The 57671-nt window shown below is 46.5% G+C and carries 59 protein-coding genes and 1 pseudogene (1 of these 60 running past the window's edge); 21 read left to right on the top strand and 39 right to left on the bottom strand.

What is annotated here, in order from left to right; genetic code table 11:
• Positions 1-1011: the 5' portion of a circadian clock protein LdpA gene (ldpA, locus tag ACQ4M5_RS15850; RefSeq protein WP_430676610.1), read on the bottom strand. It extends 84 nt beyond the left edge of the window; 1011 of the gene's 1095 nt are visible here — the first part of the coding sequence; its start codon is at positions 1009-1011; its stop codon lies beyond the left edge, outside the window.
• A gap of 165 nt (positions 1012-1176) precedes the next feature.
• On the opposite strand from ldpA, the gene ACQ4M5_RS15845 reads away from it, so the two are divergent.
• Complete coding sequence (locus tag ACQ4M5_RS15845) at positions 1177-2343, top strand: AAA family ATPase (protein ID WP_430676609.1); 1167 nt, start codon at positions 1177-1179, stop codon at positions 2341-2343.
• Positions 2340-2942 carry a DUF4276 family protein gene (locus ACQ4M5_RS15840; RefSeq protein WP_430676608.1) on the top strand — a complete coding sequence of 201 codons (603 nt, stop codon included), beginning with the start codon at positions 2340-2342 and terminating at the stop codon, positions 2940-2942. Before ACQ4M5_RS15845 ends, ACQ4M5_RS15840 begins: the two co-directional genes overlap by 4 nt.
• Positions 2943-3187: 245 nt before the next feature.
• On the opposite strand, the gene ACQ4M5_RS15835 is transcribed toward ACQ4M5_RS15840, so the two are convergent.
• The 13 genes from ACQ4M5_RS15835 to uvrC form a co-directional block, all read right to left on the bottom strand.
• Positions 3188-3391 carry a hypothetical protein gene (locus tag ACQ4M5_RS15835; RefSeq protein ID WP_430676607.1) on the bottom strand — a complete coding sequence of 68 codons (204 nt, stop codon included), beginning with the start codon at positions 3389-3391 and terminating at the stop codon, positions 3188-3190.
• A gap of 14 nt (positions 3392-3405) precedes the next feature.
• Positions 3406-3810, bottom strand: a complete 405-nt coding sequence (locus ACQ4M5_RS15830) for a secondary thiamine-phosphate synthase enzyme YjbQ (protein ID WP_430676606.1) — start codon at positions 3808-3810, stop codon at positions 3406-3408.
• A 44-nt stretch (positions 3811-3854) separates the two neighbouring features.
• Positions 3855-4409, bottom strand: a complete 555-nt coding sequence (locus ACQ4M5_RS15825; RefSeq protein ID WP_430676605.1) for a hypothetical protein — start codon at positions 4407-4409, stop codon at positions 3855-3857.
• A 287-nt stretch (positions 4410-4696) separates the two neighbouring features.
• The gene (locus tag ACQ4M5_RS15820) at positions 4697-5398 is read right to left on the bottom strand and encodes a response regulator transcription factor (RefSeq protein ID WP_430676604.1); all 702 of its coding nucleotides are present in this window, start codon (positions 5396-5398) and stop codon (positions 4697-4699) included.
• Between the two features lie 262 nt (positions 5399-5660).
• Positions 5661-6197 (bottom strand): hypothetical protein, encoded by a 537-nt coding sequence (locus ACQ4M5_RS15815; protein ID WP_430676603.1) that lies wholly within the window; start codon positions 6195-6197, stop codon positions 5661-5663.
• A 42-nt stretch (positions 6198-6239) separates the two neighbouring features.
• Positions 6240-6686, bottom strand: a complete 447-nt coding sequence (locus ACQ4M5_RS15810) for a hypothetical protein (protein ID WP_430676602.1) — start codon at positions 6684-6686, stop codon at positions 6240-6242.
• A gap of 37 nt (positions 6687-6723) precedes the next feature.
• Positions 6724-7257 carry a Uma2 family endonuclease gene (locus ACQ4M5_RS15805; RefSeq protein ID WP_430676601.1) on the bottom strand — a complete coding sequence of 178 codons (534 nt, stop codon included), beginning with the start codon at positions 7255-7257 and terminating at the stop codon, positions 6724-6726.
• Positions 7258-7269: 12 nt separating this feature from the next.
• Positions 7270-8319, bottom strand: a complete 1050-nt coding sequence (locus tag ACQ4M5_RS15800) for an alpha/beta hydrolase (protein ID WP_430676600.1) — start codon at positions 8317-8319, stop codon at positions 7270-7272.
• A gap of 40 nt (positions 8320-8359) precedes the next feature.
• Positions 8360-9253, bottom strand: coding sequence for an acetylglutamate kinase (argB, locus tag ACQ4M5_RS15795; protein ID WP_430676599.1), 894 nt, complete (start codon positions 9251-9253; stop codon positions 8360-8362).
• A 99-nt stretch (positions 9254-9352) separates the two neighbouring features.
• Complete coding sequence (locus tag ACQ4M5_RS15790; RefSeq protein WP_430676598.1) at positions 9353-11332, bottom strand: tetratricopeptide repeat protein; 1980 nt, start codon at positions 11330-11332, stop codon at positions 9353-9355.
• Between the two features lie 195 nt (positions 11333-11527).
• Positions 11528-11698 carry a photosystem II assembly protein Psb34 gene (gene psb34, locus ACQ4M5_RS15785; protein ID WP_430676597.1) on the bottom strand — a complete coding sequence of 57 codons (171 nt, stop codon included), beginning with the start codon at positions 11696-11698 and terminating at the stop codon, positions 11528-11530.
• 97 nt (positions 11699-11795) lie between these two features.
• Complete coding sequence (locus ACQ4M5_RS15780) at positions 11796-12623, bottom strand: thiazole synthase (RefSeq protein WP_430676596.1); 828 nt, start codon at positions 12621-12623, stop codon at positions 11796-11798.
• Between the two features lie 140 nt (positions 12624-12763).
• Complete coding sequence (gene uvrC / locus ACQ4M5_RS15775; RefSeq protein WP_430676595.1) at positions 12764-14725, bottom strand: excinuclease ABC subunit UvrC; 1962 nt, start codon at positions 14723-14725, stop codon at positions 12764-12766.
• A gap of 124 nt (positions 14726-14849) precedes the next feature.
• Here uvrC and ACQ4M5_RS15770 point away from each other — a divergent pair, with 124 nt between their 5' ends.
• On the top strand, positions 14850-15038 hold the full coding sequence (locus ACQ4M5_RS15770) for a hypothetical protein (RefSeq protein WP_068382611.1): 189 nt from the start codon (positions 14850-14852) through the stop codon (positions 15036-15038).
• Positions 15039-15093: 55 nt separating this feature from the next.
• Here ACQ4M5_RS15770 and ACQ4M5_RS15765 read toward each other — a convergent pair whose 3' ends face one another.
• The 7 genes and pseudogenes from ACQ4M5_RS15765 to ACQ4M5_RS15735 form a co-directional block, all read right to left on the bottom strand.
• Positions 15094-15501 (bottom strand): response regulator, encoded by a 408-nt coding sequence (locus tag ACQ4M5_RS15765; protein ID WP_430676594.1) that lies wholly within the window; start codon positions 15499-15501, stop codon positions 15094-15096.
• A 185-nt stretch (positions 15502-15686) separates the two neighbouring features.
• Positions 15687-17813: a cation:proton antiporter gene (locus ACQ4M5_RS15760; RefSeq protein WP_430676593.1), complete on the bottom strand. Its 2127-nt coding sequence runs from the start codon at positions 17811-17813 to the stop codon at positions 15687-15689.
• Positions 17814-17837: 24 nt separating this feature from the next.
• Positions 17838-18500 (bottom strand): HAS-barrel domain-containing protein, encoded by a 663-nt coding sequence (locus ACQ4M5_RS15755; protein ID WP_430676592.1) that lies wholly within the window; start codon positions 18498-18500, stop codon positions 17838-17840.
• Positions 18501-18545: 45 nt separating this feature from the next.
• Positions 18546-18731, bottom strand: a pseudogene (locus tag ACQ4M5_RS15750) (NAD(P)H dehydrogenase subunit NdhS); the annotation flags it as partial.
• 104 nt (positions 18732-18835) lie between these two features.
• A complete protein-coding gene (gene rodA, locus ACQ4M5_RS15745) occupies positions 18836-20113 on the bottom strand; it encodes a rod shape-determining protein RodA (protein WP_430676591.1) in 1278 nt (425 codons plus the stop codon).
• A 10-nt stretch (positions 20114-20123) separates the two neighbouring features.
• Positions 20124-21194 (bottom strand): Mrp/NBP35 family ATP-binding protein, encoded by a 1071-nt coding sequence (locus tag ACQ4M5_RS15740; RefSeq protein ID WP_430676590.1) that lies wholly within the window; start codon positions 21192-21194, stop codon positions 20124-20126.
• 52 nt (positions 21195-21246) lie between these two features.
• Positions 21247-21756: an SRPBCC family protein gene (locus ACQ4M5_RS15735; RefSeq protein ID WP_430676589.1), complete on the bottom strand. Its 510-nt coding sequence runs from the start codon at positions 21754-21756 to the stop codon at positions 21247-21249.
• 336 nt (positions 21757-22092) lie between these two features.
• Between ACQ4M5_RS15735 and hemF the strand changes: the two genes are divergently transcribed.
• On the top strand, positions 22093-23148 hold the full coding sequence (gene hemF, locus ACQ4M5_RS15730; protein WP_430676588.1) for an oxygen-dependent coproporphyrinogen oxidase: 1056 nt from the start codon (positions 22093-22095) through the stop codon (positions 23146-23148).
• Between the two features lie 177 nt (positions 23149-23325).
• The gene (locus tag ACQ4M5_RS15725; RefSeq protein WP_430676587.1) at positions 23326-23724 is read left to right on the top strand and encodes an STAS domain-containing protein; all 399 of its coding nucleotides are present in this window, start codon (positions 23326-23328) and stop codon (positions 23722-23724) included.
• A gap of 491 nt (positions 23725-24215) precedes the next feature.
• Here ACQ4M5_RS15725 and ACQ4M5_RS15720 read toward each other — a convergent pair whose 3' ends face one another.
• The gene (locus tag ACQ4M5_RS15720; RefSeq protein WP_430676586.1) at positions 24216-24968 is read right to left on the bottom strand and encodes a hypothetical protein; all 753 of its coding nucleotides are present in this window, start codon (positions 24966-24968) and stop codon (positions 24216-24218) included.
• A gap of 141 nt (positions 24969-25109) precedes the next feature.
• Between ACQ4M5_RS15720 and clpP the strand changes: the two genes are divergently transcribed.
• Complete coding sequence (gene clpP / locus ACQ4M5_RS15715) at positions 25110-25715, top strand: ATP-dependent Clp endopeptidase proteolytic subunit ClpP (protein WP_430676585.1); 606 nt, start codon at positions 25110-25112, stop codon at positions 25713-25715.
• A gap of 7 nt (positions 25716-25722) precedes the next feature.
• On the opposite strand, the gene ACQ4M5_RS15710 is transcribed toward clpP, so the two are convergent.
• Both ACQ4M5_RS15710 and ACQ4M5_RS15705 read right to left on the bottom strand, forming a co-directional pair.
• Positions 25723-26310 carry a shikimate kinase gene (locus ACQ4M5_RS15710; RefSeq protein ID WP_430676584.1) on the bottom strand — a complete coding sequence of 196 codons (588 nt, stop codon included), beginning with the start codon at positions 26308-26310 and terminating at the stop codon, positions 25723-25725.
• Positions 26311-26841 (bottom strand): hypothetical protein, encoded by a 531-nt coding sequence (locus ACQ4M5_RS15705; RefSeq protein WP_430676583.1) that lies wholly within the window; start codon positions 26839-26841, stop codon positions 26311-26313. It lies immediately after the preceding gene.
• A 361-nt stretch (positions 26842-27202) separates the two neighbouring features.
• On the opposite strand from ACQ4M5_RS15705, the gene ACQ4M5_RS15700 reads away from it, so the two are divergent.
• Both ACQ4M5_RS15700 and ACQ4M5_RS15695 read left to right on the top strand, forming a co-directional pair.
• Entirely contained in the window at positions 27203-28966 is a 1764-nt protein-coding gene (locus tag ACQ4M5_RS15700; RefSeq protein WP_430676582.1) for an iron uptake porin, read from the top strand.
• Positions 28967-29018: 52 nt separating this feature from the next.
• Positions 29019-31079, top strand: coding sequence for a thioredoxin domain-containing protein (locus tag ACQ4M5_RS15695; protein WP_430676581.1), 2061 nt, complete (start codon positions 29019-29021; stop codon positions 31077-31079).
• A 1-nt stretch (position 31080) separates the two neighbouring features.
• Here ACQ4M5_RS15695 and ACQ4M5_RS15690 read toward each other — a convergent pair whose 3' ends face one another.
• From ACQ4M5_RS15690 to hisH, 3 genes are all read right to left on the bottom strand, one after another.
• On the bottom strand, positions 31081-31380 hold the full coding sequence (locus tag ACQ4M5_RS15690; protein ID WP_430676580.1) for a hypothetical protein: 300 nt from the start codon (positions 31378-31380) through the stop codon (positions 31081-31083).
• A complete protein-coding gene (rsmD, locus tag ACQ4M5_RS15685; RefSeq protein WP_430676579.1) occupies positions 31377-31913 on the bottom strand; it encodes a 16S rRNA (guanine(966)-N(2))-methyltransferase RsmD in 537 nt (178 codons plus the stop codon). The genes ACQ4M5_RS15690 and rsmD overlap by 4 nt, the downstream gene beginning before the upstream one ends.
• 359 nt (positions 31914-32272) lie before the next feature.
• Positions 32273-32914 carry an imidazole glycerol phosphate synthase subunit HisH gene (gene hisH, locus ACQ4M5_RS15680; RefSeq protein WP_430676578.1) on the bottom strand — a complete coding sequence of 214 codons (642 nt, stop codon included), beginning with the start codon at positions 32912-32914 and terminating at the stop codon, positions 32273-32275.
• 34 nt (positions 32915-32948) lie between these two features.
• On the opposite strand from hisH, the gene ACQ4M5_RS15675 reads away from it, so the two are divergent.
• Positions 32949-33437 (top strand): peptidase C15, encoded by a 489-nt coding sequence (locus tag ACQ4M5_RS15675; RefSeq protein WP_430676577.1) that lies wholly within the window; start codon positions 32949-32951, stop codon positions 33435-33437.
• Positions 33438-33494: 57 nt separating this feature from the next.
• Positions 33495-35255, top strand: coding sequence for a glycoside hydrolase family 10 protein (locus tag ACQ4M5_RS15670; RefSeq protein ID WP_430676576.1), 1761 nt, complete (start codon positions 33495-33497; stop codon positions 35253-35255).
• Between the two features lie 485 nt (positions 35256-35740).
• On the opposite strand, the gene ACQ4M5_RS15665 is transcribed toward ACQ4M5_RS15670, so the two are convergent.
• Complete coding sequence (locus ACQ4M5_RS15665; protein ID WP_430676575.1) at positions 35741-35896, bottom strand: hypothetical protein; 156 nt, start codon at positions 35894-35896, stop codon at positions 35741-35743.
• Positions 35897-36101: 205 nt separating this feature from the next.
• On the opposite strand from ACQ4M5_RS15665, the gene ACQ4M5_RS15660 reads away from it, so the two are divergent.
• Entirely contained in the window at positions 36102-36347 is a 246-nt protein-coding gene (locus ACQ4M5_RS15660; protein WP_430676574.1) for a hypothetical protein, read from the top strand.
• Here the strand turns inward: ACQ4M5_RS15660 and ACQ4M5_RS15655 are convergent.
• Positions 36331-37302: a stage II sporulation protein M gene (locus ACQ4M5_RS15655; RefSeq protein WP_430676573.1), complete on the bottom strand. Its 972-nt coding sequence runs from the start codon at positions 37300-37302 to the stop codon at positions 36331-36333. The genes ACQ4M5_RS15660 and ACQ4M5_RS15655 overlap by 17 nt on opposite strands.
• An 87-nt stretch (positions 37303-37389) precedes the next feature.
• Between ACQ4M5_RS15655 and ACQ4M5_RS15650 the strand changes: the two genes are divergently transcribed.
• From ACQ4M5_RS15650 to ACQ4M5_RS15625, 6 genes are all read left to right on the top strand, one after another.
• Positions 37390-38244, top strand: coding sequence for a hypothetical protein (locus tag ACQ4M5_RS15650; protein WP_430676572.1), 855 nt, complete (start codon positions 37390-37392; stop codon positions 38242-38244).
• A 29-nt stretch (positions 38245-38273) separates the two neighbouring features.
• Positions 38274-39038, top strand: coding sequence for an RDD family protein (locus tag ACQ4M5_RS15645; RefSeq protein WP_430676571.1), 765 nt, complete (start codon positions 38274-38276; stop codon positions 39036-39038).
• Positions 39039-39086: 48 nt separating this feature from the next.
• Positions 39087-39668: a TIGR00730 family Rossman fold protein gene (locus ACQ4M5_RS15640; protein ID WP_430676570.1), complete on the top strand. Its 582-nt coding sequence runs from the start codon at positions 39087-39089 to the stop codon at positions 39666-39668.
• Between the two features lie 13 nt (positions 39669-39681).
• Complete coding sequence (locus ACQ4M5_RS15635) at positions 39682-40266, top strand: Uma2 family endonuclease (RefSeq protein ID WP_430676569.1); 585 nt, start codon at positions 39682-39684, stop codon at positions 40264-40266.
• Between the two features lie 134 nt (positions 40267-40400).
• Complete coding sequence (locus ACQ4M5_RS15630) at positions 40401-42926, top strand: glycogen/starch/alpha-glucan phosphorylase (RefSeq protein WP_430676568.1); 2526 nt, start codon at positions 40401-40403, stop codon at positions 42924-42926.
• Between the two features lie 3 nt (positions 42927-42929).
• Complete coding sequence (locus tag ACQ4M5_RS15625) at positions 42930-43568, top strand: histidine phosphatase family protein (protein WP_430676567.1); 639 nt, start codon at positions 42930-42932, stop codon at positions 43566-43568.
• Between the two features lie 171 nt (positions 43569-43739).
• Here ACQ4M5_RS15625 and ACQ4M5_RS15620 read toward each other — a convergent pair whose 3' ends face one another.
• Entirely contained in the window at positions 43740-44819 is a 1080-nt protein-coding gene (locus ACQ4M5_RS15620) for a hypothetical protein (protein ID WP_430676566.1), read from the bottom strand.
• 662 nt (positions 44820-45481) lie between these two features.
• Between ACQ4M5_RS15620 and ACQ4M5_RS15615 the strand changes: the two genes are divergently transcribed.
• Positions 45482-48526, top strand: coding sequence for a plasmid replication protein, CyRepA1 family (locus tag ACQ4M5_RS15615; protein ID WP_430676565.1), 3045 nt, complete (start codon positions 45482-45484; stop codon positions 48524-48526).
• A gap of 34 nt (positions 48527-48560) precedes the next feature.
• Here ACQ4M5_RS15615 and ACQ4M5_RS15610 read toward each other — a convergent pair whose 3' ends face one another.
• From ACQ4M5_RS15610 to ACQ4M5_RS15570, 9 genes are all read right to left on the bottom strand, one after another.
• Positions 48561-48977, bottom strand: a complete 417-nt coding sequence (locus tag ACQ4M5_RS15610; RefSeq protein WP_430676564.1) for a hypothetical protein — start codon at positions 48975-48977, stop codon at positions 48561-48563.
• A 3-nt stretch (positions 48978-48980) separates the two neighbouring features.
• A complete protein-coding gene (locus ACQ4M5_RS15605; RefSeq protein ID WP_430676563.1) occupies positions 48981-49253 on the bottom strand; it encodes a hypothetical protein in 273 nt (90 codons plus the stop codon).
• 165 nt (positions 49254-49418) lie between these two features.
• A complete protein-coding gene (locus tag ACQ4M5_RS15600) occupies positions 49419-49625 on the bottom strand; it encodes a hypothetical protein (RefSeq protein ID WP_430676562.1) in 207 nt (68 codons plus the stop codon).
• Between the two features lie 14 nt (positions 49626-49639).
• Complete coding sequence (locus ACQ4M5_RS15595) at positions 49640-49903, bottom strand: hypothetical protein (protein ID WP_430676561.1); 264 nt, start codon at positions 49901-49903, stop codon at positions 49640-49642.
• Between the two features lie 153 nt (positions 49904-50056).
• Positions 50057-52198, bottom strand: coding sequence for an NACHT domain-containing protein (locus tag ACQ4M5_RS15590; protein ID WP_430676560.1), 2142 nt, complete (start codon positions 52196-52198; stop codon positions 50057-50059).
• The gene (locus ACQ4M5_RS15585) at positions 52155-52379 is read right to left on the bottom strand and encodes a hypothetical protein (RefSeq protein ID WP_430676559.1); all 225 of its coding nucleotides are present in this window, start codon (positions 52377-52379) and stop codon (positions 52155-52157) included. The genes ACQ4M5_RS15590 and ACQ4M5_RS15585 overlap by 44 nt, the downstream gene beginning before the upstream one ends.
• Before the next feature lie 137 nt (positions 52380-52516).
• Positions 52517-52960, bottom strand: a complete 444-nt coding sequence (locus tag ACQ4M5_RS15580) for a hypothetical protein (RefSeq protein WP_430676558.1) — start codon at positions 52958-52960, stop codon at positions 52517-52519.
• Between the two features lie 68 nt (positions 52961-53028).
• The gene (locus tag ACQ4M5_RS15575) at positions 53029-54624 is read right to left on the bottom strand and encodes an ABC transporter substrate-binding protein (protein ID WP_430676557.1); all 1596 of its coding nucleotides are present in this window, start codon (positions 54622-54624) and stop codon (positions 53029-53031) included.
• A 105-nt stretch (positions 54625-54729) separates the two neighbouring features.
• Positions 54730-54963 (bottom strand): hypothetical protein, encoded by a 234-nt coding sequence (locus ACQ4M5_RS15570; RefSeq protein WP_430676556.1) that lies wholly within the window; start codon positions 54961-54963, stop codon positions 54730-54732.
• A gap of 98 nt (positions 54964-55061) precedes the next feature.
• Between ACQ4M5_RS15570 and ACQ4M5_RS15565 the strand changes: the two genes are divergently transcribed.
• From ACQ4M5_RS15565 to ACQ4M5_RS15555, 3 genes are read left to right on the top strand one after another with little or no spacing between them, the layout of a single operon-like run.
• The gene (locus ACQ4M5_RS15565) at positions 55062-55265 is read left to right on the top strand and encodes a hypothetical protein (protein WP_430676555.1); all 204 of its coding nucleotides are present in this window, start codon (positions 55062-55064) and stop codon (positions 55263-55265) included.
• A 1-nt stretch (position 55266) separates the two neighbouring features.
• Positions 55267-56457, top strand: a complete 1191-nt coding sequence (locus tag ACQ4M5_RS15560; RefSeq protein ID WP_430676554.1) for a P-loop NTPase fold protein — start codon at positions 55267-55269, stop codon at positions 56455-56457.
• The gene (locus ACQ4M5_RS15555) at positions 56441-57550 is read left to right on the top strand and encodes a tetratricopeptide repeat protein (RefSeq protein WP_430676553.1); all 1110 of its coding nucleotides are present in this window, start codon (positions 56441-56443) and stop codon (positions 57548-57550) included. Before ACQ4M5_RS15560 ends, ACQ4M5_RS15555 begins: the two co-directional genes overlap by 17 nt.
• The last annotated feature ends 121 nt before the right edge of the window (positions 57551-57671 follow it).

The raw sequence follows: 57671 nt of genomic DNA, 5'->3' as shown, positions 1-57671 counted from the left end.
CGGAACGGTTTCGATTAAAACGGTCGATCGACAGTTCAAGGGCATCATTTCCATCGCTTCTAACTGATTCAGCACAGGTAACAGTAGACTCCGAGCGTAACTCCCGTAAGCAATTCCAGACACCCACCTCGAAACGGATGTTCTATTTCTATTGTGCAACATTCCCAACGCTTCTAGCTTGGGGACTGTATGGCGGTTTGTACCTCCTGCGAGTTGAATATATCCGGGTATCTCTGTGGAGAGAACTTTTTCACCCAATTTCACACAAGCACGGGTGGCTCCGTCTCCAATGTCGCCGCTCATCGGTCTACCATCAGTCTGCCAAATTAATTCACAAGGCAAGGGCTGAATCAATTCATACAGCGACCATAGATATTCGATGAATCCGTCTCCATCCGGGCAGCTAATCGCAATGAGTTTCAATCGATCGACCCAAGGCGCGATCGAGTTCCACAATCGTTTGAAATCCTCAATTCGCCCAATTTGCGTATGAATTTCGATCGCATCAATTCCCGCCTGCAACAACATTGGCGATATCACTTCAGGCGCGTATACGTATGAACGAGTTGCAATGTGTCCAATCGGGCAAATCGGCACACAGCGACCGCATCCATAACAGCGATCGTCAATCACACCAGAATGATTGATCGCCTCTGCTGGACAGATTGATTCACAAGGTCTTGAACAATCCGGAGGACAGAGTGCCGGATTAAATTCAGCTTTGCGAAAGTGTGGATCTTCACCGTCATTCAGACTGACCATGAGCCACGGAAGCGAAGGATTATAACCGCGATCGCGGGCTTGATCTGAGAATTGATTCGCGATCGCTAACGCTTCTCGTGCGGTAGATACGATCGCTGGATCTGCGGCAACATCAATACAATCTGCCCCGGCAAGCGCATACACCAAAGCGAGGGTGCGAATGGCAGGGAGATGCTGGAAACTGGCTCCACAGATGAGTTTGAACCAGTGTCCTTGTTTTAGCGATCGTCGGGGCGAATAAAAATCCATCACTCCTCTATGCTAATGCGGCAAGGGTGATTTTTGGCGATTAATTTTTCAGGGCAATTCGATTTTTAGCCAATCTTGTTTCAACCATCTTCTTAGAAAACTCAATATAGATATACTTGGGATGATTTGCACTTAACAACTCAATCAATCTTGGTTCTTAAAAATATGGTAAATCGCAAGGATGGGTTTGAAACTATATCAGTAAAAGGATTTCGTCGTCTTCAACACATTGAGCTTCAAATGAGAGACCTCATGGTAATGATTGGTCCAAATGGAGCAGGGAAGACTTCTTTTTTAGATGTTCTTTCTGTACTGGCTGCTTCCGGCAATGGAACCCTACGAGATACGCTGCAACTTAAAGGCGGTTTAACAGAGGTTTTAACAAGAGGTAAAGCGCAGGATCTTGAAATTGGTATCTCGATGAGAGTCTCAAACCAGGAACCATTAAAGTACGGCTTTACGTTGTCTCCCTCTCCCAATAATCTTGTCGCTTATGAAATTACCAATGAAACTCTCACTCAGCAGCGCGATCCAAATAAGCGAGAGCCGCTCAAATACATCGACTCACATGGTGCAGATATTAAATATTTTGAGGGTGGTAGCGGTCTAGTAAGACCGAGTTGGGAGCATGACCCTTTTGAAACGTCACTTTCTCAGGTTCCCAAGATGTATCGTGAGCCTGAAAATTTAAGAAAGAGCCTAGCTGGTTGTACTTATTATGGGGCACTCGACGTGTCTGAGAAAAGCCCAATTCGGCTTCCTCAACCGATGCGCCCTGCAACCTTGCCAGGTGCAAGAGGTGAAGATTTAGTATCTTCTCTGTACTATCTTCAGCAAACTAATCGAGACAGGTTCGAGATGATTGAAGATATTCTTGGTACGGCATTTCCAGACTTTAAACGCCTAAACTTTCCCCCGGTTGCAGCGGGAACGCTTTCCATGACTTGGACAGACAGAAACTTCACTAAAGATATTTACATCCATGAGTTGTCAGAGGGAACACTGCGCTTCTTGTGGTTGACAGCATTGCTTCTAAGCGAAAGTCTAACAACAATTACATTGCTAGACGAACCAGAAGTTAGTTTGCATCCTGAACTTCTGAGACACTTAGTATACTTAATGAGAGAAGCTTCAAAGCGAACACAAGTTGTAGTGGCGACGCATTCAGACCGATTAATCCGATTCCTTGAACCGCGCGAGATTTTAATTTGCGATCTAGAAGAAGGTGCAGCAACAATGACTTGGGCTGACACACTAGATTTGGACAGGTGGCTAGAGGAATATACTCTTGACCAAATTTGGGCAATGAATTTGATGGGAGGTCGCCCGTGAAGATTGCCATTTTGGTCGAGGGTGCGACGGAAGTCGCTTTCAAAGGGAAACTTTGTGCTTTTCTGAAAACTCGGTTGGATCAGAGGATGCCCAGACTAACGTTCATCCCGCAAAATGGTCGGATTCCTAAAGAGGATAAACTCAGACGGGTTGTTGAGAATTTGTTAGCCGGGGCAAATGCTTATGATGCTGTGATTGCTCTAACAGATGTTTATACAGGAACTAATGATTTTCGAGATGCGAATGACGCTAAAGACAAAATGCGTGAGTGGGCTAACAATCCACAATTTTATCCGCACACTGCGCTCCATGATTTTGAAGCGTGGCTTTTACCCTACTGGTCAACTATTCAGGATTTGGCAGATCACAGACGTTCTGCTCCCAGTGGCTCTCCTGAAGCAGTGAATCATCATAGACCTCCGTCCTACCACATCAGAGAGATCTTCCGTGCAGGACGACGGCAAGACTACAGCAAGCCGATTCACGAAAAGAAAATTCTAGAGAAGAATGAGTTGATGTTGGCAATTCAGGCTTGTCCGGAGCTAAAAAGTTTTGTTAATACAATTCTAGTTCTTTGCGAGGGTGAAGTGATTCCTTGAAATTACTTCAAAAACCTGACTTTGTATAAGGATCAGATAATAGACGAGAAACTTTCAAGACTTAAAATATCAGGCTTCAAGTCCGCTTAATGCGCAATAAGCTTGAATCAGATTATGGGTGGATTGCTCAAGATTCTGAGTAAAAGCAAAACGCGATCAAAGAGGCATTCGATCGATTCTTTACCCTTCTAGAAGAGTTTCGCAAACAGAATCCACCGCAAACATCGATCGAGCAACCAGAACCCCTAAAGATCAGTTGACGAATTCTGCCGCTGCTGTCGAATCTGCTGCATGACATCGGCAACGGTCAGATCTTCAAGCCATTGATGTCGATTGCAGGTATAGTTGCCATTTCCTCGATCGAACTGCTGCAAAAACCGCACCATTTCAACAGAACCCAAAGCTTCTTGTAGTACTTCCCAGACCCGATTAAGAAAAGCAATACTCATAATGTTGTGTGGTTTCAATCAGCAACAATTCGGAGCCAGACTTGGCGCGATCGAGGTCCGTCAAATTCACACACATGAATCGACTGATACTGCCCTAGTAATAGCTTCCCATCTCCGATAAACACGGTTTTCGATTCCCCAATCAAAGCTCCTTTGATGTGAGAAGGCGCATTCTTGTTCACGGTTTGATGCAGGTATGGGAGATCTTTGGGAATTAAGCGATCGAGTGCATCCAACAGATCGATATGCACATTCGGATCAGCATTTTCTTGAATTAGCACAGCAGCAGTCGTATGTGGAACATAGATTGTGCAAGCACCTTCTAGAATGCCACTCGCAGTCACCGCTTCTTGAACTTGTGGAGTGATATCGATGATCTGCGTTTTCGATCGTGTTTCTAACTTGAACTCCCGCCGCATTGTGCTCTTCCAAATCGATTTGAGTCAATCATCCCACGAGTGGTTTACTGTTGTTCAGCATTGTCGATCGCTTGCTGTAACTCTTCTCGATTCATCTTGCTCCGTCCTGGAATGTGAAGCGTTTTTGCTTGCTCATACAGTTCGGCTTTGGTCAAATCGCGATCGTCTTCGTGATGATGTTCGGCTTCGTATTCGTGCATTGCTTTCTGAGCAGCGGGTGGCAGTTCGACATACTGTTCACCATGTTTTGAGGCTTCTTCTTTGGTGCGTTCTGCTTCGGCTTTTTCGGCATCGCTGAGTTTATCCCAGACGGCTTTGGGCAAATAGCGTTTGGTAACATCCCCTTCACGAGCGCGATCGCTGCCGTCTTCGGTTTGCCAGTCGGCTTCTGTCCATTCTTCTAAAGATTTTGCTGCTTCGTCTTTTTCTGACTGTTTATAGCTGCCGCCGCGCTTCTCGTATTCGCGCACTAGCATTTGGCTCTTGCGGGCTGACCATTGCCCCGATTCGCCGCCTTTGTCAGAGTTCAACAGTTCCTCTTTGATTTGGCGGCGCAGGTCTGGATCGGTGTACTTGTCTTCGTAATGATCTCCGCTCATAGTGATTCATGCACAGGACATGCTTTTCATTCAAGCCAGTTCTGTGATGATTTCGTCTGTCGAAAGAGCGACTTAGAGGATGTTGGAGAAGTATAGAAAGATTCTTCACTGCGATTGCGTTCCACCCGTGATTAGAAATCACGGTCTATCGGAGAAAGTCCCCTAAAGGGGACTGAAAGCCAGCCGTCAGATACTCTTCAGTCTGTTTCAACAGACTTGTTCCGATAGCCCCGAATTCCATTCGAGGGGCGATCTAGGCGATCAACGATTGCTTTTCAAACACCCTCTTATAGCGGAATTCGGACTTTGAGCTTGCCTCGGAGCAGATTGATTTTGGCAGGATTGAGATATTCCTGCAAACCAGAGACTTCATTCAAGAGAGAAGTACTGCGGGCACATTCTTCTTCCAAGATTGCGATATAACGATCGAAGTCTTTGCTCGATAGATTCTGCTTCAGCATATAGGTCGCGATCGTAATGTTCGAGACGGGATGCCGCAAGCCTTGAGAGAGTTTTTGCAGCAAAACGCTGTTCATCTCTGCAAGTTCTTGAGCAGTTTGGAGTTGTTTGTCGATCGATTCGGATTCTTGAATCTGCGCTTCGTGTTGGCGAGATAAGCGATCGTATTTGTTCAAACAGCTTTGCACTGCACCGATCAATTCTTCTTGAGTGAAAGGTTTAGTCAGATAGTCATCGGCTCCGAGTTCCATTCCCATTCGGATGTCAGCCCGTTCAGAGCGCCCGGTTAAGAAAATGAATGGAATTGTGGCAGTCTCTTCCTGTTGCCGCAATTCGCTGAGAACGCCATAGCCATCCAGTTCGGGCATGACGACATCGCAAATCACCAGGCTAGGGAGCGCTTCTTTTGCTAACTGCAACCCCGCCAGACTGCTACTGGTCGTCAATGTTTCGTAGCTCTGTAGCTCTAGAATTTCCTCAATGTTTTCTAGAATCTCTGGATCGTCTTCGATTACCAAAACACTGCTCATCGACTACCCCGGCTTTTGCACTGATACAGGTTGCATGACAAAGCAAACGCGATCGCGTTTTACACATCACATTACTTTCGTAGATCGACACCCTTAAACCCTGAGAATGAGCGACGAATTTCTTTTCGTAAAGTTCACTCTGATTACAGTACATCTTACATAAGAACTCGATTGATTTCAGTATGATTCGGTAGAAATTTTAGAGTTCTTTTAGAGAAATTGAGCAACAATACGGAGGGCTTCCGTACAAACCGCGTATTCTCTAACTAAACCAAATTAATCCAGCGACGATCGCAATTCCCGCTCCAAGTGCGACCCAGATAAACCCGTTGTCTTTGGTGTTGACCTGGCTTAAATCGACTTCTTCGGGCAGGATCGGGGGTTTCTTTTCGGGTCGTTTCCGAGGGGCAGTGGGGGCGAATTTGGAGCGACCGAAATCACGATCGGATTCGTTTTCATCGATCGTTCCCAAGTCGGGAATCTCCGTGAGCCATTCGGGGCGCGATTTCAATCTTGGGGCTTCGAGAATGTAGAGCAGGCGTTTTCCCTGTCTGCGCGTGGTGAGATCGGGATGCTGACAGGCTTTACGGCACAGGGTTAAGGCTTCCGAGCGTTGTCCTGCGGCTTCGTAAGCGGTAACTAGCCAGATTTGCATCTCGCCGCTTAGTTTAGAACTGGGTTCGACCAGGGCATTCGATCGCTCTAATGACATTACTGCTTGCCGATAGTCGCCTCGCTCAAAGGCAGTTTTTCCGGCTTGATATTCTCGCACTGCAAGGTCACGCTGTTCTGTCGTCATGCTCAAAAAATTCATTACACCTATTTTTTAGCGTATCGAACTCTAGGCATTCTGTTCACCGGACTGAGTTTGTAGCTCTGAAGGTAGAGCAGAATTTTGGGTATACGATCGAACTGCATTCGTATCACCCCAAGCGACCTGTTCACAAAGCGTTCGTGCGGCTCCAAGCTCTTGCCCTTGAACATCAAAGAGTTCTGCCCAACCGTCATCGCCATCAGTATTAACTGTGACTGAATAGACCTCTTGATTTTGAATTTTTTCTTGAGCGATTGAGACTGAACCCCAATCAGCGGCGGCAACTTGATCGAAATAGTAGTTGTAGGCATCTAGAACAGGCTGAGGAATCGTCGATCGTACTTTTTCGTCACTGACATCCAAAGCGATCGACGGATTTGCCTGAAAGGACTGAACTTCGCTATCTTGCGTTTTGTAAGCTGCGGCACGTTGATTTGCCCAGATTTCTCGAATGGTTTCGGCTCGATCGCTCATAGCTCAGTCCTGATTGATTTGTGATGCAGATTGTAACTTACGCGATTAATTCATCAACGGAAACGGTAAAACCCGGTAATACTTTCTGAGTGCTAACCGTTTCACCTAAAGATCTAAGCACCTGATTTTCCGCCGTAATCACCAAAACGTATTGGCTTTCTGGAAATACTAACCAAATCTCCTGACAGTGCGAGGAAAGATACTCTCGAACTTTGGTAAAAACTTCTTCTGCCTCATCAGTAGGAGAAATAATTTCAGCAATTAATAGAAAGCTGTGAGGTAGAACTTTGAAGTTTCCATATTGAGCAACAAGGTCAGGTGAAAGATAAGCAACATCAGGACATCGAACTCTATCAACAGTTCGACAAGGTGTTTCTGTGTAAATCTCTCCACCGAGTTGACTAGACTCTTGATAGTTCCCCCAATATCGTGCGAGTCTAGCCTGGATTCGTCCTGTTTTTGCATTCATATCCGGTTTCGTAACGATCTGCCCATCGATCCATTCGGCACGGTCAATCGGATTCTCCAAAAAAACTTCTAATGAAATCGGGGGAGCAATTGCGATCGACATTTCGGTTCTCCTTTAGCTCATATCAGCATCCCAACTCGGATTCCGCTTAATTACGATTTCCCGTTTATCGATCATCGTCATCAAAGCAGGTAAATCCGGTGAGGCTTTACTGGTTAATCTCAATTCTGCAACCGCTTGATTGCAAGTCTTCCCTTGAGTCATGCGGTAAGCAATTTCCTCAATTTCTGCCCAAGTTAAATCACTTTGCACAAATGCTTTTGACATTACATTGAGGAGATTTTCCCAATTGTTGCCCTCCGCCTTAGTCAGCATCGTATGAGGAATGTTTAAGACTCGATCGAAGGTGTAATACCAAGTTTTCGGCTGACGCGCTAAAAGATTTTCAAACAAGGTTTGGTGATCGGGATTGCTCACAGCTTGATCCGCTTCAGTGGAAATTACGAACATTGGGGAAGATGCGGCAGATCTCGATCGCTTTAACACTTCGCTGCCCAAATCGAGGAACACTCGCAAATCTGGGAAAGTAAAGCCTTTGTACCCGATCGAGTCTCCAGGCGTTTCGGGTTGCCAAGCAAAATAACCGCTCAATACTTTGACAAAGAGATCCACGACTTTATTGCTACTGCTGAGATAAGCCGCGAACAATAAAGCTCGATCGATTTGATCCGGTTTTTCAAGTGCCAACCATGCCGCTAGAGTTCCACCGCCAGACAATCCACCGACGACGACTTTATCGCCGAAGCTTTGAGCCTGTCGAAACCACTCCAGCGCAAACTGTTTGTAAGTGTTGGTATCTTTTGGTAGTGGGGGCGGATTTTTGCCATTCCAATCGCCTGCCTGACCATGCCCCGGTAATCGAGGAATGATCACGTTGTAGCCCGCTTGATAAAACGTCCGCGCCATTGGCAGAAATTGATACGGACCCGCTGTGAACCCGTGAAAGAACAGGCACACTTTCGGAGTCGGACCGGAATGAAGAAGAAACTGCGATCGGCAAGCATCATTCCGAATCGGCAGGCGATCTTCTTGGAATCGGGTACGGAGCGGGAGAGAATTTGCTGCGATCGAGTAGTTGATTTGAGTCAAAAAATTATTGGGCATAGTTCAGGAGATGCAAACAATATCTTCAGAGTGCCCGACTCTACATCATGAACTCAGAACCGACGAGCATTGAACCCGTTCCTTCATCGGTAAAGATTTCGAGCAAGAGCGAGTGCGGCATTCGTCCATCTACAATGTGTGCTGCTTTTACACCCTGTGCTAACGATCGTACACAACAATTCACTTTCGGAATCATCCCGCCTGAAACAATGCCGTCATCGATCAGTTTCCGCGCTTTCTGAATATCTAATCGGGGAATTAACGTAGACGGATCTTTGTAGTCGCGCAGAATTCCAGCGGTATCGGTGAGCAGAATCAATTTCTCGGCTCCTAACGCCGCTGCAATTTCACCTGCAACTGTATCTGCATTGATGTTATAAGCTTGTCCAGTTTCATCCGCAGCAACACTCGAAACGACTGGAATATGACCATCTTTGACCAAGGTTTCTAGAATCTGAGGATTCACTCTAGTCACTTCTCCGACAAAACCAATTCCTTCCTCATCGGCAGGACGCGCTTCAAACAATCCGCCATCTTTCCCACAAAGTCCAACCGCTGATCCGCCTGCTTGATTAATCAACGACACGATCTCTTTGTTTACCCGTCCGACAAGTACCATTTCCACAACATCCATCGTGGCGGCATCCGTCACGCGCAATCCGTTCTTAAACTGAGCTTCGATTCCTAACTTATCGAGCCAAGAGTTAATCTCAGGACCGCCCCCATGCACCAGAATCGGACGCAAGCCAACACACGCCATAAACACGACATCGCGAATGACTCTTTCTTTGAGGGCGCTATCCTTCATCGCTGCACCGCCATATTTCACCACGATCGTGCGCCCGGTGAACTGCTGAATATAAGGAAGCGCTTCGCTGAGAATCCGAACGCGAGTTTCTGCGGCACTTTCAAGGAATTCGGTATCTTTGAGCATGGAACCCATCGGTAAAAGTGATCTGATATACGATCGCGTACTTTACCACCCTCAGATCGTGATCTAAGTTACCTTTTGGCACAACTTAATCTTTTTTGCTCAAAGCTCTTTCATGACTTGTCCCAAGAAAGCAGGCGGAACTTGCGAGAGTGCCTGAGTTTGTCCCTGAATTCCACCCCGATCGTAAATGGCTTTAATAATTTGGCTAAATTGTCCAACCGCGCTCTTTTGGAATTCGGGCTGATTTTCCCAACCTTGTGCGGCTCGAACTTGGTGTTTGAGCGCATGATGCAGGAATTTGACTCGTTCTGCACTGTCGAGTTCCGATCGAGTCTCGATCGCAGTTTGATAGTAAGCGAGTCCAATATGATGATGTGTCGCAGATAAATCAAAGCTCAGAGGTGGCGCATGGGGCGTACTCGCGGCTTCGAGATATTGCACTGCACTGAGCGCTTCTTGGTAGGCATCGATCGCACAAAGCAGATGAATCGATCGATCGTCATAATGGGTCGTTGCTTGGTTTGCTAAGTGCCAGTACGCGGTTCCTAAATTGTTCTGAGTGGCGGCGTAAGCGAGTGGAGCCGCTTCTAGAGTTCGATAGATTAAAGCGACTCGATAAGCGCCGATCGCTAAATGCAGAAAGTCTTCTGCCATTGCCAATTCTTGAGTGGCTTGATCGCAGCGCGATAAGTTCCAATACGCGGTTCCTAAATTGTTCTGAAGCATCGCGTAATAGAGCGGTTCATGCTCTGGGGTGTAGTAGCGAAGCGCTTCGTTGTAAGCCCCGATCGCAGATTGCAGATTGCTCATTGTCGATCGATATTGAGCTAGATTCCAATACGCGGTCCCTAAATTATTCTGAGTTGCCGCATATCGACCCGGATCAGTTTCAAAGGGACGATATTCGATCGAGGCAATGTAGGACTCGATCGCGTGTTGCAAGTTCTCTTCGGGCGATTGATGAATGGCAAGATCGCTGTAAACCGATCCCAAATTATTCTGAATCATCGCGTAAGTTTGCGGCTGACCCTCTGGATTCGTGCGATCGACTGCAAACTGATAGGCTTTCAGCGCTTTCTCTAAATTGGTGACAACAGAACCGCCACCGCTCCGAGCTTTAATCCAATACAAATTTGCAATATCGTTAAGCAGATCCGGCACTTCGTCGGATTTCATATCCACAAGTTTCAACGCCTGCTCGTAAGCACGAATCACAATCGTCAAATGCTCCGCAGCAGGACGAGCCGGATCAAGTCGATCGCGATACCAATCTCCGAGTTGCCGATACAACGCTGCGAGACATGCCGCAGACGATCGCGATCGATGCAACTCTTCAATCTGATGCAGAATTCGGAGCGGTTCAACATCCGGATTGTTTGAGTCTAGAACGTTTGCGATCGCCGTCTGATCGTCCAAATTTACAGTCTGCATTACCGAAGCCAGCACGAAATCTGCTAGTTCAGAATCGAGCTTTAATTTTCGATAACCATTTGATCCATTTGCAGTTGCTCCATTCGTTGGAACAGGTTGCGGCTGAGTTTGCCCAAATGGATCGCCCTCAAATTCAAACAGTCCGGTTCGCCACTGCCAAAATTCGGGAACCGATTGCTGAATCGCCCGACACCAAGGACGAGTCACCCAAACCACTAAATTGAACTCTAAAGTCGCAAGCTGTTGAGCGATCGACACCAACGAATCGAGAAAAATCCGCTGAATGTGAACAGGTTGACGAGTTAATCGATCGATCCCCGTAATCTGAAAATTCTGCACTCCCATCTCAGAAGCGAGACAGGGCTGAATTTGTTGCAGCACGTCCGGATTGTCCAAATTCAGCGCAAAGCTCGTAAAGCGTGACTCATTCGCTTCTGTTGCCAAATCGGTTTCAAGCTGAGTCGCCAACTGCCCCCGCAGCATTGGATCATCACAGACGGCAATCAAAATTTGCCGACGGAGATTTAGACTCAACGCCAACCGTAAACGGAGATAGATCTGTTGATTCAGGCTCGAAGAACCCGGAGCGATGATCTCAGTCACAGGAATCTCTTGGGCAAAGTGACGATCGACAACAGACATCAGCATTACAGAAATCGCACTATCAGCGCAGGATAAACGAGATACTGATTTCTTCGTCCTGTCTTGTTGGTATTCAGGATGAAACGAAGATTTCAGTAGAAATACGATTGTTTAATCCCGGATACGAAAAAACCAGGCTAATTTCTAAAAGAAATAACCTGGTGGTTTAAATCTATCGTGAGTGAAAACTTTGTGCCAGCGTTAGGATACGGAGACTGCAACAAACATCAAGCCTGCAATCAATATCGCGCCACCGATGCCGACAATGATGAAATTGCGCTTCTGGCTGGCGGTAGGCGGTTCAGCCTCATACATCTTCGGCTCTACCGCGAAATTATTCAGCAAGCCGCCTTCTTCCTTGACATACCGCATGAGCAAAAATTCCCTTAGTGTTTTGTTAACTTTAACAAGACGTAGGTAAATGCTCTCACTCTTAAGTATGAAAACTTAATATTTCAAAATAGCTCGATTACGAATTGATTGTGCCCGTCAAAGGAGAACTCGCACTGGCATAAGCTTTCACCGGAATTCGTCCCGCTTGATATGCCAATCGTCCTGCTTCAGTGGCTAAATTCATCGCTCGTGCCATTGCCATCGGATTCGCAGCTTGTGCGATCGCAGTATTGATCAAGAGCGCATCGGCTCCCAATTCCATCGCCTGCGCTGCTTCACTCGGTGTGCCAATTCCCGCATCAACGATGATCGGAATCTTGGCATTCTCGATAATAATTTGAATATTGGCGGCGTTGCGAATTCCTTGACCTGATCCGATCGGCGATCCAAGCGGCATCACGGTAGCACATCCGACTTCTTCTAAGCGTTTTGCCAACAGCGGATCAGCATTCACATACGGCAAAACAGCGAATCCTTCTTTGACTAACTGTTCAGCGGCTTCGAGAGTCCCGATCGGATCAGGTAGTAAATATTTCGCATCGGGAATCACTTCGAGTTTGACGAAATTATTATCTTCCTGTCCAAGTAATTTCGCCATTTCTCGCCCTAATCTTGCCACCCGGATTGCGTCTTCTGCGGTTTGACAGCCAGCCGTATTCGGCAGCATCCAAATCTTGCTCCAGTCGAGCGCTTCCGCGAGTCCTTCATGCCCAGGTGCATTCGTTTGCACTCGTCGAACCGCCACCGTCACAATCTCACAGCCACTTGCTGCAATACTTTGGCGCATTTCATCGAAATTCCGATATTTTCCAGTGCCCGTCATCAAGCGCGACTGGAATTTGCGCCCAGCAATAATCAAACTGTCATCTAAAGATTTTTCTAGGGGTTTGTCTAAAGTTTGCATGGTTTTGCCGCCTCGATCGCGTACTAATTGCGGATTCTTATTATCGCGAAAATCGCACCGCCCCAATCTTGAGAAATTAGGAATTCTCGGTGTTTTGCACCATCCAAATTATCGATCGACAGAAGGGAGCGGATACTTGGTTAAGAAGCCACTTCAGAAGTTGAGGACTCCAGATCATCCTCAATCGGTTCATCTCCCGGATGGAAGTACTGATAAATCTGCTTGGCAATCTGCATTCCAATTCCCGGAACGGTTGCCAACTGCTCTGGAGAGGCTTCGCGAATGTAATCGATCGACCGAAATTCCGCGAGTAACAACTTCTGCCGATGATGTCCCAAACCGGGAATCTCATCTAAGCTCGATCGACGCATTCGAGTGGTTCTCTGCTGACGGTGGAAACTCACCGCAAATCGGTGTGCTTCATCTCGTAAGCGCCGCAATAATTGAACTCCAGGCTGTTCTGCGTCGGTTTCAAGCGGAAACGATTCACCCGGTAAAAAAATCTCTTCTCGCTGTTTTGCCAAGCTCACGACTTTGATATCTTCGAGCAGATTCATTTCACGCAGCACATTTACGACTGCTGAAAGCTGACCTTTACCACCATCGATCATGACCACATCAGGAAAATCAGAGAGCGCATTGGAATTCAGACCCGCACTTTGAGAAGCGGGAACTAATGTCTCGCCTTTCGCTTTCGCGGCGGCATACTTGCGGAATCGACGGGAAATCACTTCAGCCATACTTGCAAAGTCATCCGATCGCCCCGATCGCACTTCTGGATTCTTGATCTTGTAGTGTCGATAATGCTGTTTCGCAGGCTGTCCATCGACAAAGACGACCTGAGACGCGACCGCATCAGAGCCTTGAATATGCGAGATATCGTAACCTTCGATTCGGCGCGGTAACTCTGGTAAGTCAAGAATTTCCGCCAGATCTTGCATCGCTTGAGTATTACGATCGGCAAATTTCTGAGTCCGAGCAAGCTCGATCGACGCATTCCGCTCGACCATCTCGATTAATTCTGCCTTGGTCTGACGCTGAGGAGCCACGATCGACACTTTCCGCCCCTTAGATTGACTCAAGAATTCTGCCAGCATTTCACTTTCGGGTAGCTCATGCTGTACGAGAATTTCAGCGGGAATCTCGACCGGATCAACAGTTTGATAATGCTCTTCTAAGACACGCTGAAGAATAGCTCCCGGTTCTGCATGAGCATCCGCGAAAAATCCTAAACGACCAACCAAGCGACCCGCACGAATTTGGAAAAGTTGAATGCAGGCGTGTTCTTCATCTGCGGCAAGCGCGATCGCATCTCGCGAAACGGTGTCATCCGGTAAAGCGACCTTCTGTTCTGCGCTGAGACTCTTCAATCCCGTAATCTGATCGCGTAATCTTGCTGCATATTCAAAATTAAGATCTTCCGCTGCTTTCTCCATTTGAGCAGCTAACGACTCTTCCAATTCGCGAGTCCGTCCTTGGAAAATCATTGCCACTTTCTGAACGGTCTTACGGTAATCCTCCGAAGTGATCATTGCCTGACAGACACCCGGACAGCGACCAATATCGTAATTCAGACAGGGACGATCCTTGAAAAGTGGCTGTGGACGCTGGCGGAGTGGGAAGATTCGCTTGACTAAATGAAGCGTAGTCCGAAGAGTGCGGCTATCGACATAGGGACCGTAATAGCGATCGCGCTCTTTCGCCATTCGTCGCTTGCGGGTGATAAAAATCCGTGGATACGGCTCTGACCAAGTGATACAGAGATAGGGATACTTTTTATCGTCTTTCAGCAACACATTAAAGTGCGGCTGATGCTGACGAATTAAGTTCGCTTCGAGTGCTAACGCTTCCGCTTCCGTATCGGTCACGATCACCTCGATCTCGACCACCTGACGCATCATTAGCGCGATTCGGGGACGAGTATCGTGACCATTGAAATAAGAGCGCAACCGAGAGCGTAATCGTTTGGACTTACCAATGTAGAGAATTTGATCAGTACGATCGCGCATATAGTAAACCCCTGGCTCTTGAGGGATTTCTTTCAGCCGAGCTTCTAATCGTTCTGGATCGTCGATCAGCAGAGTTTGGGGGGAAACAGTCACTTAAAACTTTATCTAAAAGGTTGATATTTAAATTTTAAATCAATCCTCGCGGTCAAGGGTGACGATCACCGAACCTGGGTGATTATAGTCAGATTATTCAGTATTAGACTTGTCACTCAATCCTATGAATTTACAAGAGTTTGAGAGCCAAACTCGGAACAACATCGAACGAGCGCTCACCCAGTTACAGACTGCGACTTTATTACTTTCCGCGCTCGAAATTCAAATTTTAGAATCGGGCGATACCGTAAAAAATTTAAGCTTAACGATCGAGCAATTTATCAACACGAATCAAGATAGCGCCTCGGTCTAGCTTTCACTCTCGTCCTCACAATCGGGAATCGGAACTTGTCCGACTCCCGACTTTTTTATTCTGTCGATCGAATCAATTCTTCTCGAATCACTTGCTGCAATTCAAGCAGTCGAATTGGTTTGACCAGGTAACGACGAGCGCCAAGATTGAGAGCGCGTTGCTGGTCCGCGATAAAGGCGCGAGCCGATACCACAATGACGGGAATTCGGCTCCACTCTGGATTTTGCTGCATTTGTTCCAGAATGTCACAGCCATCGATATCGGGTAATTTCAGGTCTAATAGCACCACTTGAGGCTGGAAATCAGTTAATGCCTGCTCGAAGCCTCTCCCAACTGCCAGCGCTAAAACACTGTAACCCTGGTAAATTAGATAGTCTTCGAGCAGCCTTCGATTCGGCTCATTGTCCTCAATCAGCAGTATTCGGATCGGTGGACTCGATCCTAGTTCTTGTTCAGTTGTCATCGCGTATGCACCCTTGTTGACTACATTTTCGGTCAACGTGGAGAAATAGCGGGAGCAATTCACGAATTCACTTCGCATTAAATCGCGGCTGAATTGTGCGAGACGCTCTATGTATCAAATTTCACACGGATGTCTCAGCAAATCAAGTCCATTTGAGGAAATTTCGCAAATTTAAAGCAATCGTTCTAACTCAGTGGAGTCGATGATGGGAATAGAACGGCTCGATCGACAGGTTCCGGTTCGCCTAAAAGCACGATCGATCCCCGAATCTGTGGCTCGATCTGAGCGGTCAAACTGTTCAATGCCAGTCCTCCTGCACTCATTAAGCGTTGAGTCGATTGCAGAACGAGTAAGTCTGAGGATTCAGCCGCAAGCGCGATCGCACGAATTTTATCGTCATCGGGCACAATCTGAATTTCAATCGTGAGAGCAGAAAGTTTGGTCGTTAGAAGTGACAGTTGCGACTTGATCCAGGCAATTTTATTCGGGGAAGTTGCACGATCGCAGACATGAAGTACGGTAATCGTTCCATTTGTGGCAGTGGCGATACTGTGAGCAAACTGTAAAGCGGCAATCGATCGAGGAGTCGGATTCTCGATCGGGATTAAGATTCGTCGGAATTCACTTGGAGATTGGACCAAGCGAGCGACTGCAACCGGACAAGGAGCAGTACTAAGCACACTATTCACGACGGTTCTAAATAAGCGCTCTCCCAATGCACTTTTGCGTCCCCATCCCATCACAATCAAGTCTGTGCGCTGTTCGCGACTGGTGCGGGTGATTCCTTGAGCAATGTTGTCGTCGATTCGGAGCAAGGGCGAGACATCTACTCCGTAGTTCTCAGTTAATTCTGCTGCACGTTTTAGAAGAGATTCGCTGTGATCAACCCGATCTTGCATCTCGGATGAATTGAGCGAGGATGAAGAAAGCGCGATCGCAAGTGGAATCAATCGACCGGAATGCGATCGTGTAATCAACGCTGCTAATTCCAGCAAATACGCTTCAGTTTTCGGGTTATAAACCGGAACTAAGACCGTCGTTTGACGAGTCCAGACGGGTGTGGAAAGCGTTGGCTCGATCGCGCTTAAAGTCTCGACTCGCAATTCATTCGCAAATCGAGCCGTGAGAATCGGACCTAATATCGAAGTCACCAACATCAAGACGATGACGCTATTGAGAACGCCTTCAGTCAGCAATCCAGCCCGATATCCCACTAGAGTCGCCGCTAGAGTTGCCGCAACTTGAGGCAGGGAGAGCGATCCCATCACCATCATTTCTCGCCAACTATAGCGATAAGTGAGTTTTGCAAGAACAGCGGCTGCCATCTTACTGAAAATCAGACCGACCACGATCGCAATCGTTAACGCCAGTAATTTCGGATCAGTCAAACTCTGAATAAATGCTGGAACCCGAATCAGCAAGCCCATATCCACGAAGAAGATTGGGATAAATAGAACGCTTCCAACAAAGAGAACTTTCTCTTTTACTGGGCTATTTCCGACTACGCGATTGACGGCAAGCCCAGATAAGAAGGCTCCTACAATTTTCTCAACTCCAATTAACTGCGCTCCCACTGAAGCAAGGAACACCGCGAGTAGAACAAATAGAAACTGATTGCCTTCATCGTTGCCCGATCGCCGAAAGAATTCGCGTCCCGCTTTATCAAATCCGAAGAGAATCACGATCGTATAAATCACCAGCGATCCCAAGAGCGTGATTAGTTTCGCGATCGTAAAATCTCCGGCATGAATTCCGACACAAATCGCCAAGACCAGCAACGCCCCGATATCCGTGAAAATCGTTGCCCCGATTGTGACTGTGACCGCTTCATTTGTGACCACGCCTAATCGACTCACGATCGGATAAGCCAGCAGCGTATGAGATGCAAATAACGAACCGATCAAAATCGCCGGATTCCAGTCAAAGCCAAAGATTCGTCCTACGATCGTTCCAGTAATCAGCGGAACTATAAACGTATAAGTTCCGAAACCAATCGATCGATTACGAGTGCGCGTAAATTGTTCGATATCAATTTCCAGCCCCGCCACAAACATCAGATACACTAATCCGATATCTGAAAGCAGGTTCATCGTTTCGGAATCACCGTTGATGATCCCCAACCCGTTCGAGCCAAGTAAAACACCCGAAGCTAATAATCCGACCAATCCCGGCACTCGAAGCCGCTCAAACAAAAGTGGCACGATCAAAATGACTGCCAGCAGAATCACAAACGAGACGATCGGTTCTTGCAATACGCCAGCGGTTAACAGATACATTGAAAGCGCCACCCAAGCCAAACTAATAGTTATCAAGTTTCAATTGAGTGCAGAATTCCTCTAGAGGTGAATCTGACTCAAAATCACTCGTAGTCGATCGTAGTCGTCTTTGAGCAATAAACTCAGCATTCGACCTGCTTGAACCAGCCACGCTCGATCGGCTTTCCTCAATTGGTATATCTCTCGAATCGCCGCTGCTGTCAAGGCATCTACTGGAGCACTTCCCACTTGCAGCAAGGTTCGCAAGAAATCTAATTCGTTACTAAATTCAACAATTTCTTTAGTGTCACAAGCATAAACCGCTTGATGAATTTGCGGCGGACGAGGAGGTAAATGTTGATAAATCATTCCGCCTGTCGCACCGTTCTTTTTGTTTCCGCCTGCTCGATAGCCAACGATCGCGGATCGAAATTCCGTTCTAAGCATGGCGAAAATTTGCGGCTGTTGTTCGCGCAATTCAGCTAGAGACATTCCCAGCGCTCTTGCCCGGTGGACTGCATCGATCGGGCTGGTGGTCGCGTGATAAACCACGGCGTAGATTAGATTGCTCGATTCTTCGTCGATCGCTTTAACCCAGCTTCCAAATGGCGGCATTACCGGAAACGAAAGGTCGTCCGGCTCTAGACATTGAGAAAGAAATTCAGTCGTTGCCGTTTCGATCACTTCAGCAATGTGATTGGCAGGGCGATTCTGAGCAGAAAATTGAGGAAGTGGAAGGCGCATAAGATTAGTACAAATCCACCTCCACAATCTACCGCATTCGATCGCTTATTTTGTACCTTTTCTCTTGGCATCGACAATCTCAAGCTCTGACATTTTGAAAGTCACGAGCTTATCCCAGTTGCCGCCCTCGAACAGTACCGCAACTTTGCCATCGGTAATTCGCTGAATCAGTCCTTGAAACCCGTAGTATGTATCGTTTACATTCGTGACGCGAACGGCTGAACCTGGTAAAAACATAACTCTTTGTCAAGTAGCTTCACTTATCAGTGTACAGGCGCGATCGACCCCTCTGTTATTGATTGTGCTCGATTGTGCGATCGCGCTTCACCAATGATTTAAAACTTCGACTTTTGCTGAAAGTTCGCCACCGATTCGACAAGCCCGATCGCCATAAAATTCATCAACAGTGCCGCATTCCCGTGACTCAGCCAAGGGAGAGGAATTCCCGTCACAGGCGATAAATTGATCGTCATGCCGATGTTAATTGACACCTGGAAAATAATCATCGAGAACACGCCCACCGCAAGCAACGAGCCGAATTCATCTTTCGCATTCTGAGCAATGATTAGCAATCGGTAGCAAATCAGCAAATACGCACCCAGCACAAAAACTGAACCAAGAAAGCCTAGTTCTTCCCCGATCGCAGTAAAGATAAAGTCGGTATGCTGCTCAGGAATAAAATCAAGCTGCGTCTGAGTCCCCCGGAATAAGCCACGTCCGGTAAGTTCTCCAGCCCCGATCGCAATTCTCGATTGGATCAAGTGATAGCCTGCCCCTAATGGATCTTGATCAGGATCAATAAACATCAGAATCCGCGCTTTCTGATAATCGTGCAGAACGAATTGCCATAAGACTTGTCCCAATCCACCTGCAATCAGGTTAATCACAACCGGAACCAATGTGCCATAAGTCTTCCACGGCAGCGTTTTCCAAGCCACCAATCCAACGACAACCACCCAAAGCCCGATCGCGCCAATTCCCAAAGCTCCTTTTGTAATCAGCGTTGTAAATAAAACCGCTGAAATTACCGGAGACAGTAGCAATAAGAGCCAGCCCGGATTTGCATTTCCCCAGTACAACATCCCGATCGTAATGGCTCCAAACACGAGCGAGGTTCCCAAATTCGGCTGCAAGAAAATCAGCACCCAGGGTAAAGCCGCGATCGATAAGACTTTGATCATCATGGGAATCGTCGAAGCCGATCTCTGATGCAGCACTGCCGCCAGAGTAATAATCGCGCCCAACTTGGCAAACTCCGAGGGCTGAATCCCAAAGCCGAAAAATCCGAGCCATCGCTGTGCCCCTTTCGCCTCCAATCCCATGATCATCACGAGCAGCAGCGAAACATTCGTCACCCCATAAATCCACCACTTCCAAGCGAGTAGGGCATCATAGCGCAATCGAGCCAGCATCATCACCAATACAGTTCCGACACTGCCAATCAAGAGGTGAAATACCCAGTCTCGGCGTTCTGAATGCGCTAACTGAACGCTATGAACCATCACACCGCCCAAAACGGTTAGCGCTAATATTGCCCCAAACAGATACCAGTCCATGCCTTGCCAGGGTTGGAGCCAGGGACGGAGCCGGGACGGAGACTTTTTCCGAAACATAGAAAATTACTTATGCGAGGGCTGCAATCGATACTTTAGCAGCAATTTGTTGAGCTATTTGAGTTACCGCCTTCGCAGAAGCAGAATCCGGATCACCCACGACGATCGGCACTCCTCGATCGCCTCCTTGTCGCAGTGGAATTTCTAACGGGACACAGCCCAACAGCGGAATATTTAACTCGGTTGCGGTCTTTTCGCCACCTGCGGAACCGAAAATGTCATATTGTCGATCGGGCATATCAGGCGGAATGAAGTAGCTCATATTTTCGACGATTCCCAACACCGGAACGTTAAGCTGCTGGAACATCTTTAAGCCGCGCCGAGAATCAAGTAGTGCCACCGTTTGCGGAGTCGTGACAATGACCGCTCCCGCCATCGGAACCGCCTGCGCTAAAGTCAATTGAGCATCTCCCGTTCCCGGTGGCATATCTACGATCAAATAATCCAAATCGCCCCAGGTCACTTGATAGAGAAATTGGCGAATCACTCCATTCAACATCGGACCACGCCAGATCACTGGCTGATCTTTATCAATCAAAAATCCCATCGAAACGAGCTTCACACCGTGATTGAAAGCGGGTTCTAAAACTTCTCCCTCAGCGGTTTGACGCACTGCCACACCTGAACCTTCCAGACCTAACATTGTGGGTGCGTTTGGTCCGTAAATATCAGCATCGATCAAGCCCACTTTCGCGCCTGCTTGTGCCAATGCCACTGCAACGTTAACCGCGATCGAGCTTTTTCCAACGCCGCCTTTCCCACTCGAAATCGCGATGATATTCTTCACGCCATCGATTCCAGTCCGATCGGGCAATCCTTTCTGCTGTGGCGTTTCTGCGGTGACTTCCACTTCGACGGATTCCACACCGGGAAGCGTTTTCACGGCTCGTTCACAATCCTCCACGATGAATTGACGCAGCGGACAGGCGGGAGTCGTGAGAACGAGCGTAAAGCGAACTTTTCCTTGGTCGATCGACACATTCCGAATCATGTTCAACGCCACCAAACTTTTTTGCAGTTCAGGGTCTTGAACAGGTTTAAGAACTTCTAAAACGGATTCTGCGCTAAGAGTATCTAACATGAGGGTGTAAAGGATCGATCAGGGTTGTTTCTCGATCTTACCGCCCGAAACGTCAGAAATCGAAACAGCTTCGTTGAGTTGGTTTTGACGTGTCGATCGGTTGTTCTGCCGCATGAGCCAAATCTTCCGCAACTCGTGACGCATACGGTTTGATAATCGACCAAATTAGCGGTGACAGCCAACCTTGTAGCGTGACTGAGTACGCAATACTCGCACCCGAAACCGTCGATTTCACTTCATATCGAATTCGCTCTTCAAGTCCTGGAATCGCAATAATTCTCACACTCAGCAATTCTCTTGGATCAACCCGCTCCACAAAAATCCGAATGGGAAACGGACCCAACCGCGTCACCGCTTCATAAATCAAGCCCGGTTTTGCCACCTGACCATACGGCACATTCGTCCTAGAAATGATCGGATGCCAGGAGACATCAGCTAAATCGATCACCTTGCGCCACAGATCGTCCACCGATGCCGAACTCACCGCTTGATACGATCGAGCCAGTGTAGACCGAACACGCCGCTGTTTGCGATAGAAGAATTTCCAAGGAAAGTTCAGCATAAATCCATCTCCTAAAAGGGAATCGGTGTCACCCGTGCCCTAAATCCGGGGTTTCTGATCTTAGTCAGATTTGTTGCTCGATCGTCATCCTTCTTCGGATTGTTTGACCCGTGATCCTCGATAAAAGTCACAGGTTGTTATAAACATTTACGATCGCGCTTTGCCGCACAGCATGAGACTTTTTGCGGTTCAAGAACCGAGAGAATCGCTTGAGGGTAGCCGTTTCGCGATAGTCTAAATGAACCGTCTCGTTTCTTGCAATCCTGCTGTCGGAGCCTGACGGAAACTTTAAACTCTTTCGCATAGTAAGACGACTCGTTCCAGGAACCGACGTTTATGACTGCTTTCTTTACCTCCAACGCGACCGAGACGACCCAGCCACTTCCACCCAGCGATTCTCGTGAACGGGTGAGCCAATGGCTAAAAGCTTTTCAAGATAAAGTTTGTGAAGGCTTAGAAGCCGCAGACGGACAAGAAACATTTAAACAAGATAGTTGGACCCGCGAAGAAGGCGGCGGCGGTCGATCGCGAGTCATGCGCGAAGGTCGAGTCTTCGAGCAGGGTGGAGTCAATTTTTCGGAAGTTTGGGGCAAAGATCTTCCGCCTTCGATCTTAGTTCAGCGTCCAGAGGCACAGGGTCACAGCTTCTATGCCACCGGAACTTCGATGGTGTTGCACCCGCGCAATCCTTACATTCCGACTGTGCACTTGAACTATCGCTATTTTGAAGCGGGTCCGGTTTGGTGGTTTGGTGGCGGAATCGATTTAACGCCCTACTATCCGTTTGAGGAAGATGTGATTCACTTCCACCAAACGTTGAAAGAAGCGTGCGATCGACACAATCCCGAATATTATCCAACCTTCAAACTCTGGTGTGACGAATACTTCTACCTCAAGCACCGTAAGGAAACTCGCGGAGTCGGTGGAATCTTCTTCGACTATCAAGATACGAAAGGCGACCTTTACCCGATCGCGTATCCCGGTTCTCAAAGCGACACTGCGGCAGCAAAACGGAGTAAAGAAGTCGGAACCGTTCAGAATCGCACTTGGGAAGATTTATTCGCGTTTGTGCAATCCTGTGGAGATGCGTTCTTGCCTGCTTATGTCCCGATCGTTGAACGTCGTCAGAACACCGAATACAGCGATCGACAAAGACAGTTCCAACTCTATCGTCGTGGGCGGTATGTAGAATTTAACCTGGTGTACGATCGCGGCACGATTTTCGGCTTGCAAACGAATGGACGCACCGAATCGATTCTGATGTCCTTACCGCCAATGGTGCGTTGGGAATATGGGTACGAACCCGAACCCGGCAGCCCGGAAGCGCGGTTGTATGAAATTTTCTTGAAGCCGCAAGACTGGATCAATTGGTCGAAAAACGGGGCACACTAAGCGCAATGGCGAAAAGCCATTGACATCCATTTGTTAAGCCTTGCACTCCGAGGGAAGCGTTGATTCAGCGCGACCCTCTTTTTGTTTTTATTCGATTACTTTGAAACCCGTGATTCTGTCTCGATCTTTGGGCATAACTGATCAAGTAATCCCCGGCTAGATTGCGCGAGGCAGGTCATGGAGCAAAAATTGATTCTCATGGAGCAAAAAGTTGTTAACACCCCAGACGGAAACTCGATCGTCGTATTCAACCCAACGGGACGCTTAGATATTACGACCGCATGGCAGTTTCGCACCAAGCTACAGGACTGTATCGCGAAACAAAGTAATCATGTGGTGGTGAATCTAGGACAGGTGAATTTTATTGATAGTTCGGGTCTAACTTCGCTGGTGGCAGGAATGCGGGATGCCGATAAAGCAAAGGGGAGTTTCAAGCTTTGCAATGTGCATCCAGAGGCGAAATTGGTGTTTGAAGTGACGATGATGGATTCGGTGTTTGAAATTTTTGAAAGTGAAGAAGAAGCATTAGCGATCGGGAAACCGAAAGTGCAGGTTCCCCACAGTTTGGCGAGCTAGAGTTAAACCAAAATTTTGAACAGCGATCCGAGTCTAGACCCGGATCGCTGTTTGCTTTAGAGGATGTTTTAGAAGTATCAAAAGTCTTCTCGCTACGTTCTGAGTCGCCCCGGAATGGAATTCGGGGCTATCGGTGCGAAGTCCGTTCAAAACGGACTAGAAAATTGAACAAACTGAGTTTTCAGTCCCCTTCAGTGGACTTGGTTCTGTTAGCCCCGAATTCCATTCCTACTGTGTACACACAAGTCTTGGATCGCTTCGTTTCAGTCGGCTTCAGCCCCCTAAATCCCCCAATTCTGGGGGAATTTAAAGGACGAACCCTTTCTGGAATTGGAGAACTTTTTCTAGGTCAAAGTCCCCCAATTTTGGGGGATTTAGGGGGCGAAAGACTTCAGCAATGACCGATCCATCATCTTGTGTGTACACGGTAGAATTCCATTCCGGGGCGAGTGAGTGCAATGAACGACGCTTTTGAAATATCCTCTTAAAGCCTACTTAGCATCGCCGCTCAAAATTGCGTTGCCGTCCTTGAAATCGATATCCCTCACAGTCAGACCGCGCAATTTCAATTCGAGATTGAGTTGGTCTTGCACTTTTTCGGGTGATACTCCTAAACGACTGGCAACTTCAGCGATCGTAAAACTCATGTTGCCAACTTGAATTCGAGCATCTTCATCAAACCGTAACTTGCCGTTTTGAATTTGTGGTTTGCCCTCGACTCCGATGTAAATTTTGCGATCGCTCACCGGAAGTTTTTGAGTAATTTCTGACAGGAATTGCTGCTGTTGTGCGCCTAATCCACTATTTTGCAATTCCTTAATATCGACGACTGCACCCGTTTTTAGCTTGTCATCTTTGACCGCTGCATTAAATCCTTTTACGGAACTAGGAAGCGGTTGACCCTGACGTTTCTCGGTGATTTTTGTCACTAATAAATCATTCAATTCCTGCGAACTGAGTGCTACTTGAACATTCTCAGGAGGGCTAGAAGCCTTAATGGTTGGGCGATTTGGAGCAGCATTTACTTTTGCAGCTTGGGGACTTGCCTGAATTTGGGCTTTAATCTTTTGCTCAACGGCTGCACCCGATCGCTGAATTTGAGCATACGTTCTCGGCTTACTTTGTCCGGCAGTATACCACTCAGGTAATTGAGTCAACTGCCGCCAGAAATAATAAACACCTGTTGCTGTTCCGACTACGATTCCTGTTGACATCAACAGAAATAAAATACTTGATCTTTTCACAGCTACCTCAAGTCAATCTTTAGGATCTCTCAGTCAATTTATTACGTTCAATCCATATCGGCAATCCGTTATGAACGGCAAACACGACAACGAGCCATACGATCGGAGCGCTAAAATGAAAAAAATTACTGGGCTGGATTCATGATTCCTACCGTTATTGAAACTTCCGGACGGGGCGAACGCGCCTTTGATATCTACTCCCGACTGTTGCGGGAACGAATCGTGTTCCTCGGTAGCGCGATCGATTCCGATGTGGCGAACTTGGTTGTCGCACAATTGCTGTTTCTTGAAGCTGAAGATCCAGATAAGGATATTTATCTTTACATCAATTCACCCGGTGGCTCGGTGTCTGCTGGAATGGGCATTTATGACACGATCAAGCAGATTCGTCCAGAGGTGTCTACGATTTGTGTCGGATTTGCTGCCAGCATGGGCGCGTTTCTGCTGAGTGCTGGAACTAAGGGTAAACGGATGAGCTTGCCCCATTCGCGGATTATGATTCACCAGCCGTTGGGTGGCGCACAAGGACAAGCAACGGATATCGAAATTCAGGCGCGAGAAATTCTCTATCTGAAGCAACGGTTAAATTCGCTTTTGGCAGATCATACGGGACAGCCGTTAGAGCGGATTGAACGGGATACCGAGCGCGATTTCTTTATGTCCGCAGAAGAAGCTAAGGAATATGGATTGGTCGATCAAGTGATCGATCGTCGTCCTTCTGCGGCGCGTCCTGCGGTCGTGAAGTAAAAGGCTTCTAAGAATTTGCCTGAAATGGCATTTCTTCATTTAAGCGCTGGATCGATTCGTCGATCTGGCGTTTTTTCTCGCGTTCAAGCGCGATCGCATTCATAATTCTTTCTGTAATTTGCTCCGGCGTTTCATCAGGCAGAACTTGAATATGAATGTCCGCTTGGGCATACCGCGATCGACGTTCTTCGGAAAGCTGCGTTAATCGAGCCGTTAAATCCTGATTTTGTAACAAAGGTCGCGTTGTATCTTGGCTCAATCGCTCTTTCAATTGCTTTACAGGCACATCCAGCCAAATAATCACACCGTGTCTTAGATAGCTCCAATTTTCCTGAGCCAGCACGATTCCGCCTCCTGTCGCCACCACGCGCCGCAATCGAGCCGATACTTGAGACAGCGTTGCTGTTTCGAGTTGACGAAAGATTGCTTCTCCAGAATCAGCAAAAATCGTCGAAACTGTTTGTCCGGTTGCTTGCTCGATAAACTGATCGACATCCAGGAAATCATAATCAAGCCGTTTGGCTAACAATTGCCCGATCGTCGTTTTTCCGACACCCATCATGCCGATGAGAAACACACTCACCCCGTTTAACATTTATTCGTCCTCATCTAATTTCCGTACCGGGGGGCGAATTACGCGGTAGTCTGCATCGACGACATCCGGCTGCTTCGGTTCAGGAGCTTCACGATACGTGTAGGAATAAGTAGACCCCGATCGCGTTCCTGATGTCGGTTCTTGTCTGGTTTCAAAATCGCGGTTTGGTTTGTCTTTCGGCTCGCTGCCCCAATCATCGTCGTTCCCACCAAACCAATCATCATCGTTACTGCTAGAACGAGTTTCACGAGGCGGAACTGCATAAGCGTAACTATTGGTTGTAGTGGATTGTCGAACCGTTTTACGCTCCGATCGACGAGCCGTAAATCTTGTTAATCCAAATAGTGCTGTAATTACCAAAGTCGTTGCAGCCCCAAGCGCGATCGCGCCCAGAATCCAGATCGGCAACGGGAAAGCGGGTGAAGGAACGCCCAGAAAAACGAGCGACATCGACACGCCCCAATTCGAGACTGCGAAAAGGATCAAAAATCCAGCGATCGCACTGAGTAAAACAAAACGCAGAAGAGACATGAGCAGAACCCACGGTTGAAATCACCCAATAGGGTACATCAATCCAGCTTAGCGTATTGCTCGATCGCTCAGAGCCTTTGCAAAAATTACAAACTTAGCAAAATCGCAAAGCATAGAAATTGCTGTCAATTGTCATCCTCCTATCCCTCCCCCTTTAGATAGTCGAACTTTCTGAACATCGTAACTAATGTGACTAATAGTAAGCAATCTGCATTGCAGGCGACCCGATCGCTAAACATCGCTTCGTTTGACCTGAGCTTCATTATTTTTTAACGACTCTAGGACTGAGCCTTAAAGCTCGACCTCGCACAACAAACGAGGTTCCTATTTTCAATGACATTATTAATGGTGAGGATGATTCATGAAACCTGTTTCATTTGCCTGCTTTGTTGCGCTTGCAGCAAGCTCGGTTGTGCTGGCTCCGTTGAGCCTTCGTGCGGCTGAAGTGCCAACTTTTAATCCAGAAGAATTAACTGCGTTAACTCCGAAACTTGCTCAAAATGAAGTAACGGCTTCGGCACAGTCGATCGTGCCTTCTCTTGAGATCCCAGCGCAAGAAAGTGCGGCTTCTACAACGATCGCACAAGTTTCTCCAACTCCGATCGCGCCTGCAAACCCACTCCCTGCAAGTAATAATGAGCAGGTGACTTCGGTATCTCAGCTTTCAGATGTACGTCCTACTGATTGGGCGTTTCAAGCATTGCAATCCTTAGTTGAGCGCTATGGATGTATTGCGGGCTACCCCGATCGGACTTATCGGGGGAATCGGGCACTCACGCGGTTTGAATTTGCAGCAGGATTGAATGCTTGTCTCGATCGAGTCAACGAACTGATCGCAGCTTCGACAGCAGATTTAGTGAGAAAAGAAGATTTAGCAACGTTGCAAAAATTACAATCGGATTTTGCAACTGAGCTTGCAACGATTCGAGGTCGAGTGGATGCCTTGGAAGCTCGGACAACGACTTTAGAGCGGCAACAGTTCTCAACCACAACTCAGTTGCAAGGGAGCGTTCTGCTGGGTGCAATTAATGTCGCATCGGGGGAACGTCCAGACGGAACCAGTGCGGAAGATAACCTGACGCTTGGATATCGGGCGGAGTTGAACTTGCAAACTAGCTTCACGGGACGGGATTTGTTAACTACTCGTTTGCAGGCGAATAACCTTGTGCCTCGTGGGGGAACGGCGGCGGATGCAGCAAGTCCGAACTTTGTCACCGGATTGGGAAGCTTGGGCACGAACATGGGACGAGTGGAATTTGAGGGCAATAGTAATAGTCAAGTAAGAGTATCCCTGTTGCGCTATCGATTCCCGCTTGGCGAAAACACCGATTTCTTCTTGGCAGGAACCGGAAACGGGTTTGTGGATTTGGATGCGTCGTCTCAGTTGAATCCGTACTTTGATGGGGGTGCAGTCTCTCTGTTTGCTTTGCGGAACCCGATTTATAACTATTCGGGTGGTGCAGGTGTTGGTTTGCGTCACCGGATTGGAACAGCGGCAGAAATTAACTTAGGTTATCTAGTGCCAAATGCCTCGGTTCCAAATGGTACGAATGGATTGTTCAATGGTCAGTATGGTGCATTAGCACAGGTGATCTTCAATCTGAGTCCGAGTTCACGCATTGGTTTAACTTACATCAATGCTTATGTGCCTTCTCCGGGGCTTGCTCCTGATCCGACGGCTCCATTTGCATTGACCTCGACGGGAAGTAATCTATCGAACACGACTTTCGGTGAGCCAGTTAGTATCAATGCTTATGGTGTGAACGCAACTTTCCAACTTTCACCTAAGTTTGCACTCGGTGGCTGGGTTGGGTATGCGAATCATAACTATATCGGACGGGGTAGAGGCGATGTGTGGAATTGGGCAGTAACGCTGGCTTTTCCAGATTTGTTTAAGGATGGTAACTTGGGCGGCATTTTGGTAGGACAAGAGCCGAAATTAACCCGGACTGACTTTGGAACCCGCGATCGCGGAACTTCGCTGCATTTGGAAGCGTTCTATCGCTACCGGGTGAGTGATAATATCGCGATTACGCCTGGAGTTATTTGGGTCACGAATCCTGATTACAATGAGGACAATCAGGACGCGGTGATCGGCGTGATTAGAACATTGTTTACGTTCTAAAAGGGTTAGATCTCCGATCGTTTCTGGTCGGAGATCTATTGCTATTTTTACTATGCCAAATCGTTTAGTTCACGCTCAAAGTCTCTATTTGCGGAAACATGCTGAGAACCCGATCGAGTGGTGGGCATGGGGTGAAGATGCGATCGAGCAAGCCAGACGCGACAATAAGATTATTTTTCTATCTGTGGGTTACTCTTCGTGTCACTGGTGTACGGTGATGGAAGGAGAAGCATTTTCTGATCCAGAGATTGCTCAGTATTTGAATGAGAACTATCTGCCGATAAAGGTCGATCGAGAAGAACGTCCGGATCTCGATAGCATCTATATGCAGGCGCTTCAGATGATGACGGGACAAGGAGGATGGCCCTTAAACATCTTTTTGACTCCAGATGATTTAGTTCCGTTTTATGGTGGGACTTATTTTCCAATTGATGCAAAGTATGGAAAGCCTGGGTTTCTTCATGTTTTGCAAACCTTGCGACGATTGTATGATGACGATCGCGCTCGGTTAGAGGGAGTCAAAGCTGAGATTCTGACCAACTTACAAAACTCAGTGTTACTGCCATCGCAAACATTGAGTCAGGAACTATTAAAGGATGGTTTGGAATATAGTGCAGGAATCATTTCGGCAGAGATGCCTGGAACTAGATTTCCGATGATTCCGTATGCGGATACGGCACTTCACGCGGTACGGTTTGGATTCGATCGATATAATGCTCGTGAAGCGACAACCGCAAGAGGATTAAATTTAGCACTGGGCGGCATCTTTGATCATGTTGCAGGCGGGTTTCATCGGTACACGGTGGATTCGACTTGGACAGTGCCGCACTTTGAAAAGATGCTGTATGACAATGGATTGATTGTTGAGTATCTTGCGAATTTGTGGGCATCGGGAGTTCAAGAGCCAGCGTTTGAGAGAGCGATCGACAAAACCGTTCAATGGCTCAAACGCGAAATGACTGCACCGGAAGGATACTTCTACGCGGCTCAAGATGCGGATAGTTTTACTACACCCGAAGATGCGGAACCCGAAGAAGGTGCATTCTATGTTTGGAGCTATGACGAACTACAAAATGCACTAACTTCAGAAGAATTGACTGAACTATCAGAGCAGTTCTCAATTGAACCTAGAGGCAATTTTGAAGGCAAGATCGTGCTTCAGCGTAAACAATCTGGTCAGCTTTCAGAAACAGTTGAATCTGCATTGAATAAACTATTTGAACTAAGATATGGTGCGATTGATGAAACTTTTCCGCCTGCTCGAAATGCGGATGAAGCTCGATCGATAGCTTGGACAGGTCGAATTCCCGCCGTTACCGATACAAAGATGATTGCGGCTTGGAATAGTTTGATGATTTCGGGACTTGCTCGATCGTATGCAGTTTTCCGGGATTTGGAAGCGTTAGAGCTTGCTAGTCAAGCTGCAACATTTATCCTACAGAATCAATGGATCAATCAGCGGTTTCATCGAATTAACTATGATGGCAAAGCTGAAGTACTGGCTCAATCTGAAGATTTTGCTTTCTTTATCAAAGCTTTGTTAGATTTGCATCAAGTGACTCGTAGTATTCAAGCAGATGCACCAGAGAATCAGATTGATTGGTTAGCAGAAGCAATTCGGATTCAAGCTGAGTTTGACCAGTATCTTTGGAGTGATAGTTTAAGCGGTTATTACAATACTGCAACTGATGCGAGTCGAGATTTATTGATTCGAGAACGGAGCTATGTAGATAATGCAACACCGTCTGCAAATGGAATTGCGATCGCGAATCTCGTTCGATTGTCCTTATTAACTGAGAACTTAGATTACTTCGATCGAGCAGAACAAACCTTGCAAGCATTCGCCAGTGTGATGGAACAATCCCCGTCTGCTTGTCCTACATTGTTTGCTGCTTTGGATTGGTTTCGTAATCAAACTCTGATTCGCAGTACGATCGATCAAATTGCAAGCTTAGAAACACAGTACTTGCCAACAACTGCGTTTATGGTGATGGAAAGTTTGCCAGAAAATGCGATCGCGCTTGTGTGTCAGGGTCTAAGTTGTAAGGAACCTGCGAAAACTCCAGAACAATTTGCACAACAGATTCAGCAGAGCCAAATTCGCAGTCGATAAACTATCGAAGTGGAATAAATGGAAACACGGTTCTGATAAATCTTCGGAGGCGTAAAAGCCCGATCGTTCTTCTTAGTTCGGGTGAAACTTCATCACGCGGATTTACAGGCTGACCTTCGCGAAGTTGCTCCTGTAGGGCGGCATATTCGGCGGCGTTTAGAGGTTCGTTATCAATTGGCGATCGAGCTTCGGTAATAATCTCAGTTCGAGCCACTTCTTCAGGTTGATCTTCTGGCGGCGGAAGTGCGATCGCTGGTGTCGCTGTTGTAACAACTAGAAAAGCTAGAAGTGCTGATTTCATAGAGCTTGATAGAACGTGAGGGCAGTGTTACCGTAGCGTTTTTCACGGACGATCGACAAAGGAATTTCAGGTAGTTTAGCATCGGGACGATGTTCGACAGCAAATTCACCGTCGGGAGCTAATAGATTGAGAGATGCGATCGCATTCAACACTGGAACATACAAATCACTGTCATACGGCGGATCGAAATAAATACGATCGAACTGTTGTCCAGAAAGTTTTTCCAGTCGTTTCACCACATCGCCCCGTAGGATCTGATAAGACTGTTCTGGTTTAGCGACTTGTTTCCAGTTTTGTTCAATAATGCGGCAAGCAGCAACGGATTGTTCAATTCCGACCACAATTGAAGCTCCCCGGCAGAGCGCTTCGGCTCCCATCGAACCACTTCCAGTACAAAGATCCAGCCAGCGACACTGTTCGATCGAGCTTTGCCAAATGTTGAACATCGCTTCACGAACTCGCGCTAGAGTTGGGCGGGTTTCTTGTCCTGGAAGCGTTTTGATGGGTCGATTGCCATAAATTCGGAGGCTCATATTGCGGAATCTAGTCGTATATTGCGGAATGGGTTGCGCCCCCTAAATCCCCCATTCTGGGGTAGGGCTGATTCATTCTAGCGAAAGTCTTTCCTGCCCTCACCCTAGCCCTCTCCCCAAGGGAGAGGGAACAAGATTTCTAGCTCCCTTCTCCCTTGGGGAGAAGGGTTGGGGATGAGGGCAGAACGGCTGAATCGGAGCAGAAAAAACCATCTGATTAGAATGAATCAGCCCTACCATTCTGGGGGACTTTGAAACAGGGAAATTTTCCTTGCACCTGGACTGTGTTCTATCCTCAAAGTCCCCCAAATTTGGGGGATTTAGGGGGCATAAGTCGATCGAAACGAAGCGAAGGATCATCAGACATTCGTTAACTGACGCTGATTCACCAACTGAACAAAATTCGATAAAAGCTGCAATCCAGCCGTTGAAGACTTCTCTGGGTGGAATTGGACTGCCATCAGGTTTTGACGTGCGATCGCGGCTGTAATGGTCTGCGTTCCATGTGTAATGGTTGCTGCCCGAATGCTTGGATCAGTTGGCTCAACATAGTAGGAATGGACGAAATACACCCAAGGATCGGTTCCTAGATTCTGCCAGAGAGAACAGTCGGGCTGAGTGAATTCGAGTTGATTCCAGCCCATGTGTGGAATGGTTAATCCAGGTTCAGGCTGAAAGCGTTTTACTGTTCCCGAAACAATGCCTAAACCGGGTTCTTTGCCTTCTTCGCTCGCTTCAAAGAGAATTTGCAAGCCTAAACAGATACCGAGAAAAGGTTTGCCACTGTCGATCGCATCTTTGAGCGGTTGGACTAAATCCCGCGATCGCAAATGTTGAACGGCTGGATCGAATGCTCCCACACCGGGAAGAACCACAGCATCCGCTTGCTCAATTTCCTTTGCCGAATCGGTTACAAGGGTCGTCGCGCCTGCATTGTCGAGTCCCTTACAAGCAGAGTGCAAATTCCCCATGTCATAATCGACAACAGCGATCGTTGGCATTGTTCAATCCTCTAATCTGGCTCTTAAATTCTAAATGAAAATCCTCCTCACTTCATTTACAACCTGGCTGGAACATCATCGATCGAACTCCTCAGATGATTTGATCGAAATGATTCGCGATCGCGCTCCCTCGAATTGTCATTTTCTCAGGCAGCTTCCAGTCGATTTTGAACTTGCACCGAAAATTGCGATCGAGAAAATCAACGAAGTTCAGCCCGATATTACGATCTGTTGTGGAATGGCAGAGTCGCGGCAGAAATTGTCGATCGAATCAAACGGAAAGTTTCAGAGTGAAATTCTACGATCGAGTTTTGATCTGGATCAATTAATCGAATCAACAACGATCACAGAAATTAGTCACGATGCCGGGAATTTTGTGTGTAACTATCTTTACTACCAAGTTCTCAAACATTTTGAGCAGCGGTGTTTATTTGTTCATGTTCCAGTGTTAACTTCGGAGAATCAAGACGCGATCGTGCAAGACTTTCTGAGCATTCTGGAGCGAGTAACAAAATACAAATAAATTGCGCGATCGTACTCCACAAATGCGATGGTATTGAACGATCATCGGAGGTGAACTATGCGACGCGCCTGGATACTTGGATTGTTAACGGTTCTGTTTTTGACGATCGTTCCTTCAGCTTTTTCACAGTCAAAATTCACAGATATCCAAGACCATTGGGCACGATCGTGTATTGAATCGCTCACACAAAAATCGATCATTCGAGGTTTTCCCAACAATCAATTCCGCCCAAATGATCCAGTGACGCGATCGCAGTTTGCCGCAATGGTTGTAAATGCGTTTCCTGACCAGATTAATTCACCGACTCGCAATCCAGTTCAATTCAAAGATATCTCAGCAAATTACTGGGCACGAGACGCGATCGGGAAAGCTTATCGATCGAACTTTTTCTCAGGCTTTGATGATGGAACATTCCGCCCAGATTTGCAGATTCCGAGAGTACAAGCTTTAACTGCATTAGCCAGCGGATTGAAGCTAAAACCCACGATTGAACTATCGAACAAAGTATTTTCTGATCTTCAGGATGTTCCGAACTATGCAAAAAGCGCGATCGCAGCAACAACAGAGCGTCAAATTGCAGTGAGTTTTCCGAATGCTCAAAGGCTGAATCCGAATCGGGCTGCAACTCGTGGCGAAATTGCTGCATTTCTTTGTCAGGCGTTACCGGAAAAAGGATTGATTAGCGATCGATATCTTCCGAAACCGGAACTACAAGCCAGAGAAATTCGTGGAGTTTGGCTAACGAACATTGATAGTGATGTGCTATTCGACAAAGACAAATTGAGCAATGCAGTAAATGAATTAGCTCGATTGAACTTTAATACGCTTTATCCAACGGTGCTGAATTGGGGTTACACACTCTATCCCAGTCAAGTAATGAAGCAAGAAATTGGATTTGCGGTTGATCCGCGACCCGCAGGACTTCAGAATCGAGACATGCTTAAAGAAATGATTGCAGAAGCTCATCAGAAAGGGATGGCGGTGATTCCCTGGTTTGAGTTTGGGTTTATGGCTCCGAAAGAGTCGGAACTCGCGAAGAAACATCGAGATTGGTGGACACAGAAACAGGATGGATCAGTCGATTATGAAGCCTCAGCCCTCGATCGAGTTCAAATCCCCGTTTGGTTTAATCCGTTCAAGCCTGAAGTTCAGCAATACATTCTCAATCTCGTTTCTGAAGTGGTAGAGAACTATGATGTCGATGGCATTCAGTTTGATGATCACTTTGGATTGCCTGTTTCGTTTGGCTATGACGATTACACAGTGAATCTTTACAAGCAAGAACATAATGGGAAAGCTCCGCCGATCGATCCAAAAAATGCAGAATGGATGCGATGGCGATCGAATAAACTGCAAGCCTTTCTCACCAAGCTTTTTCAAACCGTGAAAGCCAAGAAACCGAATGTTCTCATCTCACTTTCGCCGCTCGATCTACCTTATGCCTACGAAACGTTTTTAGTTGATTGGCACAAGTGGGAACAAGCAGGATTAGTTGAAGAAGTGATTCCGCAGATCTACTTTCAGGGGCAAAAGTTTATCGATCGGATTAATCCAGATACTTGGGAGACGCTACGGGCTGCGAGAGATCATATTCCAACTGCGATCGGTGTTCTTAGCGGCTTATCGAGTACACCTCGTCCAATGGATGAACTACAACGACAGGTAAAAGCAGTCCGTGATCAGGGCTATTCTGGAATGTCATTCTTCTTCTATGAGACTCTTTGGAATAAGTCACCTGAACCCACTGAGATTCGGAAAGCAGGATGGCAGAGCTTGTTTAAGCAGAAAGTCCCAAGAACTAGCGTAATCAATCGATAGAACTTTGTAGCAAACAATCTGATTAGTTTTAGCGATCGACGTTTCCTGAGTTGTTTCCAGAATTAGAACATACTTCACTTCGATTCAGTCCGCCCGTGATTGGAAATCACGGTCTATCGGAGCAAAGTCCACTAAAGGGGATTGAGAAAGTGTTTGAGAAGTCATCGTTTATCGCATTCACCCGCCCAGAAATGAATCTCCGGGCTAATCAGGGGAAGCCCACTAAACTGGGCTAAAGAACTCCGTATTACGCTCTTAGCCCGCTTCAGCGGGGTTTTCTCCATTAGCCCGGAGATTTATGTCCGGGCGGACTGTCAACGCAGCAAAGCCGCTTTTTATACTCCTCAAACACCCTCTGAGAGCTAGTATAGAAAGCTCTTCAGTCTGTTTCAACAGACTTTGTTCCGATAGCCCCGAATTCATTCGAGGGGCGATTGATGCAATGAACAATTACCTCTGAAGGATGCTTCTAACACCCAATCACTCTACTTCTGCAATGTTGGTGAATTGTGAGGAACTGGAGCACGATCGCTCTTCACATTAACCACACCTAAATATCCCAGAAAAACTACTACACCAATCAAAGCTGCAACCTGCATCGATCGTTCGATCGTAATCAAGCCTTGCAATAGTTTACTCATGACACGCATTCCTCTCTCAATCTAATTAGATTCAAACTCAGCAGGAAGAATCCCGCAAATCTGAACATTCATCCTCTAGAGAGAGTTAAGAATCATAGAGTCTGATAGATTAGTAGTATAAGACACAGAAAAAGATTCGGACATACCCTTCCACAAGGGATGGTGACAGGTTTGATGTGTCTCCTGTACTTCAAGGAGGCTCATTATGAAGCACATCGATCGTGAAACCCAAAATTGGTCGTTCTATCAAACTCTTGAACTTTTACCGAACACTGCACCGCGCCCAGAAGTGATTCCCACATTCGGTTTGAATCGCTTGTGGAACAGATTACTCGGACTTTTAGCAGACGAATTGGTGGAAGAACAGCGATCGGAGTTTTTAGAACGCTGTTTGCAAAAAACGCCATCTGAATCGAGCAATGTTCGTGAATTTCTTAAGCTGATTGAGTAGTCCGTTTGCGGCTGCAATATCTCGCCAATGCAATGAATAGCCCGATTCCTGCAAAGTATTTCAATGGATCGGGAACGAGTGGACTTGGTGAGAAAAAGCCCTCAATTACGCCCGCAATTACAAGCAGCGGAATCACTCCGAACATCAACTGCGCGGCTTTCAGGCTATAAGCTTTAATCGCATCAATGCGGCGATAGTGACCTGGAAATAGAATGCCACGTGCTATCAGCAATCCTGCACCTCCAGAAAAGAAGATAGCAGGAAGCTCTAGCGATCCATGTGGAAACACAAACGCCCAAAATGGAAATGCTAGATTGTTTTGAGCAACTAGCGTTCCGACTCCTCCAATTAGCACTCCATTCAAAAATAGAATGACGATCGTATAAATCCCGATCGTAATCCCGCCCGCTGCTGCTCTAAAAGTCACACTCAAATTATTCGTCATAATCTGACTTGCGGCAGTCGGTTCACTCCCCAAAATTGACCCCATCCAAAGCTTGCCTTCATCGCGCACTGTTCGGATCAAATGCTCTGGTACAACCAGTTCAAGAAATTGCGGGTCACGCCACGAAAACCACCACGCAATCAAGCCACCAAGCAAAAACAATCCAGTCGCGATCGCAGTATAAACGAATGTCTCCTGGACGACTTCCGGTAAACCCCATTGATAAAAGTCGATCGCACTTTTCCATTCTTGCTTCCGCGATCCTTGGTAAACCTGACTGTACCCGCGAGAAGTCAACCGTTGAAGATCTTGCACGATCGTAGTTCCGACGACTGTTTGATTCGTTCGCGCTCTGGCAAGATCCGCAGACACAGACCGATACAGACTTGCGAGACTTTTGATCTCATCAGTCGAAAGCGATCGTAATCCGCGTTTTTCAATCCGGGTGAGCAATTCGTCTAACTGTTTCCAATTTGGCTCTCGTCGAGCAATCCAGCGGTTTACGTTCATCGTTTTGTGAAAAAGAGCGTCGTGTTTGAGTGAACCTCGCCTAAGATAGCCTCAGCCCTTAAGCTTCAGATTCATTCACGTTGAGCCATGTCCAATCTTAGTCCGGAACAATCATTTCAGCCCCTCAGTGTCGGAAATGTCGTGAGCGCTGGTATTCGTCTGTATCGATCGAACATCAAACGCTATCTGATTCTCACGCTGCGATCGTATCTGTGGTCGTTTATTCCAATCTACGGTTTGGCAAAGAGCGTCGAAATTTCAGGTCGAATCTCACGGCTGGCATATCAGGAATTGATCAATCAGCCCGAAACCTTGACCGAAGCATATCAAAAGACCGATCGACAAGTTTGGAATTTTCTGGTCGCTGGATTGCTGATGGGCTTGATTAATTTGGGACTCGTGATCGCTTTTTTTGTCGGCTACGGCGTATTTAGTGTTTTGTCGTTTCTTGCAATTGCAGCGTTCACACGAGGAGCGGTTTCCGATGCGGTTGGAGTAGTAGTTTCGCTCGTGGTAGGACTGTTATTTCTTGTCTTCCTGCTGGTGGCGTTCCTCATTTGGCTGCGAATCTTTTCACGATTGTTCATTTACGAAGTCCCATTAGCGATCGAAGATGGAGTCGATGGAGCGAGTACGATCGGGCGCAGTTGGACGCTGACGAAAGGATCAGTCGGACGAGTTCAGTTAATTGTTCTGGTTGCGAGTTTGATTACCTGGATGGTTCTGTCGCCTGCATCATTCTTTTTATTCGCACTGATTGGTGCGGGAGCAAGTACTACAAATGACCCTGCATCTGGTTTGTTTGTGCTGTTGTTTTATGGTTCAATTCTGCTTGGTAGTGCTTTAGTTCTTCCGTTTTGGCAAGCGATCAAAGCCGTGGTTTACTATGACTTACGATCGCGGCGTGAAGGTTTAGGCTTGAATTTGCGCGATCGCGGTTAAAGTGAAACATCCCCATTCAATTCCCGGTTATGAGTTTGTTTAATCGCATCAAAATCCGCACTCCTGAGAGCGTTGAATTAGAGTTTACGCTGGCGGGAATTGGCAATCGCACGATCGCGCTCGTGGTCGATTACTTGATCTGGGGTGCGGTGCTGATTGGCTTGCTAATTTTCTGGAGTATCTTATCGTTTCAACTCCAACGCTACTTTGGTGAAGCGATTGATCTTTGGATCTCTGCAATTTCAATTCTGATCACGTTCACGGTCTATACCGGGTATTTTGTGATTTTTGAAACGCTGTGGAGAGGACAAACTCCAGGAAAGCGCTACAGCAAAATTCGAGTCATCCGAGATGATGGACAGCCTGCGGGTATTACTCAGGCAATTCTTAGAGCATTAATTCGCCCGATCGATGATACGTTCCTGATCGGAATGCTCATGATCATTCTGACCAAGCGCGAGAAACGATTAGGCGATTTGATTGCTGGAACCTTAGTGATTCAAGAAGAACGAGCAGTCAAGCCTTCGAGCTTTGCACTCTCTCCTGAAGCAGAATCTTTAGCAGATGAACTTTTGGCGAATCAAAACTTTAGTGCAATCTTGCCCGATGATTTTGCTGTGATTCGGGAGTATTTACAACGTCGATCGATGTTAGAAACCAGAGCAAGAACGGATCTGAGTTTGAAACTAGCACGACAAGCAAAAGAAATCCTCGGAATGCAGGAACTTCCCTTTCAGATGACTCCCGATTTATTTCTTGAAGCAATTTATTTAGCATATCAAAAGCGGGCTTAGTTTCCTCTGTGTGCTAAAGTTTGCAATCAAGCTGTGAAGGAGTTCCTGATGAAATCGATTTGTGTGTTTTGTGGCTCTAGTCTGGGTCGAAATCCTGACTATGAAAAGAGTGCGATCGAGCTTGGAACTGCGATCGCCAACCGGGGAATCGCTCTCGTGTACGGTGGCGGCAATGTGGGATTAATGGGTGTGATTGCAGATGCAGCCCTGTCTGCGGGTGGTGAAGTGTTCGGCGTGATTCCAGAGTTCTTAGTGTCGAAAGAACTCGCACATCAAGGACTCACCCGATTGGAAACCGTAGAATCAATGCACGATCGTAAAGCAAGAATGGCGGAACTGTCGGATGCTTTTATTGCTCTACCCGGTGGATATGGAACGCTTGAGGAATTCTGCGAAGTGCTGACCTGGGCGCAACTTGGGTTACATCAGAAGCCACATGGACTGTTAAACATTGCAGGATACTATGATCCGCTGCTGCAATTCTTTGATCAAGCTGTGACCGAAAAGCTCGTGCGACCTGTGCATCGCTCTTTGGTGCTTGAGGCGACCGAACCGGAAATTTTACTCGATCGATTGTCTGCTTATGAGCCGCAAAATGTAGATAAATGGATTAAGAAAGAAACAATTTAAGAGGGCACTGCTCATGATCGTACAAGCCTCAAAACCCAGAGCCGCGAATATTATTCACAATTTGACCTGGGAGCAATTTGAAGAACTCGATCGCTCTCTCGAAACAGTTGCGGGAGTCAAACTCGCCTATTTAGATGGAAACGCTGAAATTATGCCGATTAGTCCGGAGCATGAAGACTTCAAAAGCATTTTAGTTCGACTGCTCGAAGCCTTCATGGACGAGAAAGACATTCGCTACTACAAACGCGGCGGTCCCTCTTTAGGCAATCGAGAACTGGGTGCGCGGAACGAACCGGATGAGTCATATAACTTCGATGCGCCAAAACCATCTCCAGATTTAGTGATTGAAATTGTGAAAACCAGCGGTGGCATCAACAAACTGGAAGGCTATCGGCGCTTAGGTGTAAAAGAAGTTTGGTTTTGGGAAGATGGCGTTTTAGCATTCTATGAGCTTCAAAGCGATGGATATAAAAAGGTCGGACAAAGCAAATTACTGCCCGAACTCCCGATCGATGTTTTTTGCCGCTACATCGTTTATCACGATCAATACGAAGCGGTGAAAGAGTTCAAAAGCTTTCTTCGCAATCACGACACCTAATTGCTCGATTCGTCTCGTTTTTAAGGATCATTTACTGTTTGAACTTCGGCTTTTTTGTTAGCGTATCGGCAGTCTGACTTTTACGGCAATGTGATCTATGTTTCATTGCTTAATGTTGTTCATCTCCCACTGCCATGCAAGCCGAAGATCTTCAAGTTCAACCCCAGGACGATCGCACTGCCTCAGATGTGGAATCGCTGAAACAATCGATTCTGAACAATCTTTTCTATATTCAAGGGAAGTTTCCAGAGATTGCGACGCTGAATGATTACTACATGGCTTTGGCGTATACGGTTCGTGATCGCTTGCTCCGAAACTGGCTAATCAGTACACAAACCTACACCAAAGTACAACCGCGAGAAATTTGCTATCTTTCGGCAGAGTTTCTACTTGGACCGCATCTTGGCAATAACTTGATCAGTTTAGATATCTATGATCAGATGCGCCAAGCAGTTCAGGAATTGGGCTTGAACTTTGATGAACTACTAGAGCAAGAAGAAGAACCGGGACTTGGGAATGGCGGCTTGGGGCGGTTAGCAGCTTGCTATCTTGATTCGATGGCAACTTTGGAAATTCCTTCGATCGGGTATGGTATCCGCTACGAGTTTGGCATTTTTGATCAAGATATTCGCGACGGTTGGCAAGTTGAACTCACCGATAAATGGCTGAAGAATGGCAATCCGTGGGAGTTGGCACGTCCAGAATGGGCAGTGGAAATTAAGCTTGGTGGACGAACTGAGAGCTATGTGGATGAAAAAGGTCGTAGTCGAGTTCGCTGGATTCCCGATCGTATTTTAAGCGGGGTTCCCTACGATACTCCGATTCTCGGCTATAAGAGCAATAACGCGAATACTTTACGTCTGTGGTCTGCTCAAGCGGTGGATTCTTTTAACTTTGCTGCGTTCAATTCTGGTGACTATTACGGTGCAGTTGGCAACAAAGTTTTTTCAGAAAATCTATCGAAAGTGCTTTATCCAAACGATGAGCAAGTTCAAGGGAAACAACTTCGATTAGAGCAACAATACTTTTTCGTGTCTTGTTCGCTACAAGATGTGATTCGGATTCACCATGAGCGGCGCGGATTACCATTGGAAACGCTGCACGAAAAGTTTACTTTGCAATTGAACGACACACATCCCTCGATCGCAGTTGCCGAATTGATGCGATTGTTGCTCGATGATCATGGAATGGATTGGGACACCGCTTGGAACATTACCCGAAATACTTTTGCTTATACCAATCACACGTTGTTACCGGAAGCCTTGGAACGTTGGGCAGTCGGTCTATTCGGTGCATTGTTACCGCGTCATTTAGAGATTATCTATGAGATTAATGCTCGGTTTCTGACTGAAGTTCGATTCAAGTTTCCGAAAGATGACGATCGAGTGCGCCGAATGTCGCTGATTGATGAAACGGGCGATCGCTATGTCAGAATGGCTCATCTTGCAACGGTTGGCAGCTATTCAATCAATGGAGTTGCTGAACTGCACACAGAACTGCTGAAGCAGGATGTTTTACGCGATTTTGCTGAACTGTACCCGGAGCGCTTTAACAATAAAACGAATGGTGTGACTCCTAGACGTTTCATGGTGTTGAGCAATCCAAGACTATCAAGCTTGATCACTAGCAAAATTGGTGAAGGCTGGATCACCAATCTCAACGACCTTCGCAAGCTAGAACAATTTATTGATGATCCAAGCTTCCGAGAAGACTGGCGACAAATCAAGCAAGCAATTAAACAAGATCTAGCAAACTACATTCAGAAAGAGAACAGAATTGATGTCCATGTCGATTCTATTTTTGACATCCAATCAAAACGGTTTCACGAATACAAACGCCAGCACTTGAACGTGCTGCACATTGTGACTTTGTACAATCGCTTAAAAGCGAATCCAAATCTAGAGATCACACCGCGTACCTTTATTTTTGGCGGTAAAGCTGCACCGGGTTACTACATTGCGAAGTTAATCATTAAATTGATTAACTCGATCGCAGATGTGATCAACAACGATCCAGACGTGCGCGGGCAAATCAAAGTCGTCTTCCTCAAGGACTACAACGTAAAATTCGCCCAACGAGTCTATCCTGCTGCTGACTTATCCGAGCAAATTTCCACTGCTGGAAAGGAAGCATCGGGAACCGGAAACATGAAATTCTCGATGAATGGCGCATTAACGATCGGCACTCTTGACGGTGCAAACATCGAAATCCGCGAAGAAGTCGGTGAAGAGAACTTTTTCTTATTCGGGCTAACGGCTCCCCAAGTTGCTGAACTCAAAACCAAAGGCTATCAACCGATCGACTATTACAACAACAATCTAGAACTAAAAAGCGCGATCGACCGAATTTCCTCTGGTTACTTCTCAAAAGGTGATGCGGTTCTGTTCAAACCCTTGATCAATTCTTTGCTTTCTCAAGATCCTTATCTACTTTTGGCAGATTACCAATCGTACATTGAGGCACAAGATCGAGTCAGTCAAGCCTACCGCGATCAGACTCAATGGGTGCGAATGTCGATTTTGAACTCGGCACGAATGGGTAAATTCTCATCCGATCGAGCTATCCGCGAATATGCCAAATTGCTCTGGGATGTTCCACCGCTCAAAGTCTGCCCACCCGGTGAAGCTTGTTCGATCCACTGTCCCGAATCTCTGATGTAACTTATGGCTCTCACCCTTTATTTCATGCGTCATGGCGAAACCACATACAGTCAGACCGGAGGCTTTTGTGGTTCGCTCAATCCCGACATCACCGAAGCAGGGTTGCAAATGGCGATCGCATTCAGCAAGGCATATTCCCATCTCAAATGGACAGCCGCTTATGTCAGCCCGATGAAACGAACGATTTCCACTGCGAAACCAATCTGTGATGCGATCGGATTAGAAATGCAATTGCGAGATGGATTGCGAGAGATTGACTTCGGTGAATGGGAAGGAAAGACGCAAGATGATGTGAAACAGAATGATTCAGAGAATTACATTCATTGGATGACGGAACCTGCCTGGAATCCCCCACCTGGGGGAGAAACAGCAGTTCAGATTGCGAGTCGATCTGAGTTAGTGCTCACCGAGATTAGAAAAAATCATACCGATGGAAATGTATTAGTCGTCTCACATAAATCAACAATTCGGATCATGCTGTGCGGATTGTTAGGGATTGATCTAGGACGATATCGAGATCGCATTGATGCGCCTGCCGCTTCAGTTAGTGTGGTTGAGTTTGGCAAGTACGGACCAAAGTTGACGATCTTAGGCGATCGCTCTTTTATGAGTGAAGAACTGCGATCGCGTCCCGGAACATAAGTCAATATTTTCTGGAGTGCAAAACACGATCGCGGATTAAACAAAATCCGCGATCGTGCTTTGAAAATCTAAAGCGATTTAGGGGCTGAAGCCGATTCAACCGTAGCAAAAACAACTTGTGTATATACAGTAGCGGTTTCTAACTGCCAGGAAATTTACGTAACAGCTTTATTACTTACACTTCAATTTCGTGGAATCGATCTGAAACTGAATGGTCGAAATTCGGCTCTTTCCTGAGAGTTCTTGTGCGCTGAGAAGGTATCCATCTTCTTTCAGTTCGTCCACTGTGCGCCAAAAGATTTGATTGTTGCGCGAAGAATTACTGCCAAACAAATCGAGATTCTTGAACAAGTATTGTTTAGAAACAGAGATGAACTGCCCATCTGTTAAGCTATCCCATTTCAGGCGACTTGCTAGATAGATCAAAAGCTTCGTTTTGTAATCGCATTTCGCATTACTTCCAAGTCGCTGAGTAATATCGAATTGATTCGGAAAAAGAATGCAATCACCATTTCGAGAACTGTCAAAAAATTCTAAAGAGATCGTGTAAGAATCAGCCAATTCGTATGTGTAATCTGCTGCTTTTGTAATATCAAAATCTCTCGGAGCATTGTCAACTTCATAATCTTTGATCCGAAGAATGCTCTTAATCGCGACTTTTGCACTGCGATTTTGATTCATTTTTTTGAACGATTGCGCTAATACTAATTCGGTTCTGTGAAGCGCGACTAGATCGCGGTTTAATTGCGATCGCAGTTTCGATGCAAACCCTCCATCCTTCGTCCGCGTATATCCTAAACTTTCGAGTAAGTCATTCGATCGAAACGTGACTGTTCCACCGTTCTGCTGTTGGGCTGCCAATTTATAGAGATAAAGCACGATCGAGATTTGGCGCGGATTCAAGAAAGTCATTAACGCCATAAACATTCTTTGAATCCGGCGATCGTGAACTTTTTCTAATCCATTGCTCACCCCTTTTTGCACACAAGCCGACCAATCGAGCTTGGCATATTCTGTTTTTAATTCTGTCAATTCTTCTTCGGTCAAATTCTCTAGCGGCACTCGTCGAATCACTGCAAATTCGCTTTCGTCTTGCGCGTCTGCTTCCACTCGCATTTCTAAATAGTAGCCGTCCACATCCGATCGCAAAATCGGTAATCGTACATCTGGATTTCGCACCGATGCCCCGGCTCTGGGCAACACCATTAAGAGTTGGCTATCGACTGGAAAGGCTGCTTCTAGTGGTTTCATCGCTTCGTGAGATTCTAGACCCCACATATAGTGCCTTACCCTTCGAGTTTTGTCTAGAGGGCGAACGCTATATCTGGGGTTCTAGTGTGAAGACGACCCAATCAGACCCTATGGATAGTAGTAAGTTTACGGAGTCCTGTAACGCCTGCGGCTGAATTCGATCGCGTTCTCTGCAACTCCCGCGTCGATGATCCAGATGATCCGCGCTCCTTATTTTATGCGATCGATCCACCTGAAAATCTCGAACTTTGCGCCCCTTTGCCTATTCCTCCGCCGTCCAGTTTTCCTGCTAACGCGCCCGTATAAATTGCCTGTAACTTTCGCGGATCTGCGATCCACACCCTATTGAGCCTTTGATGGATCAGTGTTAATCTGCTTTTCACGTCGGAGATGTCTACCACCATTTCTTGACGGAACCTTGTTTGTCTGGAAATAGATTGAGCGATTTTGGGCGACTACCACCGCTACAGAGTCCGCCAATCTAGAATTTCAACTCGATAAGCAAAACCCCTCAAGCTTCCCTACCACAGTCAGCTAAAGGGGTTGATAACCTTGTTTGCCCAAAAAAGATTGGGCTTGATTTCTATGTCCAAACATTGTATCAGGTGCAGCAATTCTGCGCTAGGTTTGTGTGCGAATTTATTTCAGAAGGAGCAGGGCTGATGGTGACTTCCCTCAGAATTGCTTCTTCTGGAGCGGCTAAACAGATCGAGGGCTATCTCGCTCCCGATCACGAACAAGAATGGCTGATGAGCGGTGTCGATCTGGATATTATTCGCCAGAACGTCAGAACGCTTGAGGATACAGAATTTGATCTGTTTACACACGAAGCGAATTACCCGATCGCTGAACTTCTAAACTGGAAAGTAACCCGGTTTGGAAAGCAAGCGCGGGAATCGGTTCGGGGCTGGTGGGTGAGTGGAGTTGATCCGCTGAATCATTGGCAGCGTATGGATTGGGGACGGTTTAAGCCGGATGCTGAAACGCCGATCGTCGATCGAGAAAAAAACAAAGCCGCGAAATACCTCAGTCCCAGTCTCGGTAAAGGTTCGAGCCGTTTGATTCTGCTCGATGTACCGATGCGAATTTGGATGCAGGTGGCGAAGAAATTCGAGATTGCAATTAACGGAGCTACGAACTTTTGGGAATGGGTTTGGCGAAATAATTTGCCGATCGTATTAACCGAAGGTGAGAAGAAAGCCGGATGTTTATTGAGTTTGGGATATCCCGCGATCGCGCTTCCGGGGATTTTTAGTGGATATCGGCGTGAAACTCGGCAGTTAATTGCAGAATTAGGACATTTTGCGACGGATCAGCGATCGTTTCACATTTGTTTTGATTACGAAACCAAGCCGAGAACACTACAAAATATCTTTCTTGCTACTTCTCGTTTAGGACAATTACTGAACAATGCTGGCTGTCAAGTTAAAGTTATTGCACTGCCAGGTGCTGAAAAGGGCGTTGATGATTTCGTTGTCGCTCGTGGTGCTGATGCGTTTACAAACTTATATGAATCAGCGATCGGGCTTGAATTCTGGCAAGCATCACAATTATGGTCACTAACCTATACACCTTCTCTTAAATTAAATCAGCCGTATCTGGGCGATTTGTCTTATCCAGAGTCCGGTCTAGCTTGTATTAAAAGTGCAAAAGGAACTGGGAAAACAACGGCACTGCAAGGGTTGATTAAGAATGTCGATCGCAAAGTCTTAGTTATCACTCATCGAATTCAACTGGGTAAAGCAATCTGCCACAGTATTGGAATCGACTGGATCACAGATGCACTTAATTCTGAAGACCCTCATAGCTACGGATTGTGTATTGATTCGCTGCATCCGAACTCCAAAGCGCGATTCAATCCGGCAGAGTGGGAAGGCGCGATCGTCATTCTTGATGAAGTTGAACAAGTTCTCTGGCACGCTCTGAACAGTGCAACTTGCTATCATCAGCGCGTCAGAATTCTAGAAACATTGCGCGAATTGATCGAGACTGTTCTTGCAACTGATGGATTAGTGATTGCACAAGACGCGGATTTGTCAGATGTCAGCATTGATTATCTACGAGGATTGGCAGAAACTCCGGTTACTCCTTGGGTTGTAGTAAATCAGTGGAAGCCTGAAATAGCTTGGGATGTTTCGCTATACGACACTAAGAATCCTGCACCGTTAATCGATCGTATGGAATCTGTCCTAAAAACCGGAGCCATTTTCGTCTGCGTCGATTCTCAAAAAGTTCGCGGTCGCTGGAGTTCTAAAAATTTAGAGACTTATCTCAAGCTGCAATTTCCTGAGAAACGCATTCTCAGAATTGATAGCGAAAGTGTTTCTGATCCTGATCATGCTGCTTATCACATTGCTGAACGCATTAACGATGTTGTAGGCAATTATGATATTGTTTTGGCGACACCGACGATCGGAACTGGAGTCTCGATCGACATTCGCAATCATTTCAAGGGTGTGTTCGGAATTTTCCAAGGTGTCACGCCCGATTCTGAATCCCGGCAAGCGTTAGCAAGAGTTCGCGAACCGATTCCTCGTTACATTTGGGCAGCGCATTTTGGACCTGGAAAAATCGGCAACGGTAGCTGTAACTATCGAGATGTCGCGCAATCTGTGACGAAATCCGTTCAATACAACATTGCACTACTCAAAGATATCGATTTCGATTTGGATGAGCAGAGTAACCCGATCGCACTTCGCACTTGGGCAAAAATGGCAGCACGAGTAAATGCGTCTCTCTGGCGCTACCGTCGCGAATTTCGGAATGGATTGTTACTCGAAGGGCATTCAGTGACATTAGTAACCGATGATTTGACCAAAATGTTTGGACAGTTGCCAATTTCTGAGCAGACATTGAATGAGCTAAAAAGCGGAGTTCTAACGGTTCCAGGATTTGAGTTTTTAGAAGCGCGGCATGATTTGAAAGTGTGCGATCGTATTGCTCAAGTCGTCTCCGCGATTCGGACTCGGAATCAAACAGCGGAAGCGATCGCGGTTTCCGATTCTCCCGAAATCACACCCGAAGAATATTACGAACTGAAAGAACAAGCAAATCAAACGATTCAGAAACGGTACAGCAGACGTAAACACGAACTGAAACAGAAATACAACGTTGAAACGATTACACCAGAGATCAAACTCAAAGATGATGATGGATGGTATACACAATTGCGTCTGTATTACTATCTGACAGGCAATCCTGAATACGTTCGCCTTCACGATATGCAAGAGCTTGAAGATCATCTAGAGCGGGGTGACGGCAAGATTTCGATTCAAGATGTCAAGCTGTTAACTGCTCAGGTCGAGGCACTACGATCGCTAAAAATCCTAGAATTCCTCAAACCTGGAGAGAAGATTCTCGCGACCGATGAACTCGTTCAATTCGTTGCCATGACTGCTTTAGAGTGCCGCGACGATATGAAAGCGCTATTTAACTTCACTGTGACCGAGAAACTTGCCCCGATCGCAATTGTCCAAACCTTACTTGGCAAAATCGGCGTGAAGCTCACTTGTACAGGTCGTGCGGTGGCTCCAGATGGCAGACGGGGCGGATTGCGGATTTACAAATACTTTCCACCGGAAGACGATCGAACTGCAATTTTGGCGGAATGGGAAAAGCAAGATCTCGCTATGCTGCAAACGCTCATGGAGATTACAGGCTGTAATGACTTCTCGGAGATGGATGATTGGATTGAGCGATCGGCTTAATCTGTAAGAGCCGACAAGATGGGGAGATAGGGGACTATCCCTCTATCTCATTGAATTGGAACATCCAATTGCGCCCATCGAATTCAATGCAGCATTGGTTTAAAATGTCGCGTCCAACTAATACACGATCGCCAAGTTGGTCTTTAGGACAGCCATACACACGAATTGCTTTGTGTAAATCTTGAGCAATCTGAAGATTGATGTAGCAGGCGAATCCAAAAACTTTTCCGCCACTGACACCGTTGATGCTGGCATTGGTTTCGAGCAATCGCAACCTCAAAGCCGATACGATTTCTAATGGAATTAAAGTGCAGTCTGATCCTATGTCTAGAAATGCTTCTGTTGAGAAGGTTACGGGATTATTTGCCCAGTCAGGAGGAGTAACAATAATTGGCAAAATTGGAGCAGGAGGAATTCCTTCTCCCAAACTAACGTAAGGGTAACGACTCATCAATTAGGATTTGGGTGCGAAGCCACGGACAAAAAACTTGGGTTCTTCGTGGAGAACTTGTTTAATCAGAATATCTCGATAGCCGTATTTTTTATAAACTCGTTCTGCTAGTTTTTGTTCATCTCGATCGTGGTCTAACACCGCATTTTCAAAAGCAATGAATTCTCCAAGGTATTGTTCGAGTAAGTTCGGTTTCGCTTGCTCAAAAAGAGCTTCTTGCTGCTGAAGATAAGTAATACGCTCTATATCGATGCCGTCTATTGAAGATAAATTCATTATGCTTCCCTCAAAGCTCAGCTTCTATTTTAGAAGAGAATTCTCCCTACTCCCCACTTCTCTTCACCCTCTCATCTCCGCAAAGTAATCCAACAATTCCCAATGCAAAAACCGATCTTCGTCCGCTAATGCGTTGCAGCAGTCGGCGTTCGGTGCAGTTGTTCTCTAGACACCTGTAGAAACTTTGGAAGTCTGGCTCTCTAGCGTTTTCAGTAAGTCTTGACGTAGAGTCTCAAGATACAGTGCATCATTACCAATATCTGAAGCGGCATCTTCGTCTAGGGAGTCGGAATCCAATTGCTCTTCATAAGCCTGAATTCGGTAATCTAGAGCTTCGATCAGGAACCGTAAAGCTTTGGGGGATAGGTTCATATTGATTTTCCCTTCTAACTCGCTTTGTAAAAATGTTCACCAACTTGACGTAATGCCATTTCGTATTGATCTAATGACATCATACTACTTGGTTCCCATGCCCAGTGATTGCCATGATCATTGACTATTTTTAGTTCAATTGGAATCTGAGCGCCCTGATCTAATTTCCACCAATTTTTGCCTCTCCCTTGAACAGAGAACGTTGAGATTCCACCCGTGTTCGACATCACCCAAAATTCACCGTTCTCCTCAAAAATCGTCACATCTTGGGAGCGCACACGATCCATTCTCGCTGAAGTTGCATTTCCCATACGAAATAGATCGACTGGCGTTTCCCTCATATTCCCAAAGATAGTTATATTGCGTGATTAAATCATATTCTCGTCAATCTTGAATGTGTTTCTTGCACCGCTACTTTTACAATCTAAACGTTAAACTTTGTTATTGCTCTGCATGGCAAAGTGATCGAGCAATTCCCGATGCAAAAACCGATAGCGTCCGCCAATGCGTTGCAGGAGTCGGCGTTCGGTGCAGTAGTTGAGGAATTGGGCAAATTTCCAGGGAGCAGTACCACTTTGCCATAGAATGAAGCGTAGACAAATGTGCTGAAGGCATACTAAACCGCCGCCAAATATGAGTCCCCATACTAAACTCATCTGCAAACCATTCAGTAGTAAATTTGAAAGTGTAGGTAATGATAGTTCTCTCACGTTAATTGATTCGGCAAGCTGCCGAATCAATTCTTGAAGGATGTAGAGCAATGCCAATGTAAGTGGATACATAAATAAGGCTGTCCAAAACGCATTTGTCATCGAGTTCCAGATGCCTTGGTTAGGATTTGCTCGTAGCTGTGTCCCCTGCTGAGAAAGTTTTACTATTTCCCTAGTTTGTTCGACTCTCTCCCTAGATTGCTTACTCCAAGTGAGCAGTGCATCCATCGTGACACAAACAAGCTCTATTGGAAGTATCAAAAAACAACGATATAGAGTTAGCAGAATCATTTGAAGCAAAACCTGAAAGATCTTGACTAATGATCGAGAAATTCCGAGTGATGATTGAAAGATTCTCCAGAGGCTAGATTTAATATTTCCTTTGTATCGTAGCTGGCTCTTGGTTGGCTCTAGCGTTTCTGCACTGTCTGATTCTCTATTACCTTCGATACGTCGTGCTGCAATTAGAACTTTTCCACTTAGGTTCTGAAGTGTTTCAATTAGTAAAACAATCAATGTGAGAAATACAAGATCGATTGGATTACAAAGCGTCAATTTCCATAGGGTGTTTAACATTTTTCCTGGAATCTTTTGCAAGGTAATGATGTGAAATGCTTCTGTCGTTGTAATCTCTTGATGCTTGACAACCATCCCAAAAATTAGTCCACCAATCAGTCCGTAAACTAGTCCACCAATCAGTCCGTAAATTAGTCCGTTAACTCCATAAATTAGTCCATTTATCAGTGCAGATGACAGTCCTATCACCAATGCAAATGCTAACCCTGTTATCAATGCAAGAATGAGTTGATAGCGATAACATAGCTGGGGTGATTCAAGCCACGTTGGTTGTATTCGTTCAATTAGCAATTCTACCTGTTGTTGAGTTTGCAACTGTCGCGCCGCCCAAGCCAAAGACGATCGCGTTTCCTTAAACTTCGGTTCAGCCTCCACACTCTCATAAGCCCACTGCTCTTTCTGGTCCCGCTTAAACTCCCGCTCAATCCGCCGAGTCTCCCGCATCAATCGCTTCTCAACATACGCCTCATACAATTCCGATCGACTCGCAAACGGCTTTCCGTCATACGCCTCCGCCGCAATACTCAGCAGCAACGGAACCCGCAAGATCCCCGGATTTCCGTCTTCATCTCGCCGCAACATTCTCCGCATATCCGCTGATCGCAAGATCTCGTCCCACAGAGATTCGAGTTCGATATCCTGTAAATACCGTTTAATCTGCTTATTGTTCAACGGCTCTAAGCAAATCTGACCTGCGATCGCATTCAATCCCACTCGCGCATCCACATACTCCTGCACCCGACAACACACGACTAAATGGGGATATCGCCCCGCAAACGCATTCAATTCCGCCATACATTTCTGTTGCTGCTCCAGGCTCAACTCATCCAGCCCATCCATCAGCGGCAGCAAAATCTCATCCTTGATCCATTCCTGACCTTCAGCGATCGACAAATTAAACGATTCTTTCAACTGCGCCGCTAACCAGTTCTCGATCGTTCCCGTCTTCCAGGTTGATAGTTCAAATACGATCGGGATCACCGTTCCGGGATTGTCGATCGCTCCTGCTAAAAGATCCTTTGCCAATGTCAACAGCGTCGTAGTTTTCCCCGCTCCTGGTGCGCCTAAAATCAGCAACTTTTTCCGCACATCTGAGCGACAAAACACCTGCACGATCGCTTCATTCAAATCGAGATCTTGTTCTACCTGTTCCGCAGTCTTTAGCTTCCGCCGCAGTTTCAGCGATGCTTTCCCCGAACGTTCCCCAAACGACTTCATCCGCAGCGGAATCAAAACCTCTTCATCATTCAGCGTAAAATCGAGCCGCGTGATCACATCCTCTTGCATCTTGGCAAGAATCCGCGATTGCCAAGATGCAAGTGCGCGTCGATTGTGAAAACGTCTGATTGAAAATGATTGTGAAACTGCGATCGTCGCCTTGAACCACTTTGGCATCCCGTCCAGATTGCACAAACTGAACCGAGCTATCTGTAATATCACCCTGATTGTTTTGATCTTGAGAAGCCATTGGTTACAGCACGACGGGGCAATGATTTTTATTCTAGTAGGCGAAACCAGTCGAAAAGTTCTCTCTAGCTCAAAGTCCCCAAATTTGGGGGATTTAGGGGGCTTTAGCCGCCAACAACGAAGCGTGAAGCTTCAGTGTTACACGCCAAAGAAATGAACTGCGACACCAAGCCAAGGCGCGATCGCTTGAAACACCTCTGCTCCCGTTTGCCATAAACTCTTTCCTGCTTCTGAAGTTTCCTTCAGCTTGATCATCGCCTCACTCACTTGCTTCAAGTTGTCGCTAATCAAGTTCTTATTCGCATTCTCTTTCCCTGCTTCACGCTTTGCAGGCTTGAGATAGTCCAACACTTCTTCCTGTTCTGGCTCTGATAAGCTCGATGCTTTCACAGCCGATTCCAATTTCTCAAGCAATTTCACCACTTCAGTCGCAGTCATGCCTTCTGTTTGATCGTCTGAATTGCCGCGCTGAACTGCGGTTAGATCGCCACCCGCCTGTCCCATCTGCACTTGGCTACCTGTGATGTTTCCGCCGATCGATTGTGATTGAGTTGGATTTTCCGAAGGCTTCTTTCCAAACATGATTCAATCCTCTTGTTTTTTCAATTGTAAGAATGAATTCAGGGAAAGCGGGGACGATTACTGATGTTTTAGACCTTCTTCATGGTTGCAAATGGAACTTTCTGAGTTACTTCTAATGTTGCGTTCTGAATGTTCTTTTGCACAAAGAGAACATCCTTGTTTTGCCAAAGTGGAATGAATGGCACTTCATTCACCAAGATCGTTTGTAGCTGTTCAAAGAGTTGTTTCCGAGCTTCTGGATTTTGTTCTTTGCGGCTTTGATCAATCAATTGATTGACTCGATCGTTGTAATAAAACGATCCCTGAACCACTGTTGATCCCTTCTCGCAACCTTTCTCCGCTGAACCTTTGGCACATTCCATAAACGGCTGAATATAGTTATCCGCATCGAGAAAATCTGGCGACCAATCCCACAGAAACATTGGATATGCACCACTTTCGACGTTGGCGTTTGCGGTCACTGATTCAACGCTATTCAGTCGAAGTTGCATCAAATTGCCAAGATGCTTTTGAACGATCGCTCTCATCGTCAGCGCTGCAAGTCCATCACTAGAAATGTTCGATCGATACCAAAGTTCAACTTCTAACGGACTCGATTCGGAGTAACCTGCCTTGGTGAGTAAGTTTCTGGCTTTATCAATATTACGATCGCCCAATTCCTTAAACACGGGTTTCTGCTCACTCAAACTATTCGGAAGCAAGCTGTACAGTGGCTCAACTTGTCCCCGGAAAATTCGGCTTTCGAGAATTGGACGATCGATCATTGCTGCGATCGCTTGTCGAACTTCAAGTCGATCGAGCGGCGGAGATTTCACATTCAGGCTTAAATAATCGATTCCACTCCCTGATCGTTCAAGCATTTTCCAAGTATTATCACTTGCGTTCTCTCTCAGACTGCGAACCTGCTCGATCGCGAGACCTTGACCTGCAACATCGATCGCACCTGTCCGAAACGCATTAAACAAATTTGCAGCGCTTGAGAAAAACTGAACATTCACGCCGCGATTTGCAGGTTTACCGCCCCAATATTGATCATTCGCATCGAATACGATCGAATCCGTTCCAAACTTCACGAGCTTATAAGGACCTGTTCCCACAAAGGTTTCAGAATTGAATGATTCCTTTCCAATTTTGTAAGCTTTAGGAGAAACCGCACACGCACCCGAAAACGCCAGCAGTGAAGGGAATCCAGCGAACGGCTTTTGTAATTTAATCACTAACTGATCGTCACCGACAGCAGAAACAGATTCAATCACATCTGATAGTAAAAACGAAGGTGAACCGCCATTTTCAATAAACCGTTTCAACGAAAATTCCATTGCTTTCGCATTAAACGGTTCACCATCATGAAACACAACACCCTTTCGCAACGGAATCGTATAAGTTAATCTATCCGCACTCACTTTCGGTAATGCTGTCGCTAATTGTGGCTCTAAATCATCTGTGCCCGGTTTATAACGATAAAGCCGATCGCCTAAGTTATACAGTAAGTTACCTGCAAACGTATTGTAAGCATCGGCTGGATCGAGCGTACTAACTGTAGCAGTTGTGCCGATCGTAATTCGTCCCGTCTCAGTTGCAACGGTTTCCGACGGAACGCAACCGATGAGAACAGACAGGCAAAGAACGTACAGGATTAGCGATCGCCAAACTTTTCCCAGCATTACGGAGTGCCAAAATTCAGGTTTTCAGTGTATCAGGATTTTCGCAACGCCCGACAACGAGATCTTATGCGAAATCAATCTATTATCCCTGGTTCGATGTGATCGTCAATTGTTAACCAACATTACGACATTCATCGAAAATGTTTGAACATTCGTCGTATCAGTTGCGGTTTTCACGGATAACGGTGCAACGTTCACTGCAAATGTTTGAACGTTCGTCGTATCGGTTGCGGTTTTCACTAATAACGGCACAACGTTCACGACGACAAGTAGCGTTGATACGGCATCAAAGCGAAGAGATACGATGAAAACCAGAAGAGATGTGACGATCGCGCTCATTCATGCCGTCTCTATCATGAGCATCGTCTTGTCGAGAAAGTTCGGGGTGGTTGGCGACCGAATACAATAGGAAAGCCATTAAGTCGGGTCTGTGTCGTATGTCCAGTTTAGAAGCGCTGCAACGTCGTTTGGAAGTTTTTCGCGAAGCAGGGCGCAATCTCCAACTCGATCCGCTCATCACTCCGGAAGATTTGGCGCGATTGGGTGTGGAATATCAGACGGAGATGATTGATGAACTGGAGCAAGCGAACACGCTCCGCGTGCGCCAAAGGCACCGAGGATTGCGTTTCTCAAGACAATAAGTTGATTTTCACTGGGCATCGGGGCTGTGGCAAATCGACGTTGTTGGCAGAACTGAGTTTGCGGTTAGCCACAACGAATCGATACTTTATTGTGATGTTTTCGATCGCAGATACGATAGAGCGATCGGCGGTTGATCATGTGAATGTTCTGTTTTCGATGGCATTGCAGTTGCTTGAAGCGGCTGAACGGAGAGGAATTCGACTACAACCAGGAATTAAAAAAGAATTTTACCGCTGGTTGGGTAAGCATACTCAGACTGAATCAAAAGCAGTCGAGGCAGAAATTGAAGCGACGACAGAAGCGACGATTAAAGGTGGAATTCCAGTTATTTTGGAGTTTCTAGCGAGGGTCAAATCTAAGTTAAAACTGAATTCGATCATTCGGCAGGAAATCTCGATCGAGTTTGCGCGGCGTACTTCGGACTTAGTGGCTCAGATTAATCAACTGCAAGCTTATATTGAGAACGCAACGAGACAGCAGGTTTTAGTGATCATTGATGATCTTGATAAGTTGGATTTGAGCGTGACAGAAACGATGTTTAGCAAAAACATTCAGTCTTTGCTCGATCCGAATTGTCGAATTCTCTATACGGTTCCGATCGCAACGTTGCGTGAGGTTGCGATCAAAACGAGCATTACCACTTATGTCAATAAGATTCATACGATGCGAGTGGCAAAGTTTTTTAGTAAAGCAACAGTGAGAAAGCTCGATCGAGTACCGGACGAAGCTTGTATGCAGGTATTTACAGCGATTTTGGCGCGTCGGTTGCCGTTGGAGTTGATCGAACCTGAAGTGCGACGACAAATCATTTTGCTCAGTGGGGGTGTCCTGCGGGAGTTTATTCGGATTAGCGATCGTTGTTGTGATAAAGCGATGCTGGCGATTCGCGGACAGATTCGACGACAGCAGTTTGATCAGCCTGATGTGATTGTGAATCAGCGGATTTTGAATGATGTGGTGACGGAGTTGCAGATTGAAGCGGCGGAGGTGTTAGGGCAAGCTGATTTTGTGGCGTTGAAGTTAATTTATGAGCAGAATAAACTTCAAGATATGGAGAGTCAGCGGCTCTTGGATCTATTGCATGGGCTGTATGTGTTGGAGTATCGCAATGCGTTGCTTTGGTATGACTTGAATCCGATCGTGCGCGATTTGCTAGTGCAGGAGGGAGTTTTGGATGGCACAGTCCCTTAAGCCGTTTACGCCAGAAAATGAGGCGACTTATGAGAGTTTGATTTCACTGATTGAGAACAATCAGGAACGATTAGCACTCATTTTGGTGGCGTGTGATGATTTGCGCTTGCGGCAGCGAGTGATCGATCGTTATGAATTAGAAGCGCGTCAGGCGAAGATTCGTCCGTTTCGGATTGTGTTGGGAACGGAGCCGAGTTTGCGATCGGGGTTGGCGAAGTTGGAGCTTCGAGAAGGATCTGAGGCAGTCGTGACGGTGACAGGGGCGGAATGGTTGCTGCGGGTGACGATGCGGGACGGGGAAGAACAGAGCGACCTTGATAAGTTTTTTGGGTATTTGCAGTGGACGCGGGAAGGGTTGCGGGAGTTTCGCTATCCGATCGTGCTGTGGGTGACGTATCGGATTTTGCGGGAGATGAGTAGTCGATCGCCGGATTTTTGGAGTTGGCGCAAGGCAGTGTTGCGGTTTGCTTCAGAGGAAGAAGAAGCGATCGAGTTTCGGCAGGGAGAATTGCGATCGTCCTCAGTGCAACGTGAGCCGAACGAGGATTTTTTGCCACCGCTCGAAGAGTTGCTTTCAGAGATTCAACAACTAGAGTCAACTTCTCCAGAATCAGCAAATTTAGCAACGCTCTATGATCAGCTAGGACAGGTTTATGCAGAACGAATTGCAAACGGGGAAGCGGCAGATTTAGAGCGAGAAAGACAACAGGCGATCGATGCTTTTCGGAGAGCAATCGATCGACATCAGCAACTCAACAATTACTCTGCGCTTGTGGCTGTGTTGACAGAATTCGGTCACTTTTTATATGAGCAATCTCTTTATCAGGAAGCGATCACAGCTTACAAACATTCCTTAAAGATTGCACGGGAGACAGGTGATCGACATGGTGAAGCGAATTCCCTTGGTAATTTGGGTACTGCTTACAAGTTCGTGGGAGACTATCAACGCGCCATTGACTTTCATCAACAATCCTTGAAAATCAAGCGCGAAATGGGTGATCGACGTGGTGAAGCAAATTCCCTTAATAATTTAGGCAGTGTTTATGATTTCTTGGGGCAGTATCAACGTGCTATTGACTTTTATCAACAATAGACCTCCTGCACGAATCCTGATCACAGATTTGAACTCCTGAAAAGAGGACTAGATGCCACTCAGGAGACTGATCAAATGTACGATCGCATTCAACACCTGCCACCAAAATCGTTCAAACGCA

This window comes from Leptolyngbya sp. AN10, from assembly GCF_050565645.1.
Classification (GTDB): domain Bacteria; phylum Cyanobacteriota; class Cyanobacteriia; order Leptolyngbyales; family Leptolyngbyaceae; genus Leptolyngbya.
Note: the sequence above shows the minus strand (reverse complement) of the source record. Positions and strands in the feature narration are given on the sequence as shown.

Coding starts and splice junctions, on each gene's coding strand:
- ACQ4M5_RS15845 (WP_430676609.1), top strand. CDS start 1,177: ATGGTAAATCGCAAGGATGGGTTTGAAACTATATCAGTAAAAGGATTT.
- ACQ4M5_RS15835 (WP_430676607.1), bottom strand. CDS start 3,391: ATGAGTATTGCTTTTCTTAATCGGGTCTGGGAAGTACTACAAGAAGCT.
- ACQ4M5_RS15830 (WP_430676606.1), bottom strand. CDS start 3,810: ATGCGGCGGGAGTTCAAGTTAGAAACACGATCGAAAACGCAGATCATC.
- ACQ4M5_RS15825 (WP_430676605.1), bottom strand. CDS start 4,409: ATGAGCGGAGATCATTACGAAGACAAGTACACCGATCCAGACCTGCGC.
- ACQ4M5_RS15820 (WP_430676604.1), bottom strand. CDS start 5,398: ATGAGCAGTGTTTTGGTAATCGAAGACGATCCAGAGATTCTAGAAAAC.
- ACQ4M5_RS15815 (WP_430676603.1), bottom strand. CDS start 6,197: ATGACGACAGAACAGCGTGACCTTGCAGTGCGAGAATATCAAGCCGGA.
- ACQ4M5_RS15810 (WP_430676602.1), bottom strand. CDS start 6,686: ATGAGCGATCGAGCCGAAACCATTCGAGAAATCTGGGCAAATCAACGT.
- ACQ4M5_RS15805 (WP_430676601.1), bottom strand. CDS start 7,257: ATGTCGATCGCAATTGCTCCCCCGATTTCATTAGAAGTTTTTTTGGAG.
- ACQ4M5_RS15800 (WP_430676600.1), bottom strand. CDS start 8,319: ATGCCCAATAATTTTTTGACTCAAATCAACTACTCGATCGCAGCAAAT.
- argB (WP_430676599.1), bottom strand. CDS start 9,253: ATGCTCAAAGATACCGAATTCCTTGAAAGTGCCGCAGAAACTCGCGTT.
- ACQ4M5_RS15790 (WP_430676598.1), bottom strand. CDS start 11,332: ATGCTGATGTCTGTTGTCGATCGTCACTTTGCCCAAGAGATTCCTGTG.
- psb34 (WP_430676597.1), bottom strand. CDS start 11,698: ATGCGGTATGTCAAGGAAGAAGGCGGCTTGCTGAATAATTTCGCGGTA.
- ACQ4M5_RS15780 (WP_430676596.1), bottom strand. CDS start 12,623: ATGCAAACTTTAGACAAACCCCTAGAAAAATCTTTAGATGACAGTTTG.
- ACQ4M5_RS15770 (WP_068382611.1), top strand. CDS start 14,850: ATGAATTTACAAGAGTTTGAGAGCCAAACTCGGAACAACATCGAACGA.
- ACQ4M5_RS15765 (WP_430676594.1), bottom strand. CDS start 15,501: ATGACAACTGAACAAGAACTAGGATCGAGTCCACCGATCCGAATACTG.
- ACQ4M5_RS15755 (WP_430676592.1), bottom strand. CDS start 18,500: ATGCGCCTTCCACTTCCTCAATTTTCTGCTCAGAATCGCCCTGCCAAT.
- rodA (WP_430676591.1), bottom strand. CDS start 20,113: ATGTTTCGGAAAAAGTCTCCGTCCCGGCTCCGTCCCTGGCTCCAACCC.
- ACQ4M5_RS15740 (WP_430676590.1), bottom strand. CDS start 21,194: ATGTTAGATACTCTTAGCGCAGAATCCGTTTTAGAAGTTCTTAAACCT.
- ACQ4M5_RS15735 (WP_430676589.1), bottom strand. CDS start 21,756: ATGCTGAACTTTCCTTGGAAATTCTTCTATCGCAAACAGCGGCGTGTT.
- hemF (WP_430676588.1), top strand. CDS start 22,093: ATGACTGCTTTCTTTACCTCCAACGCGACCGAGACGACCCAGCCACTT.
- ACQ4M5_RS15725 (WP_430676587.1), top strand. CDS start 23,326: ATGGAGCAAAAATTGATTCTCATGGAGCAAAAAGTTGTTAACACCCCA.
- clpP (WP_430676585.1), top strand. CDS start 25,110: ATGATTCCTACCGTTATTGAAACTTCCGGACGGGGCGAACGCGCCTTT.
- ACQ4M5_RS15710 (WP_430676584.1), bottom strand. CDS start 26,310: ATGTTAAACGGGGTGAGTGTGTTTCTCATCGGCATGATGGGTGTCGGA.
- ACQ4M5_RS15705 (WP_430676583.1), bottom strand. CDS start 26,841: ATGTCTCTTCTGCGTTTTGTTTTACTCAGTGCGATCGCTGGATTTTTG.
- ACQ4M5_RS15700 (WP_430676582.1), top strand. CDS start 27,203: ATGAAACCTGTTTCATTTGCCTGCTTTGTTGCGCTTGCAGCAAGCTCG.
- ACQ4M5_RS15695 (WP_430676581.1), top strand. CDS start 29,019: ATGCCAAATCGTTTAGTTCACGCTCAAAGTCTCTATTTGCGGAAACAT.
- ACQ4M5_RS15690 (WP_430676580.1), bottom strand. CDS start 31,380: ATGAAATCAGCACTTCTAGCTTTTCTAGTTGTTACAACAGCGACACCA.
- rsmD (WP_430676579.1), bottom strand. CDS start 31,913: ATGAGCCTCCGAATTTATGGCAATCGACCCATCAAAACGCTTCCAGGA.
- hisH (WP_430676578.1), bottom strand. CDS start 32,914: ATGCCAACGATCGCTGTTGTCGATTATGACATGGGGAATTTGCACTCT.
- ACQ4M5_RS15675 (WP_430676577.1), top strand. CDS start 32,949: ATGAAAATCCTCCTCACTTCATTTACAACCTGGCTGGAACATCATCGA.
- ACQ4M5_RS15670 (WP_430676576.1), top strand. CDS start 33,495: ATGCGACGCGCCTGGATACTTGGATTGTTAACGGTTCTGTTTTTGACG.
- ACQ4M5_RS15665 (WP_430676575.1), bottom strand. CDS start 35,896: ATGAGTAAACTATTGCAAGGCTTGATTACGATCGAACGATCGATGCAG.
- ACQ4M5_RS15660 (WP_430676574.1), top strand. CDS start 36,102: ATGAAGCACATCGATCGTGAAACCCAAAATTGGTCGTTCTATCAAACT.
- ACQ4M5_RS15655 (WP_430676573.1), bottom strand. CDS start 37,302: ATGAACGTAAACCGCTGGATTGCTCGACGAGAGCCAAATTGGAAACAG.
- ACQ4M5_RS15650 (WP_430676572.1), top strand. CDS start 37,390: ATGTCCAATCTTAGTCCGGAACAATCATTTCAGCCCCTCAGTGTCGGA.
- ACQ4M5_RS15645 (WP_430676571.1), top strand. CDS start 38,274: ATGAGTTTGTTTAATCGCATCAAAATCCGCACTCCTGAGAGCGTTGAA.
- ACQ4M5_RS15640 (WP_430676570.1), top strand. CDS start 39,087: ATGAAATCGATTTGTGTGTTTTGTGGCTCTAGTCTGGGTCGAAATCCT.
- ACQ4M5_RS15635 (WP_430676569.1), top strand. CDS start 39,682: ATGATCGTACAAGCCTCAAAACCCAGAGCCGCGAATATTATTCACAAT.
- ACQ4M5_RS15630 (WP_430676568.1), top strand. CDS start 40,401: ATGCAAGCCGAAGATCTTCAAGTTCAACCCCAGGACGATCGCACTGCC.
- ACQ4M5_RS15625 (WP_430676567.1), top strand. CDS start 42,930: ATGGCTCTCACCCTTTATTTCATGCGTCATGGCGAAACCACATACAGT.
- ACQ4M5_RS15620 (WP_430676566.1), bottom strand. CDS start 44,819: ATGAAACCACTAGAAGCAGCCTTTCCAGTCGATAGCCAACTCTTAATG.
- ACQ4M5_RS15615 (WP_430676565.1), top strand. CDS start 45,482: ATGGTGACTTCCCTCAGAATTGCTTCTTCTGGAGCGGCTAAACAGATC.
- ACQ4M5_RS15610 (WP_430676564.1), bottom strand. CDS start 48,977: ATGAGTCGTTACCCTTACGTTAGTTTGGGAGAAGGAATTCCTCCTGCT.
- ACQ4M5_RS15605 (WP_430676563.1), bottom strand. CDS start 49,253: ATGAATTTATCTTCAATAGACGGCATCGATATAGAGCGTATTACTTAT.
- ACQ4M5_RS15600 (WP_430676562.1), bottom strand. CDS start 49,625: ATGAACCTATCCCCCAAAGCTTTACGGTTCCTGATCGAAGCTCTAGAT.
- ACQ4M5_RS15590 (WP_430676560.1), bottom strand. CDS start 52,198: ATGCAAGAGGATGTGATCACGCGGCTCGATTTTACGCTGAATGATGAA.
- ACQ4M5_RS15585 (WP_430676559.1), bottom strand. CDS start 52,379: ATGGCTTCTCAAGATCAAAACAATCAGGGTGATATTACAGATAGCTCG.
- ACQ4M5_RS15580 (WP_430676558.1), bottom strand. CDS start 52,960: ATGTTTGGAAAGAAGCCTTCGGAAAATCCAACTCAATCACAATCGATC.
- ACQ4M5_RS15575 (WP_430676557.1), bottom strand. CDS start 54,624: ATGCTGGGAAAAGTTTGGCGATCGCTAATCCTGTACGTTCTTTGCCTG.
- ACQ4M5_RS15570 (WP_430676556.1), bottom strand. CDS start 54,963: ATGAGCGCGATCGTCACATCTCTTCTGGTTTTCATCGTATCTCTTCGC.
- ACQ4M5_RS15565 (WP_430676555.1), top strand. CDS start 55,062: ATGTCCAGTTTAGAAGCGCTGCAACGTCGTTTGGAAGTTTTTCGCGAA.
- ACQ4M5_RS15555 (WP_430676553.1), top strand. CDS start 56,441: ATGGCACAGTCCCTTAAGCCGTTTACGCCAGAAAATGAGGCGACTTAT.